General features: G+C 64.4%; 57 protein-coding genes, 1 tRNA gene and 1 riboswitch (2 of these 59 running past the window's edge). Of the genes, 23 read left to right on the plus strand and 35 right to left on the minus strand.

Annotated elements, in window-relative coordinates; all coding sequences use genetic code 11:
- Nucleotides 1-105, minus strand: partial view of an ABC-F family ATP-binding cassette domain-containing protein gene (locus ACSR1C_RS04315; protein ID WP_460258109.1) — the 5' portion only. 1,743 nt of this gene lie to the left of the window's left edge; the window shows 105 of its 1,848 coding nt (coding positions 1-105); it begins with the start codon at nt 103-105; its stop codon lies off the left edge, out of view.
- Between the two features lie 119 nt (nt 106-224).
- On the opposite strand from ACSR1C_RS04315, the gene ndk reads away from it, so the two are divergent.
- Nucleotides 225-647 (plus strand): nucleoside-diphosphate kinase, encoded by a 423-nt coding sequence (ndk, locus tag ACSR1C_RS04320; protein WP_460258110.1) that lies wholly within the window; start codon nt 225-227, stop codon nt 645-647.
- Between the two features lie 188 nt (nt 648-835).
- On the opposite strand, the gene ACSR1C_RS04325 is transcribed toward ndk, so the two are convergent.
- Complete coding sequence (locus ACSR1C_RS04325) at nt 836-973, minus strand: hypothetical protein (RefSeq protein WP_460258111.1); 138 nt, start codon at nt 971-973, stop codon at nt 836-838.
- Nucleotides 974-1,163: 190 nt separating this feature from the next.
- Between ACSR1C_RS04325 and ACSR1C_RS04330 the strand changes: the two genes are divergently transcribed.
- Genes ACSR1C_RS04330 through arsJ form a run of 3 tightly spaced genes read left to right on the plus strand, consistent with a single transcriptional unit; the run spans nt 1,164 to nt 4,301 of the window.
- Nucleotides 1,164-2,012 carry an arsenate reductase/protein-tyrosine-phosphatase family protein gene (locus ACSR1C_RS04330; protein ID WP_460258112.1) on the plus strand — a complete coding sequence of 283 codons (849 nt, stop codon included), beginning with the start codon at nt 1,164-1,166 and terminating at the stop codon, nt 2,010-2,012.
- A gap of 25 nt (nt 2,013-2,037) precedes the next feature.
- A complete protein-coding gene (locus ACSR1C_RS04335; protein WP_460258113.1) occupies nt 2,038-3,048 on the plus strand; it encodes an ArsJ-associated glyceraldehyde-3-phosphate dehydrogenase in 1,011 nt (336 codons plus the stop codon).
- Nucleotides 3,048-4,301: an organoarsenical effux MFS transporter ArsJ gene (gene arsJ, locus ACSR1C_RS04340; protein WP_460258114.1), complete on the plus strand. Its 1,254-nt coding sequence runs from the start codon at nt 3,048-3,050 to the stop codon at nt 4,299-4,301. The genes ACSR1C_RS04335 and arsJ overlap by 1 nt, the downstream gene beginning before the upstream one ends.
- Nucleotides 4,302-4,410: 109 nt before the next feature.
- Here arsJ and ACSR1C_RS04345 read toward each other — a convergent pair whose 3' ends face one another.
- The 13 genes from ACSR1C_RS04345 to ACSR1C_RS04405 form a co-directional block, all read right to left on the minus strand.
- Nucleotides 4,411-5,385, minus strand: coding sequence for an MBL fold metallo-hydrolase (locus tag ACSR1C_RS04345; RefSeq protein WP_460258115.1), 975 nt, complete (start codon nt 5,383-5,385; stop codon nt 4,411-4,413).
- A gap of 110 nt (nt 5,386-5,495) precedes the next feature.
- Nucleotides 5,496-6,563 (minus strand): DUF1513 domain-containing protein, encoded by a 1,068-nt coding sequence (locus ACSR1C_RS04350; RefSeq protein ID WP_460258116.1) that lies wholly within the window; start codon nt 6,561-6,563, stop codon nt 5,496-5,498.
- A 1-nt stretch (nt 6,564) separates the two neighbouring features.
- A complete protein-coding gene (locus tag ACSR1C_RS04355) occupies nt 6,565-7,554 on the minus strand; it encodes an imelysin family protein (protein WP_460258117.1) in 990 nt (329 codons plus the stop codon).
- Entirely contained in the window at nt 7,555-9,102 is a 1,548-nt protein-coding gene (locus ACSR1C_RS04360) for a di-heme oxidoreductase family protein (RefSeq protein WP_460258118.1), read from the minus strand.
- Nucleotides 9,103-9,213: 111 nt separating this feature from the next.
- The gene (gene bfr / locus ACSR1C_RS04365; RefSeq protein WP_460258119.1) at nt 9,214-9,702 is read right to left on the minus strand and encodes a bacterioferritin; all 489 of its coding nucleotides are present in this window, start codon (nt 9,700-9,702) and stop codon (nt 9,214-9,216) included.
- Nucleotides 9,650-9,943, minus strand: a complete 294-nt coding sequence (locus ACSR1C_RS04370) for a (2Fe-2S)-binding protein (protein WP_460258120.1) — start codon at nt 9,941-9,943, stop codon at nt 9,650-9,652. The genes bfr and ACSR1C_RS04370 overlap by 53 nt, the downstream gene beginning before the upstream one ends.
- Before the next feature lie 56 nt (nt 9,944-9,999).
- Nucleotides 10,000-11,265: an imelysin family protein gene (locus tag ACSR1C_RS04375; RefSeq protein ID WP_460258121.1), complete on the minus strand. Its 1,266-nt coding sequence runs from the start codon at nt 11,263-11,265 to the stop codon at nt 10,000-10,002.
- 55 nt (nt 11,266-11,320) lie between these two features.
- Entirely contained in the window at nt 11,321-11,485 is a 165-nt protein-coding gene (gene hemP / locus ACSR1C_RS04380; RefSeq protein ID WP_460258122.1) for a hemin uptake protein HemP, read from the minus strand.
- Nucleotides 11,482-11,607, minus strand: coding sequence for a hypothetical protein (locus ACSR1C_RS04385; RefSeq protein WP_460258123.1), 126 nt, complete (start codon nt 11,605-11,607; stop codon nt 11,482-11,484). The genes hemP and ACSR1C_RS04385 overlap by 4 nt, the downstream gene beginning before the upstream one ends.
- Nucleotides 11,608-11,883: 276 nt before the next feature.
- On the minus strand, nt 11,884-12,249 hold the full coding sequence (locus ACSR1C_RS04390; RefSeq protein WP_460258124.1) for a nuclear transport factor 2 family protein: 366 nt from the start codon (nt 12,247-12,249) through the stop codon (nt 11,884-11,886).
- 13 nt (nt 12,250-12,262) lie between these two features.
- On the minus strand, nt 12,263-12,805 hold the full coding sequence (locus tag ACSR1C_RS04395; RefSeq protein ID WP_460258125.1) for a TetR/AcrR family transcriptional regulator: 543 nt from the start codon (nt 12,803-12,805) through the stop codon (nt 12,263-12,265).
- Between the two features lie 366 nt (nt 12,806-13,171).
- A tRNA-Thr gene (locus ACSR1C_RS04400) sits at nt 13,172-13,245 on the minus strand.
- Nucleotides 13,246-13,393: 148 nt separating this feature from the next.
- Nucleotides 13,394-14,344: an asparaginase gene (locus ACSR1C_RS04405; protein WP_460258126.1), complete on the minus strand. Its 951-nt coding sequence runs from the start codon at nt 14,342-14,344 to the stop codon at nt 13,394-13,396.
- A gap of 262 nt (nt 14,345-14,606) precedes the next feature.
- Here ACSR1C_RS04405 and ACSR1C_RS04410 point away from each other — a divergent pair, with 262 nt between their 5' ends.
- From ACSR1C_RS04410 to ACSR1C_RS04445, 8 genes are all read left to right on the plus strand, one after another.
- A complete protein-coding gene (locus ACSR1C_RS04410) occupies nt 14,607-15,488 on the plus strand; it encodes a polysaccharide deacetylase family protein (RefSeq protein WP_460258127.1) in 882 nt (293 codons plus the stop codon).
- A gap of 4 nt (nt 15,489-15,492) precedes the next feature.
- The gene (locus ACSR1C_RS04415) at nt 15,493-15,837 is read left to right on the plus strand and encodes a hypothetical protein (RefSeq protein ID WP_460258128.1); all 345 of its coding nucleotides are present in this window, start codon (nt 15,493-15,495) and stop codon (nt 15,835-15,837) included.
- Complete coding sequence (locus ACSR1C_RS04420; RefSeq protein ID WP_460258129.1) at nt 15,834-16,817, plus strand: CobW family GTP-binding protein; 984 nt, start codon at nt 15,834-15,836, stop codon at nt 16,815-16,817. The genes ACSR1C_RS04415 and ACSR1C_RS04420 overlap by 4 nt, the downstream gene beginning before the upstream one ends.
- A gap of 259 nt (nt 16,818-17,076) precedes the next feature.
- A complete protein-coding gene (locus ACSR1C_RS04425) occupies nt 17,077-18,057 on the plus strand; it encodes an AraC-like ligand-binding domain-containing protein (protein ID WP_460258130.1) in 981 nt (326 codons plus the stop codon).
- Nucleotides 18,058-18,072: 15 nt separating this feature from the next.
- Nucleotides 18,073-19,413 (plus strand): 8-oxoguanine deaminase, encoded by a 1,341-nt coding sequence (locus tag ACSR1C_RS04430; RefSeq protein WP_460258131.1) that lies wholly within the window; start codon nt 18,073-18,075, stop codon nt 19,411-19,413.
- Nucleotides 19,414-19,587: 174 nt separating this feature from the next.
- Nucleotides 19,588-20,967 carry an aminotransferase gene (locus tag ACSR1C_RS04435; RefSeq protein WP_460258132.1) on the plus strand — a complete coding sequence of 460 codons (1,380 nt, stop codon included), beginning with the start codon at nt 19,588-19,590 and terminating at the stop codon, nt 20,965-20,967.
- A gap of 3 nt (nt 20,968-20,970) precedes the next feature.
- Entirely contained in the window at nt 20,971-22,398 is a 1,428-nt protein-coding gene (locus tag ACSR1C_RS04440; protein ID WP_460258133.1) for an aldehyde dehydrogenase family protein, read from the plus strand.
- Between the two features lie 23 nt (nt 22,399-22,421).
- The gene (locus tag ACSR1C_RS04445) at nt 22,422-23,255 is read left to right on the plus strand and encodes an ABC transporter ATP-binding protein (protein WP_460258134.1); all 834 of its coding nucleotides are present in this window, start codon (nt 22,422-22,424) and stop codon (nt 23,253-23,255) included.
- Nucleotides 23,256-23,280: 25 nt separating this feature from the next.
- Here the strand turns inward: ACSR1C_RS04445 and ACSR1C_RS04450 are convergent, their stop codons facing one another.
- Complete coding sequence (locus ACSR1C_RS04450; RefSeq protein WP_460258135.1) at nt 23,281-23,730, minus strand: VOC family protein; 450 nt, start codon at nt 23,728-23,730, stop codon at nt 23,281-23,283.
- Entirely contained in the window at nt 23,727-25,307 is a 1,581-nt protein-coding gene (locus ACSR1C_RS04455) for an ABC transporter permease (RefSeq protein WP_460258136.1), read from the minus strand. Before ACSR1C_RS04455 ends, ACSR1C_RS04450 begins: the two co-directional genes overlap by 4 nt.
- Nucleotides 25,308-25,771: 464 nt before the next feature.
- Between ACSR1C_RS04455 and ACSR1C_RS04460 the strand changes: the two genes are divergently transcribed.
- The 3 genes from ACSR1C_RS04460 to ACSR1C_RS04470 are packed head-to-tail and all read left to right on the plus strand — an operon-like array spanning nt 25,772 to nt 28,895.
- On the plus strand, nt 25,772-26,752 hold the full coding sequence (locus ACSR1C_RS04460; protein WP_460258137.1) for an ABC transporter substrate-binding protein: 981 nt from the start codon (nt 25,772-25,774) through the stop codon (nt 26,750-26,752).
- On the plus strand, nt 26,752-27,879 hold the full coding sequence (locus ACSR1C_RS04465; protein ID WP_460258138.1) for an NADH:flavin oxidoreductase/NADH oxidase: 1,128 nt from the start codon (nt 26,752-26,754) through the stop codon (nt 27,877-27,879). The genes ACSR1C_RS04460 and ACSR1C_RS04465 overlap by 1 nt, the downstream gene beginning before the upstream one ends.
- Nucleotides 27,876-28,895 (plus strand): aldo/keto reductase, encoded by a 1,020-nt coding sequence (locus ACSR1C_RS04470; RefSeq protein WP_460258139.1) that lies wholly within the window; start codon nt 27,876-27,878, stop codon nt 28,893-28,895. The genes ACSR1C_RS04465 and ACSR1C_RS04470 overlap by 4 nt, the downstream gene beginning before the upstream one ends.
- Before the next feature lie 64 nt (nt 28,896-28,959).
- Here ACSR1C_RS04470 and ACSR1C_RS04475 read toward each other — a convergent pair whose 3' ends face one another.
- From ACSR1C_RS04475 to ACSR1C_RS04525, 11 genes are all read right to left on the minus strand, one after another.
- On the minus strand, nt 28,960-29,709 hold the full coding sequence (locus tag ACSR1C_RS04475; protein ID WP_460258140.1) for a maleate cis-trans isomerase family protein: 750 nt from the start codon (nt 29,707-29,709) through the stop codon (nt 28,960-28,962).
- A 6-nt stretch (nt 29,710-29,715) separates the two neighbouring features.
- Nucleotides 29,716-31,176, minus strand: a complete 1,461-nt coding sequence (locus ACSR1C_RS04480) for an amidohydrolase family protein (RefSeq protein WP_460258141.1) — start codon at nt 31,174-31,176, stop codon at nt 29,716-29,718.
- Complete coding sequence (locus ACSR1C_RS04485; protein WP_460258142.1) at nt 31,173-32,069, minus strand: polysaccharide deacetylase family protein; 897 nt, start codon at nt 32,067-32,069, stop codon at nt 31,173-31,175. The genes ACSR1C_RS04480 and ACSR1C_RS04485 overlap by 4 nt, the downstream gene beginning before the upstream one ends.
- Nucleotides 32,066-33,256 (minus strand): amidase, encoded by a 1,191-nt coding sequence (locus tag ACSR1C_RS04490; protein WP_460258143.1) that lies wholly within the window; start codon nt 33,254-33,256, stop codon nt 32,066-32,068. Before ACSR1C_RS04490 ends, ACSR1C_RS04485 begins: the two co-directional genes overlap by 4 nt.
- A 2-nt stretch (nt 33,257-33,258) precedes the next feature.
- Nucleotides 33,259-34,740 (minus strand): 4-hydroxyphenylacetate 3-hydroxylase family protein, encoded by a 1,482-nt coding sequence (locus ACSR1C_RS04495; protein WP_460258144.1) that lies wholly within the window; start codon nt 34,738-34,740, stop codon nt 33,259-33,261.
- 235 nt (nt 34,741-34,975) lie between these two features.
- Nucleotides 34,976-35,959, minus strand: coding sequence for a substrate-binding domain-containing protein (locus ACSR1C_RS04500; protein WP_460258145.1), 984 nt, complete (start codon nt 35,957-35,959; stop codon nt 34,976-34,978).
- Nucleotides 35,960-35,962: 3 nt separating this feature from the next.
- Nucleotides 35,963-36,994, minus strand: coding sequence for a DUF5591 domain-containing protein (locus ACSR1C_RS04505; protein ID WP_460258146.1), 1,032 nt, complete (start codon nt 36,992-36,994; stop codon nt 35,963-35,965).
- Nucleotides 36,995-37,004: 10 nt separating this feature from the next.
- On the minus strand, nt 37,005-38,459 hold the full coding sequence (locus ACSR1C_RS04510) for an NAD(P)-binding domain-containing protein (RefSeq protein WP_460258147.1): 1,455 nt from the start codon (nt 38,457-38,459) through the stop codon (nt 37,005-37,007).
- A 549-nt stretch (nt 38,460-39,008) separates the two neighbouring features.
- Entirely contained in the window at nt 39,009-40,733 is a 1,725-nt protein-coding gene (locus ACSR1C_RS04515) for a sensor histidine kinase (protein WP_460258148.1), read from the minus strand.
- Entirely contained in the window at nt 40,730-41,296 is a 567-nt protein-coding gene (locus ACSR1C_RS04520; protein WP_460258149.1) for an RNA polymerase sigma factor, read from the minus strand. Before ACSR1C_RS04520 ends, ACSR1C_RS04515 begins: the two co-directional genes overlap by 4 nt.
- Nucleotides 41,293-41,451: a NepR family anti-sigma factor gene (locus tag ACSR1C_RS04525; protein ID WP_460258150.1), complete on the minus strand. Its 159-nt coding sequence runs from the start codon at nt 41,449-41,451 to the stop codon at nt 41,293-41,295. The genes ACSR1C_RS04520 and ACSR1C_RS04525 overlap by 4 nt, the downstream gene beginning before the upstream one ends.
- Before the next feature lie 105 nt (nt 41,452-41,556).
- Here ACSR1C_RS04525 and ACSR1C_RS04530 point away from each other — a divergent pair, with 105 nt between their 5' ends.
- Nucleotides 41,557-42,369: a response regulator gene (locus tag ACSR1C_RS04530; RefSeq protein ID WP_460258151.1), complete on the plus strand. Its 813-nt coding sequence runs from the start codon at nt 41,557-41,559 to the stop codon at nt 42,367-42,369.
- Between the two features lie 63 nt (nt 42,370-42,432).
- Here ACSR1C_RS04530 and ACSR1C_RS04535 read toward each other — a convergent pair whose 3' ends face one another.
- Nucleotides 42,433-42,927, minus strand: a complete 495-nt coding sequence (locus ACSR1C_RS04535; RefSeq protein ID WP_460258152.1) for a Dps family protein — start codon at nt 42,925-42,927, stop codon at nt 42,433-42,435.
- Nucleotides 42,928-43,042: 115 nt separating this feature from the next.
- Nucleotides 43,043-43,216: a DUF1328 domain-containing protein gene (locus ACSR1C_RS04540; RefSeq protein ID WP_460258153.1), complete on the minus strand. Its 174-nt coding sequence runs from the start codon at nt 43,214-43,216 to the stop codon at nt 43,043-43,045.
- 186 nt (nt 43,217-43,402) lie between these two features.
- Between ACSR1C_RS04540 and ACSR1C_RS04545 the strand changes: the two genes are divergently transcribed.
- Together ACSR1C_RS04545 and ACSR1C_RS04550 are read left to right on the plus strand one after the other, a co-directional pair.
- A complete protein-coding gene (locus ACSR1C_RS04545; protein ID WP_460258154.1) occupies nt 43,403-43,732 on the plus strand; it encodes an ElaB/YgaM/YqjD family protein in 330 nt (109 codons plus the stop codon).
- Between the two features lie 4 nt (nt 43,733-43,736).
- Complete coding sequence (locus ACSR1C_RS04550) at nt 43,737-44,087, plus strand: phage holin family protein (RefSeq protein ID WP_460258155.1); 351 nt, start codon at nt 43,737-43,739, stop codon at nt 44,085-44,087.
- A 241-nt stretch (nt 44,088-44,328) separates the two neighbouring features.
- Here the strand turns inward: ACSR1C_RS04550 and cobS are convergent, their stop codons facing one another.
- The 3 genes from cobS to cobU are packed head-to-tail and all read right to left on the minus strand — an operon-like array spanning nt 44,329 to nt 46,608.
- Nucleotides 44,329-45,078, minus strand: coding sequence for an adenosylcobinamide-GDP ribazoletransferase (gene cobS, locus ACSR1C_RS04555; protein WP_460258156.1), 750 nt, complete (start codon nt 45,076-45,078; stop codon nt 44,329-44,331).
- Nucleotides 45,075-46,100, minus strand: coding sequence for a nicotinate-nucleotide--dimethylbenzimidazole phosphoribosyltransferase (gene cobT, locus ACSR1C_RS04560; RefSeq protein ID WP_460258157.1), 1,026 nt, complete (start codon nt 46,098-46,100; stop codon nt 45,075-45,077). Before cobT ends, cobS begins: the two co-directional genes overlap by 4 nt.
- Nucleotides 46,081-46,608, minus strand: coding sequence for a bifunctional adenosylcobinamide kinase/adenosylcobinamide-phosphate guanylyltransferase (gene cobU / locus ACSR1C_RS04565; protein WP_460258158.1), 528 nt, complete (start codon nt 46,606-46,608; stop codon nt 46,081-46,083). The genes cobT and cobU overlap by 20 nt, the downstream gene beginning before the upstream one ends.
- Before the next feature lie 57 nt (nt 46,609-46,665).
- Between cobU and ACSR1C_RS04570 the strand changes: the two genes are divergently transcribed.
- Both ACSR1C_RS04570 and cbiB read left to right on the plus strand, forming a co-directional pair.
- Entirely contained in the window at nt 46,666-47,244 is a 579-nt protein-coding gene (locus ACSR1C_RS04570; protein WP_460258159.1) for a histidine phosphatase family protein, read from the plus strand.
- Nucleotides 47,245-47,329: 85 nt separating this feature from the next.
- A complete protein-coding gene (gene cbiB / locus ACSR1C_RS04575) occupies nt 47,330-48,271 on the plus strand; it encodes an adenosylcobinamide-phosphate synthase CbiB (RefSeq protein ID WP_460258160.1) in 942 nt (313 codons plus the stop codon).
- Between the two features lie 88 nt (nt 48,272-48,359).
- On the opposite strand, the gene ACSR1C_RS04580 is transcribed toward cbiB, so the two are convergent.
- Together ACSR1C_RS04580 and cobO are read right to left on the minus strand one after the other, a co-directional pair.
- Entirely contained in the window at nt 48,360-49,805 is a 1,446-nt protein-coding gene (locus ACSR1C_RS04580) for a cobyric acid synthase (protein WP_460258161.1), read from the minus strand.
- Between the two features lie 279 nt (nt 49,806-50,084).
- The gene (gene cobO, locus ACSR1C_RS04585) at nt 50,085-50,705 is read right to left on the minus strand and encodes a cob(I)yrinic acid a,c-diamide adenosyltransferase (RefSeq protein ID WP_460258162.1); all 621 of its coding nucleotides are present in this window, start codon (nt 50,703-50,705) and stop codon (nt 50,085-50,087) included.
- 40 nt (nt 50,706-50,745) lie between these two features.
- A riboswitch (cobalamin riboswitch) is annotated at nt 50,746-50,970 on the plus strand.
- Between the two features lie 103 nt (nt 50,971-51,073).
- Between cobO and ACSR1C_RS04590 the strand changes: the two genes are divergently transcribed.
- The 3 genes in view from ACSR1C_RS04590 to cobN are tightly spaced (at most 6 nt apart) and all read left to right on the plus strand, a layout consistent with a single transcriptional unit that may run on beyond the window.
- Nucleotides 51,074-51,442: a DUF1636 family protein gene (locus ACSR1C_RS04590; protein WP_460258163.1), complete on the plus strand. Its 369-nt coding sequence runs from the start codon at nt 51,074-51,076 to the stop codon at nt 51,440-51,442.
- A 5-nt stretch (nt 51,443-51,447) separates the two neighbouring features.
- Nucleotides 51,448-52,482: a cobalamin biosynthesis protein CobW gene (gene cobW / locus ACSR1C_RS04595; RefSeq protein ID WP_460258164.1), complete on the plus strand. Its 1,035-nt coding sequence runs from the start codon at nt 51,448-51,450 to the stop codon at nt 52,480-52,482.
- Nucleotides 52,483-52,488: 6 nt separating this feature from the next.
- On the plus strand, nt 52,489-54,471 hold the 5' portion of the coding sequence (cobN, locus tag ACSR1C_RS04600; protein WP_460258165.1) for a cobaltochelatase subunit CobN. Its footprint extends 1,263 nt past the window's final position; only the first 1,983 of its 3,246 coding nucleotides appear in the window; its start codon is at nt 52,489-52,491; the stop codon falls past the right edge of the window.

A 54,471-nucleotide genomic window follows, 5' to 3' on the forward strand; every position in this document is an offset into this window, starting at 1 on the left:
GCGGCCGATCAGGCCGACCTTGTGGCCATTGGGAATGACGGCCGAGGCCCCCTGGAACAGGGGGCGGCCTTCGACGGAATAGGAGATGTCATTGATACGCAGCATGGGCGCCATGTGCCCGATGCCGGGGCGCGGGTCAATCGCCGCTTTTCAAAGGGCGGGACCCATGCTAGCAGAGCCGCGAAATCCGACGCCGCACCGGCAGCAGACAAAGAGAGACCGACATGGCCATTCAACGCACCTTCAGCATCCTCAAGCCCGACGCCACCAAGCGCAACCTGACCGGCGCCATCAACGCCAAGCTGGAAGCCGCGGGCCTGCGCATCATCGCGCAAAAGCGCATCCATCTGACCCCGGCCCAGGCGGGCGTCTTCTATGCCGTGCACAAGGAGCGCCCGTTCTATGGTGAACTGTGCGACTTCATGGCGTCCGAGCCGATCGTGGTGCAGGTGCTGGAAGGCGAAGATGCGATCACGAAGAACCGCGAAGTGATGGGCGCCACCAACCCCGCCGAAGCCGCCGATGGCACCATCCGCAAGGAATTCGCCCTGTCGATCGGTGAGAACTCGGTGCATGGCTCGGATGGGGAAGACACCGCCGCCGCCGAGATCGCCTATTTCTTCTCGGGGCTCGAACTGGTCGGCTGATCACGTTTCACGCTGGATTTTGAAAACCGCCTGTCCGCAAGGACGGGCGGTTTTTTTGTGCGCCATGAAAAAGGTGTGGGCTTTCGCGACGAACCGGGGTCTGAAAAATCTTCACGAAGATTTTTCCGCCGAAGAAAATTCGTGAATTTTCTTCCTGTTCCGTGTGGGTGCTGAAAGCGGGGCTGGTCTCAGATACTGGCGTAGTCGGTGATGACCACCGGCTTGGGCTTGGGGTCGGGCCGCGCATCCGGCACCTTGGCGCAGGGTTCGGGCCGGGCCTCGTGGTTTGGCGCGTCCTTGGACTGCGGGGGGTATTGCGATGCCATCTTACTGCTCCTGGTGCGGTCGTTGTGACCGTCCTGCCTCTACTGCGCGTGCATCTCGTTTGGCGGATGCCATAAGGCAAGAGCCAAGCACGATATCGTGACGTCGAAAGGGCGTAAATGTGTCCAAAATGTGACCCTGTGAGGGGTTAAAGGCGGTTGCGCCAGCATGCAATTCATGTATTCATGAATTATGGAAATAAATGATGCCACATCGATTCTCACCACGCTGGGCCATGCCGGTCGGCTGGCCGTGTTCCGCCTTCTGGCGCGGCGCGCGCCCGAAGGGGTGCGCCCGTCCGAAATCGCGCTGGCGCTGGGGCTGAAGCCGAACACGCTGTCGGTCTATCTGTCGGCGCTGGAACGCGGCGGGCTGGTCACGTCCGAGCGGCAGGGAAAATCGGTGTTCTATACGGTCCGCATGGCGCGGATGGGGGCGCTGGTGGATTTCCTGGTGGCCGATTGCTGCCGGGGGCGGCCCGATCTGTGCGCAACACAAACGGCGAAGGCAATGTCAGGAGTACATCCCATGTCGCAGAAAACCTATAACGTCCTTTTCATCTGCAGCGGCAATTCGGCCCGCTCGATCTTCGCCGAGGCATTGCTGGCCAGCGAGGGCGGCGCGCGCTTTCAGGCCTATTCGGCGGGCACCAAACCTTATTCCGAGCTCAACCCCTTCGCGGTCGATCTGTTGAAGCGCAACGGCCATGACGTGTCCGGCCTGCGGGCCAAGCATGTCTTGGAATTTCAGGCGGCGGATGCGCCGAAGATGGATTTCGTCTTTACCGTCTGTGATGCCGCCGCGAACGAGGAATGCCCGCCCTGGCCGGGGCAGCCGGCCACTGCCCATTGGGGCCTGCCCGATCCGGTCAAGGCCGAAGGGACGGATGCCGAAAAAGCGCTGGCCTTTGCCGAGGTCTATGCGCAGATGCGCCGCCGGATTCTGACTTTCGCGGCGCTGTCCTTCGATCAGCTCGATGCGCTGTCGCTGCAACGGCATCTGGATGAAATCGGTCGCATGGATGACACACGCGTCGGCTAATATGGCGGGAAAATCGGGGAACAGAATGGTCAATATCGCAATCAACGGCCTGGGCCGGATGGGCAAACTGGTGCTGCGCGCCTTTTTCGATCAGGGGCTGCCGGGCAATATCGTGCTGCTGAACGACACGGCAGGTACGCCGGAACAGCACGCGCTGCTGATGGAGTTCGACACGGTGCACGGCCGCTGGTCGGGCGAAATCAGCCATGACGCGGACAGCCTGACGGTGAACGGGCAGCGGATGCAGGTGACCTGCGCCAACCGGATCGAGGATCTGCCGCTGGCCGATCTGGGCATCGATCTGGTGGTGGATTGCACCGGCGTGTTCAAGACCGGCGCGAAACTGGCGCCTTACTATGAGGCCGGGGTGAAAAAGGTCGTCGTGGCCGCCCCGGTCAAGGATGGCGGCGCGCTGAACCTGGTCTACGGGGTGAATCACCACCTTTATGACGCGGGGGAACACCACCTTGTCACCGCCGCCAGCTGCACCACCAACTGCCTGGCGCCGGTGGTTAAGGTTGTGCACGAAGAAATCGGCATAAAACACGGATGTATCACGACAATCCACGATGTGACCAACACCCAGACCATTGTGGACAAGCCGGCTAAGGACATGCGGCGGGCGCGTTCGGCGTTGAATTCGCTGATCCCGACCACCACCGGCTCGGCCACCGCGATCACGCTGATCTATCCCGACCTCAAGGGTCGGCTGAACGGCCACGCGGTGCGGGTGCCGCTGCTGAACGCGTCCCTGACCGATTGCGTGTTCGAGCTGGAGCGCGCGGTGACCGCCGAAGAGGTGAACGCGCTGTTCAAATCCTATGCCGAAGGGCCGCTGAGCGGAATCCTGGGCTATGAGGAACGCCCGCTCGTGTCATGCGACTATCTCAACGATCCGCGCAGCTCGATCGTGGATGCGGGCTCGACCATGGTGATCAACGGCACCCAGCTGAAGGTCTATGCCTGGTACGATAATGAATGGGGCTATGTCTGCCGTCTGGCCGATGTGACCCGGCTGGTGGCAGGGCAGATGTGATGGACGCGACGGCAAAAAAAACCGACGGCATGGCCGCCTATGTCGCGGTCACTGCGGCTTATTGGGCCTTCATGCTGTCCGATGGCGCGCTGCGGATGCTGGTCTTGCTGCATTTCCACACGCTGGGCTTTTCCGCCATTCAACTGGCCTATCTGTTCCTGTTCTACGAATTCATGGGCATGGTTACCAACCTGTCGGCGGGCTGGCTGGCGGCGCGGTTCGGGTTGACCTCGACACTGTATGCGGGGCTGGTGCTGCAGATCGGGGCGCTGGTGGCACTGGCGCAGCTCGATCCGGGTTGGGCGGTGGTCACATCGGTGATCTATGTGATGGCGGTGCAAGGTGTGTCCGGCGCGGCCAAGGATCTGGCCAAGATGTCGTCGAAATCCGCGGTGAAGCTGCTGGCGCCTTCTGGCGACGGCGCGCTGTTTCGCTGGGTGGCGGTGCTGACCGGCTCGAAAAACGCGGTCAAGGGTATTGGTTTCCTGCTGGGCGCGGTGCTGCTGGGCGTGTTGGGCTTCACCCCGTCGGTGCTGGCGATGGCGGTCGTGCTTGCGGTGATCCTGATTGCGGTGGCGCTGTTCATGCCCGCGGGCCTGCCGCGCGGCAAGAAGGGCACTAGGTTTTCCGAGGTGTTTTCAAAGGACCCGAATATCAACCGGCTGTCGGCGGCGCGCATGTTCCTGTTCGGCGCGCGCGACGTGTGGTTCGTGGTCGGCATTCCGATCTATTTCTACGCAGTGCTGTCGGACGGGACCGAGGCCGGCAATCGCGCCGCTTTTTTCCAGATCGGCACCTTCATGGCGCTGTGGATCATCGCTTACGGCGCGGTCCAGGCCTGGGCGCCCAAGCTGCTGGGCGCGAAGGATAAATCGCTTCAGGCGATCACCGGTCTGGCGGCGCGCTGGGTCGGACTGCTGACGCTGATTCCCTTCGCGCTGGCGGCGGCCGCGCTGTGGGCGGATGGCCCGCAGATCTGGCTGACGGTGACGCTGGTGGTGGGGTTGCTGATCTTCGGCTTTGTCTTTGCCGTCAATTCCTCGCTGCATTCCTACCTGATCCTCGCCTTTACCAAGGCAGACCGGGTGACGATGGATGTGGGATTCTACTACATGTCCAACGCGGCGGGGCGGCTCCTCGGCACGCTGCTGTCGGGCGTCAGCTATCAGATCGGCGGGCTGCCGCTGTGCCTGGCCACCGCCGGGGCGATGGCGGGGGCCAGTTTCGTGATCGTGCGGCGGCTGGGGCCATAGCCCTCCTTCTTCTCGGTGCAAATACTCCCGCCGGAGGCGCTGAAAAATCTTCCCGAAGATTTTTCCATCCGAAGAAAATTCGGGAATTTTCTTCTGCTCTGTGCGCCGCTCAGCCCCAGTTCCAGATCGCGGGCACGAACCGATACCCGCCGCCGTCGCGCATGATGTGGCCCACGCCGGGAAAGGGGAAGTGATAGCCCAGCACCGCCATCCCGTCCGCCGCCGCCATGTCCAGAAGCCGCTTGCGGGTGTCTGTGGCCATCGGCCCGTCCTGATCGAACCCGCCGAACCAGTCGGGCCGCTCGACGCTGACATAGGCATGGGTCATCGCATCACCCAGCACGATCAACTGCTTGCCCTCGCTCTCGATCACCACGCTCATGTGGTTAAGGGTATGGCCCGGCGTTGCGATCAACCGCACGCCCGGCACCACCTCGTGCCCGTCCCGGGCCATGGTCCAGTTCAGCCCGTCGGTCGACAGCGAATTGACCGCGCCGACCACGAATTGCTGCATCTCGACCGGAACGGAGGTGGCCAAACCATCCTGCATCCACCAGTCATATTCGCCCGCGCCGATGGTGTATGCGGCATCGGGAAAAATCGGCTCGTCGAAATCGTCGCGAATGCCCCAGATGTGATCGGGATGAGCATGGGTGATCACCACATGGGTGATGGCGGCGGGGTCGATCCCGGCGGTTTGCAGGTTGGCCAGCAGGCGGCCCGCGGTGGGCAAAAAGCGGTTACCCGACCCCACATCGACCAGCACCACGGCGTCGCCCAGTTCCACCACCACATGGTTGGTGTGGGAATAATTCTGTTCGGTCGGCAGGTGATGCGCCGTCAGGAACGCCACGATTTCTTCGGGCGTCGCATTGGTGGCCAGCCCGTCGACCGGCAACCCCAGATGGCCGTCCGACACCACGGTGATTTTTGCGGCGCCGATATCGAAGCGAAAGAAGGGCGGATTGCCGCGCCCTGCGGGGGCCGACATCTGCGCGAAAAGCGGCGTGGCGGGCAGCGCAAGCGCGGGGGCCGCGGCGGCAATTTTCAGCAGCGCGCGGCGGCTGGGGGTAAAGCGGGGCATTCGGTTCCTCCCTATGCGAATATGTGCATTCTAGGGGCGGGCGCGCAAACTTCAATCGCTCACCGCGCCGATCCGGGGGTATCCCGCATCGGCGGAATTTGCGGGGCAGGTTATCCCAGCGCGATCGCGTGATTGTCCCAGGCGCGGGGCTGCACCGACAGCGGCGTCGCCCCCCCGGCGTCAAGAAGGTGCAGCCCGCCCTGCCCATCGCTGGCCAGAAAGCCGCCCGGCGCAGGCGCCAGCCCGCAGATATCGGCGCGCAGCCAGCGCCCGGCATAGTCGCCATCGGCGGTGAACCGATGCATCCGCCCGCCGCGCGGCGAGGTGATCGCCACCGCGTCGCCCGCGCCGGTGAAGGCGACGCTGCCGGCATAGCCCTTCATCTGCATCTGCTCGTCCAGCGGCGCGCTCAGCACTTGCGGCGCGGTGCCCCGGCGGTGCAGCCCCAGCAGCGGCACCGGATCATAGAGATCGCCATGCCACTGCATCGCGAACGCCACCAGCCCACCCGGCCCCAGCGCCAGATGGCGGATCGAGTTGTGGTGCAACTCGGGCGCCAATTCGACCGTTTCCAACACCCCGTCCTTGATGTCCACATAGGCCAGGCTGGGCTGCATCGTGTCGATGTTCAGCATTTCGCGGCCCTTGGTCAGGATACCGCCATTGGCGACGACCAGCTGATTGCCGCCCGGCAGGCGCTTCAGATCATGCGGCCCGAGCCCGCCGCTGGGGATCTCGCCGATCCGTTTGTAGCCGTCGCGCGCGGCCCACAAACCGATCCGGCCCTCGCCGATATCGAAAGCGTTCTCTGGCGTACACAGCAGATCGCCCTCGAACAGATATTCGCCATGTCCCATGAAATGACGCCCCTCGGGCGTTTCCAGCCGGGTGATCGGCTGGCCGGTTACACAGTCGATCACCACCGCATAGGTGCCGGGGCGGCGGGCAAAGCCCACGGCTTCGGGGCGGGTCGGATGGGCGGCGGCGGCATGGCCGCGACCGGGCAGGGGGATGCGGAACACATCCTGCCCCTGTGCCGTCAGACCGAACAGCGCATAGCTGCCGTCGGGTTCTTTCGCCGCGGCCAGATAGGCCGGGCTGCCCGCATCGGCCCAGCTGAGCGCCGGCAGGCTGCCCGCCGCCAGCAAAGAGGCCAGAAATCCGCGCCGTGTGGTCATGTCAGTCTCCGTCCGCCGAATTGAACCCGGCCGCCACGCCCAGTTGCGGGCCGATCTCGGCCTGCACGGCCTCGGATATGGCGGCGGCGCGCTGTTGCACGATTTCCAGTTTCAGCCGCGCCTGCGGATCGTCGATATCGGCGAAGGTCGGATCGCCCACCCGTGCGGCGGCCGCCAGCGCGGCGTCGAAGGCGGCATCGGTCTGCGGCGCCTGACCCTCCGCCAGCGCATCGGCCAGATCGCGCAATGCAGTCAGCGACAGTTCCACATTGCGCAGGCTGCGGCCCGCGCGGCGCGCTTCGGCCCGGGTCGGGCGGGGCCGCTCGAACGTACCCAGCGGGCGGCCCAGGCGCTGATCCTTGGTGAATTCGAGCCCGCTCAGAAGGGCGGTGAACAGCGCCTGCGCGCTTTCATCCGTCGACAGGAAGACCGTATTGCCGGGCTGGCCCGCACTGCGCAGCTGATCGGCATAGTCGCCGGTCCAGCCATCCGACACCGCCTGTGCCATATCGGCCAGATCGGTGGTCAGCGCGCGGGTCAACGCACAAGGGTAACTGCCTGTTTCATAATTGAAAAACGCGGGGTCATACAGCATCATCTCCAGCGCGAACAGCCCGCGCGCGGCGACCGAGACCTCGGCGAATTCCGCCGGATCGCCGGCCGCCGGATCGGCATCCGCGATCAGCCGGTTCAGCGTGGCGGGGGTGGCGCCGCGGGTGTCGGGCCAAAAGGCGATCGCCTGCGCGCGGCCCTTTTCCAGCACGGGGCCAAGCTGCAGATGGCTGATCCCCAGCCAGGCATCGAAGGCGGCGTTGAAACCGGGTTTCAGCGCGGGGGGCGTGCAATCGGCCTGCGCCGCATCGGCCAGCGCGTCGGTCGCATCGGCGAAGGCGGCAACGCCGGGCAGGATATGGCTGTCGATCACCGCATCCACATCGGCCAGCGCCGCCGGGGCGGCCAAGGCAAGGACGGCGGCCAGTACAAGTTTCATTCACAGGCTCCCAAGAAATTTCAAAAGCGCGTCGCGATCGGGTTTCGGCATGGCGACGACCTGATCGCGGGCCGGTGCAGCCTCGCCCCCATGCCACAGGATCGCCTCCAGCAGGGACCGCGCGCGCCCGTCATGCAGGAAATAGCTGTGGCCGCTGACGGTTTCGGTCATCCCGATGCCCCACAGCGGCGGGGTGCGCCATTCGGTGCCGGTGGCGCGGGCCTCGGGGCGGTTGTCGGCCAGTCCCGGCCCCATGTCATGCAGCAGCATGTCGGTATAGGGCCAGATCAGCTGAAAGCTTTGCTCGGGGCGGTCGTCCAGCCGGGCGGTGACGAATTTCGGGTTGTGGCAGGCGATACAGCCGGTGTCATAGAAGACCTGCTTGCCGCGCAGCACCTGCGGATCGTTCAGATCGCGCCGCGCGGGCACCGCTAGATTGCGCGAATAGAAGGTGACCAGATCCAGCCCTTCGGCCGAGATTTCCAGCCCGTCCTGATCGGCGCTGTTGCCGTCGGGTGCGGTCATGCAATCCACCTGCGACGGGGTGCAGTCCCCCCAGGCGCGCGCGGCCAGCGGGTTGGAAATGCCGATATCGCCGGCAAAGGCCCCGGCCGATTGCGCCTTGATCGTGGCCTCGCCCGCCTTCAGCCCAAACCGGCCCAGCATCGGCTGGCCGTATTCGGCGGACCAGACGATGTTCGGGCGGCCCGAGATGCCGTCGCCATCGGCATCGTCGGGGTCGGCCAGCGCCAGGATGTCGTCGGCGGGCACCGCTTCGAGCAGGCCGAGGCCGATCATCTGCGGCGCGATCCGCGGCGACAGCATCACATCATCGGCCATCGGGCCATAGCCCGGGTCGGTCACCGCGTATGCGGGCATGCGCAGGCGGGCGGTGTCGCCGTCCGACAATTCCACCGGGATTTCGGTATAGGTGATCTGCATCCGGCCTTCGGCGGCATGGCCGGGCAGGGCCAGATCCTGCAACTGGCCACCATAATGCGGGTCGGGGGCGGTGGCGATATAACCCTCGATCCGGGCCATCTCGGCGGTTGGATCGGCGGGAACAGAGAGGCGCAGGAACATCGACACGGCGCTGTCTTCGGGGCCTTCGGGCGGGTGGCCGCGCCCGTCTTTCAGATGACAGCGCTGGCAGGAGCGCGCGTTGTACAGCGGCCCCAGCCCGTCCGACGCCAGGGTCGAGGACGGCGCCGAGACCCAGAGCTTCTTGAACAGCCCGTTGCCAAGCTTGAAATCCATCTCGCGCTCGAAGCTGATATTGCCCGAGGGCTGGGAAAACGCATCGGCATTGGCGCGGGCGCGCACCGTGGCGGACCCGGCCGGGTGGCTTTCGAACCGTTCGGGCGCGGTGAAATCGTCGGTGGGCGCGGTGACGGCGCGGATGCGCGCAGCCTCGTCCCCGCTGCGAGGGATCATCGACAGATGCGGATTGTCGCGTTCGGGCGCGGGGGTCGCGGCGGCGCAAAGCGGGGGTGTCAGCAGCAGCGCGGCGGCAGCCAGGACAGCGTTCAGAGGGTGACTCGGGTTCATGCGGACCTCCAGTATGGAGCGGTCATGACGCGGCTTTCCGACAGTTTCAATAAGGAATATTGCCGCAGCCGGAAAAACCCGGCCGGCTGCGGCGCGTGCGCGCGGTGCGGATCAGTCTTCGGCCTCGTCGGCGGGCCGGGCGTTCAGCTGGCCGAAATTCTCGGCCCCGATCGCGCTGTGCAGCGCCAGTTGGGTTTCGAGGAAGTCGATATGGCCTTCCTCATCCTCGATCAGTTCTTCGAACAGGTTCTTGGTCACCGCATCGCCCACCTCGTTGCAATAGGTGCGGGCCTCCAGATACAGGGTGCGGGCCTCATGCTCGGCGGCCAGGTCGGCCTCCATGGTTTCCTTCAGGGTCTGGCCGATGCGCAGCGGGTCCAGTTTTTGCAGGTTCGGGTGACCTTCCAGAAAGATGATCCGCTGGATCAGCTTGTCGGCGTGGTTCATTTCCTCGATGCTTTCGACGCGGGATTTGGCGGCAATCCGGCCATAACCCCAGTCTTCCTGCAGGCGGTAATGCAGCCAGTACTGGCTGACGGCGGTCAGTTCACTGCGGAGCGCCTTGTTGAGATAGTCGATGACCTTGGGGTCGCCCTTCATTTTCGTTTTCCTGTGTTGGTGCGCGGCGCAGGCCACGCAGGTTCATGGGGACTTCGAAACTGTCGCACGCGCGCATTGTTTGCAAGAACAGCGGCAGGCAGCCGCCGCAGTCGGCGCGTTTGCCGAGGGCGTGATAGATCTTGCCCGGCGTGATGATGGTATCGGGATCGGCGGCGCGCATCCAGTCGACCGCGGCGCGGATATCGCTGTCGGCGATGGTGTTGCAATGGCAGACGATCATCCGGGCGCTCCCGCAGGGGGCCGGGGCCGCGTGGGGCCGCCCCGGCCGGTTGACGATTACTGGAACACCGCGTCGGGGTTATCCAGGCTGTCGGAGCCTTCGATCGCGACCTCGCCCAGGCCCAGTGCGGCCACCGCGCGTTCGATCGCGCGGGTCTGGGTCACCAGCGCATCGACTGCGCCCATGATCAGCTCTTCGCCCGCCGTATTGCCGCGCGCCAGCATCTGGTCATAGGACGTGCCCGCCTCGGCCACGAACTTGACCTGACCCAGCGACAGCACGGCGGCGTCCAGCCCGGCGCGCAGGGCGGCATCGACCTCGGGCGCGGTTTCGGCCACCAGATCCGAAACCGACGGCCCCGACACCACCGCGCCATCGACCCGCACATAATGCCCGGTATAGACGTTGCGGATGCCCAGACCGTCATAGAAATGGCTGTTATGGGTGTTGTCCGAGAAGCAGTCATGCTCTTCCTCGGGGTCGTTCAGCAGCACGCCCAGCTTCATCCGCTCGCCCGCCAGTTCGCCGTAAGACAGCGACCCCATACCGGTCAGGATGGCCGAGATTCCGGCATCTTCGTCGGCCATCAGGGCGGTGCGCGCGTCGCCGCCGTCGCGCCATTGCGCGGCCATCCATTCCAGATCGCTGACCAGCAGGTCGGTTGCGGCCTTCAGATAGGCCGCGCGCCGGTCGCAATTGCCGTTGGTGCAGGCATCGCCCGCGGCGAAATCGGTCCAGGGCCGGTCGCCGGCGCCGTGATCGGTACCGTTCAGATCCTGGCCCCACAGCATGAACTCGATCGCGTGATAGCCGGTGGCCACGTTGGCCTCGATCTCGTCTGCTTCGTGCAGGGTGCCCGACAGCAGTTCGGGGGTGATGTCGGTCGCGTCCACCTCGGTGCCCGACAGGGTGAATTTCGGCGTCGCGATCACGTTCAGCACCGCATATTCGTTTTCGTCGGACGGGCCGCCATAGCTGCTGTCCACATAGTCGATCAGGCCTTCGTCCAGCGGCCAGGCATTCACCTTGCCTTCCCAGTCATCCACGATCGGGTTGCCGAAGCGGAACGCCTCGCTTTGCTGGTAGGGCACCCGGGCCTGCAGCCAGGCGGTGCGCGCCGCAGTCAGCGCCTTGGCGGACGGGTCCGCGATCAGCGCGTCGACAGCCGCCTGCAGCGCCTTGCCGGTCGCCGCGCTGTCGCCATAGGTGGCGGCGGCGATGTCGGCATAGGTCGCCAGCACGTCGCCCTTTTCCGAGGCGAGGACGGGGGCGGCCGCCAGAAATGTCGTCGCGGCGAGCGTTGCGGTCAGGGTGGTTTTCATGGGTGCGTTTCCTTCGTGGTCTCGTTTGCGTGGGTCTGGCGGGGCTGGCCGGGGCCTATTTGGTCAGGATCAGTTTGCCGGCACGGGTGATCCGCAGCGTATAGATCTGGCCGTCCAGCGTGATATGGGCCTGGCCGCTGCCGCCGGTCAGGGCGCGGGCGTCATGTACCGGTGCGCCGTGCGGGGCGGTGTCGTCTGGCAGTGCGGGGGCCGGGGTCATGTCCGCCCCTCGATCCGGTCGATCAGCCGGTCGAAGCCCCGGCGCGGGGCACGGCATTCACCGTTTACGAATATACGTATGTCGCGCCACCAGCCGGTGGCGGCTCGGGTCAGGTCGTTCATCGCTATCTCCCTTTCGAACGACTCCTGGCTGGCCCGGCAGGGTGGCTGGGAATCTCTGATATAAAAACTGACTGTTATGGTCGGATTTGTCAATTCCGATAAAATTGATCGGTTACTTGACGCCGCGGCGGGCACGATGCGGCGCCCCGATCGGGATCTGGTGACGATGAGCGATGTGAAACTGACCCGCTATCGGCGCGATCATATTATGATCGCCATACTCCGAAACCAGATGACGGTTTCGACAGCGGAGCACGGCCAGGCTGAAATGCGCAATCAGGCCGAAGGACTGTGGGTCGCGTATGGAAAGAAGCCGTTGATGTTTTGCAGCCGGCCTTCCTCGTCATGCGTGGCGAAGCTCATGCCATAGTGAAGCGTTGATCCGCCCGCGTCGTGCTGCGCCCATCGCGCGAGCGATCCGCCATCGTGCGAAATCACGTCTATGATCCGGAAACCGTTACCGGCAAAATTTTCCTGAAAGCCACCCATATAGTCTGAAAGAGCCTCTCGGCCGGTCAAGAGGCCGTTCGGATCGCAATATGTCGCGTCATCGGCAAGACAGGCCAGCAACTCTCGTTGACGTGTTTTTGCATCGGATGACCAGATTTTGGCGTAACGGGGCCAAAGTTGGCTGACGTCCATGGCGTTGTTCCTTTCATGCGGTCTGAGCCAGAGATTCGAAGAATCTTAAAATCATCCGTTCGAGCATGCGTTTGTCGTATCCGGCGCGCACAAGGACGAGGACGCCTTGATAAAAGGCCAACAGCGCGTCGGCGTCCGCCGCGTCGCCGCCAAGACGGTCATCAAACGCGGCCTTCAGCACCTCAAGGCCTTCTGCGACGACGTCTGGCGCCCCCGCATCGCCAAACTCGACGGCGCTGTTGGTTATAAGACACCCATACGATTCTGCGTCGGGCTCGTTCAGGGTGGACAAGAAGAGCGCTTGAAGCCCTGCAATGCCTGATCCTTTCGGGGCGTGTTTGCGAATGCGCTGATCGACCACCGTGCGGAGATAATGGGCGCATGCGGCCTGAAAGAGACCCTGCTTGTCGCCATAGGTATTGTAGAGACTGCCCGAGGTAACGCCGCTCGACGCTTCCAGGTCGCGCACGGAACACCTTGCAAATCCCTGGCGGCGGAATGCGTGCATAGCTCCCGTCAGAACGGTGTCCGGATCGAATGCGCGCGGGCGGGCCATGTGCTGATCTCCATTATGGAATGATTATTATATAATTAACATTCCAGAATTGTGTCAAGCCATCTGTCGAAGGACAAGGTCAACCTCTTGTTCATGTTTCAGGGGAGCCGCCGGTCGGCTGGTCTATCTTTTTGCGACCACCGTCATGCCTGTCAGCGCCAGGCGTTCTGGCGACCTTCTGGGTCATCAACGGGCGCTGCGTGCAGGGGGGACCATTTCAGCGCTGCCCAGTCAACGAACCATGCTTTTCCATAGGCTCCATCCTCGATTGACTTGGAGCGCCTGGGGCAGTTCACTTTCGGATTGATCAGGTCGCCTGCAAACACCAAAGGCCGGTCCCGTCGCCGGGATGAGGGTAAGCGCGCGTGCCCCCGCACGGATTCGAACCGCGGACCTTCGCTTTACAAGAGCGCTGCTCTGGCCAACTGAGCTACGAGGGCTACGCCACGGCGATTTAGCAGTCATTGCCCTGATGGACAAGTACCGCCGATGTCCAAAACCGACTGCAAGGCAGTCAATCGCGAGATTGAACCGGGCGGAAAACCCGCATCAGTTCACTAGGTCCGAGCCCCGTTAAAAACGGGAGGATTACCCGGCGGCCATCTGGCACATCAGCAGCAGTCGTGCCTTGCGGGCCGAAAGCTCGTCACAGGGCTGAACGCCGAGGGCGGTCAGTTCGGCCAGGCAGCCGGAATAATCATAATCGGCGCCCAACCGGCCCGAGAAGGTTGAACTCGTGACCGCGATGGGCACGCCCGCCCGCCGGAGTGTTGCAATCTCGGGCATCCAATCGGGGGGCACCTGACCCCGGCCCAGTGCGTCAAGAACAAGGCCCCGCGCGCCGCTTTCGACCGCGGCGCGCAGCAGCAGCGGCGAGGCCTCCATCGCGGCGGGCAGGATATCGACACGGGGCAGGGGCGGTTGCAGCCCGGCAAAGCACGACACGGGCGCGGCGGCGGCGCGCAGATCCACATGGGCCCCGTCCACATGACCGAGTGGCCCATGGCCCGGCGAGCCGAAGCCGCGCAGCCGGTGCGACGACACCTTGCGCACGTGGCGGGCTTCGTGGATCTCCTGATCAAAAACAACCAGCGCGCCGGCCCCGCGCGCGGCGGGGGCTGCGGCGGTGGTGATCGCATCGCGGATATTGGGGCCGGCATCGCTGCCGGGGGCATAGGGCACGCGCTGCGCCCCGGTCAGCACGAGCCCGGCATCCGGCAGATCCGTGATCAGGTCGAGAAGAAAGGCGCTGTCCTCAAGCGTGTCGGTCCCTTGTGCGACGACGACACCGGCGGCGCCGTCTGCCACGGCCCTTGCGCAACGGTCGCGCACCGCGAAAATATCTTTCAGTTGCAGGGCATTGCTGGGTTTCTGCGCGAGGGTGATTACCGTCAGCTCCACCTGGGTGTCCAGCGCGAGGCTGGTCACAAGCTCTGCCCCCGTCATGGCGCCGGCCACCGCGCGGCCGCTTTCGCCGCGCAGGCTGGCGATGGTGCCGCCAAGCGCGAACAGGGTGATCTTGGGGCGGTCCGTGGTCATGTCATCTCGTTTTGCAAAAAGGGGCCGGGGTGCCGCTTAGCGTTATCCCGGTTCTGCGTCTATGCCCAGACGGGGGCTGTGTCAGGCTTGGGAAAAAGAGGGACGGACCCCGGTATGCTGCCTGCAAAAGCGGCAGGCGATGTTGGGAAATTGATCAGGGCTGCGGAAAGACTTGTGCCTTCCTGTCGTCCGCTCGACAGGACCGGTCCCCGCGCGCTTTCACGGTTGTCACCAGTTCACGCACAGCAAAAGGCGACCTCAGATGGCTCAGAAAGAAATCCTTGTCGGGTTCGGGGTGGATGTGGATGCCGTTGCCGGGTGGCTCGGCTCTTACGGCGGCGAGGACAGCCCGGACGACATCTCCAGGGGGATGTTCGCGGGCGAGGTCGGGTCCATGCGGCTGCTGCGGCTTTTCAAGAAATACGACATGACGACGACGTGGTTCATTCCGGGCCATTCGGTCGAGACCTTCCCGGCGCAGATGCGGGCCGTGGCCGAGGCCGGGCATGAGGTGGGCGTGCATGGCTACAGCCATGAGAACCCCATCGCCATGACGCGCGAACAGGAGGCGGCGGTGCTGGACCACAGCATTGATCTGATCACCGCGCTGACCGGCAAGAGACCCAGGGGATATGTGGCGCCGTGGTGGGAATTTTCGCCCGTGACCAACGAGTTGCTGCTGGAACGTGGCATCCTTTATGACCATTCTCTGATGCATGACGATCACACGCCCTACCGGGTGCGCGTGGGCGACCGCTGGACCAAGATCGACTATACGGCCAAGGCGCAGGACTGGATGAAACCGCTGGAACGCGGCGCGGAAACCGATCTGATCGAGATCCCGGCGAACTGGTATCTGGATGATCTGCCGCCGATGATGTTCATCAAGAGTTCGCCGAATTCACACGGTTTCGTCAATCCGCGCGATATCGAGCAGCTTTGGCGCGACCAGTTCGACTGGGTCTACCGCGAGATGGATTACGCGGTCTTTCCGATCACCATCCATCCCGATGTTTCGGGGCGCCCGCAGGTTCTGCTGATGCTGGAGCGGCTGATCGACTACATCAAGGGACATGACGGCGTGCGCTTTGTCACGATGACCGAGATGGCCGAGGATTTCGACCGTCGCTTCCCGCGCGGCTGAGCCCATGTGCGCCCTTTGCGGTATTCTGGGCTGCGACGACCACTGGAGCCATGCGGTGGCGCGCGACGGGGTTTATACCCGCAACACCGACCGGCTGGCGCGCCGGGCAGAGGCCGCGCGGCGGGCGAAGGTGGCCAATGCCGCCCTGGCCCATCTGCGGTTGCGCTTCGGCGACTGGCAGGGGCGCAGCTATGTGCTGCGCAGCGCCACCGGCAAGACGGTGCTGTTTGACGCGCTCGGCCATCTGTGGCCCGAGGCCGAGGCGCTGAGCGGCAGGGCGCTGGACCCGCTTGATCCCGACTGGCTGGACCGGATCGAGGCGGCGCTGGATGCGGAGCAGGGCGGATGATCCCCGTCATCGTGCTGACGGGCGGGCTTGGCGCCGGCAAGACGACGCTGCTGCAGCGCCTGCTGCGCGATCCGCGCATGGCCGGCACCGCGGTGCTTGTGAACGAGTTCGGCGAGATCGGGCTGGACCACGAGCTGATCGCCCCGGTGGATGGCCCGGTGATGCTGATGCGCTCGGGCTGCGTGTGCTGCACGATCCGGGGCGACATCGCGCAATCCCTGCGTGATCTGCTGGATCGCCAGGGGGCCGGAGAGATCGCGCCGATCACCCGTGTGGTGATCGAAACGACGGGGCTCGCCGATCCGTTTCCGGTGCTTTCCACCCTTCAGGCGGACCCGGTGATGCGCTCGCAGGTGAAAGCCGGGGGGGTGATCACGGTGGTCGACGCCTTCAACGGCCCGGCCGCGCTGACACGCGGGGGCGTTGCGCTGCGCCAGATCGCCGCCGCCGATACGCTGGTTCTGGCAAAGACCGATCTGGTCGGGGCGGCGGATGCGCGCGCGCTGGAAAAACGCCTGCGCGCGCTCAACCCGGTGGCGCGGCTGGTGCGCGCGGATGCGCCATTGGACGAGATCGTGCCAGAGCGACCGATGGACAAGGAGATCGCCCTGCCTGCCGCGGCGCAGGGGCACAACCACGATCACAGCGGCATTCAGACCCTGTCGATCACCCGCGCCGGGCCGGTCAACTGGACCGCATTCGGCCTTTGGCTGACGGCGCTTTTGCACACGCATGGCGAGCGGATTCACCGCGTGAAGGGAATTCTTGCCGTCGAGCAGGGCGGGCCGCCCGTGGCGGTGCATGGGGTGGGGCCGCTGGTGCATCCGCCCGGCCATCTGGAACATCTGGGCGGCGGGGCGATGGAATCGCGGCTGGTGTTCATCTTCGAGGATCTCTCGCCCGACGCGCTTCGCCGTTCTTTCGATCTGTTCGACCGGCTCGGCCATGCCCGCGCGCCGCTGCCGGAGACTGTTTGCTGATGCGCCTGTCCGCGATGAAAGGCTTGACTGTCGCTGCGGCGCCCGCCGCCGGTTTTCGCGCTGCCGCATGAAATGTCGCAGGGAACTGCCTGTATTCTGGGTGGAAATCGGCGAACCTGATCATTCGCAGGACAGTTCCGAAGATCACGCATCATTTCGTTGCGCCGGATCTTGCACAGACAGACAACCTGCGCGCTTCGTGAGGCTGCACCACCCGTTTGGGGCGGTGCCGGGATCCACGCCTTGCGAAGGAGCCACTATGCAACAGGAAACCACGCACCAGGAAACAACCGGTTGGCAGAAGCTATCGACCGCCAATGTCGACAAGACGGAGCGCCTGAGCTTCTGGCAGGACTCGGCGAACACGCTCTTCCCCTCTACGGTGGTTACGGGCCGTGCGGATGACGACTTCTTCGGCTCCGTCACCTGGATGGAATTCGGACAGGTGATGCTGGCGGACTTCATCTCTACCGCGACCGAAGTTCAGCGCGGCGAGGAACATATTTGCCGCAATGACATGTGGTACGAGGTGTGCCTGCAGGTCGAGGGCGATTGCCGGCTGACGCAGGGCGGGCGCAGCGTGCGCGTGCGCCCGCGCGAAATGGTGCTTTACGACAGCCAGCAGCCCTATCGCATGACCTTCGCCGGCCCATATCGGCAGATCGCGCTGAAACTGCCGCGGCGGTTGCTGCAGGACCGGGTGCCATGCCTTGACACGCTGATCGCAAGGCAGATGTCGGGGCAGTCGCTGCCGGGGCGGTTCCTGTTCGATTTCATCATCACCATGTGCGACGTGAAGCGCGAGAGCGCCCGCGAAAGCCTGATCAACCGGCTGGAGGCGCATGTGATCGACCTGTTGGCCACCGCGCTCAGCGAAATCGCCTCGGAACAGCCGCTGTCGGCCAACCGGCAGGCACAGTTGGCGCGGGTGAAGGCGCATATCCTGGCGCATCTGGATGACCCCGGCCTTTGCCCGGCCGAGATCGCGCGCCAACAATCCATCTCGCACCGGTCGCTCTACGAGCTGTTCGCGGGCGAGGATCTGCAGGTTTCGAAATGGATCAAGGCGCAGCGGCTGGAGCGGATCCGGCGCGATCTGGGCGACAGCCTGCTCAGTTCCTGGCCGATCACCACGATCGCCCTGCGCCGGGGGTTCAAGGATTTCTCGCATTTCTCGCGGGCGTTTCGCGCCCAATACGGAATTTCGCCGCGCGCCTATCGCAAGGCGCGGCTCAGTTGACCTGAAGGACCAAGAATGCGTCTGTGGATCAGAACCCCCCTGGCCGTCATGGCCGAAAACGCCGCTGGCGGCCTTGTGGTCGAAGACGGGCGGATCGTGGAGCTTGTGGCGGGCACGCGGCCCACGGGCCCGGTCGATGAGGTTTTCGATGGATCGCGCCACGTTGTCATTCCGGGCCTTGTGAACGCGCATCACCATTTCTATCAAACCCTGACGCGCGCGCATCCGCAGGCGATCAACAAGGAGCTGTTCCCGTGGCTTCAGGCGCTCTATCCGCTGTGGGGCAGCCATCTGAACCGCGACACGTTTCGCATCGGCGTGCGCCTCGCGCTGGTGGAATTGCTGATGTCGGGCTGCACGACCGCTTCGGATCACCTGTTCGTCTTTGGCAGGGACATGGCGGATGCGGTGGATATCGAAGCGGAGGAGGCCAAGGCGTTGGGCATGCGCGTGGCGCTGACGCGCGGCGCGATCAATATGGGCACCAGTTCCGGCGGGATCGCGGATGAGCGGCTCATTCAGGATTACGACGCGGTGCTGAGCGATTGCGAACGGGTGCTGGGCGCCTATCACGACCGTTCAGACGGGGCGATGACCACTGTGGCGCTGGCGCCTTGCGCGCCGTTCAACGTGACCCGCCAGCTGATGATTGACACGGCGGAGATGGCCGACAAGCATGATTGCCGCCTGCACACCCATCTGGGCGAAACCCATGACGAGGATGAATTCTGTCTGTCGAAATACGGCATGCGCCCGCTTGATTATCTGGAGGATGTCGGCTGGATGACCGACCGCGTCTGGATGGCGCATGGCATCCATTTCAACGACGATGAAATCGCGCGGATCGGCAAATGCGGCATGGGTGTCTGCCATTGCCCGACGTCGAACATGGTGCTTGCGTCGGGTCAGTGCCGGACCAAAGAGCTTGAAGCCGCGGGCGCGGTGGTCGGGCTGGGCGTCGATGGTTCGGCGTCGAACGACAATTCCAACCTGATGGAATCCGTGCGCCACGCGCTGATGCTGGGCCGTCTGACCTATGGCGCGGCGGCGGTGACCCATCTGGATGCGCTGGGCTGGGCGACGGAGGGGTCCGCCAGGCTTCTGGGGCGCACGGATATTGGCGCGATCGCCCCGGGGAAACAGGCGGATCTGGCCATGTTCACGCTTGATGAGCTGCGCTTTTCGGGGGCCGGCGATCCGCTGGCGGCGCTTGTTCTGTGCGGGGCGCATCGGGCCGACCGGGTGATGGTCGGCGGCGAATGGCGCGTGCTCGACGGTGTGCCCCTCGGTGTCGATCTGGACGCCCTGCGCCGCGATCACGCCGCCGCTGCCGCGCGGTTCCTGCACGCCGCGTAGCCACGCCGGTCCCCCCCGAAGCGCCGCCGGCCTGGCGGCCGGGTGCCGCGCATGTCCCGACATGTTTTGTCGCCAGTCGGGGCCAGAGGGCCCGATGGCCCCGTCCGGCGCCGCGGTGTTTAGTGGGGGCAGGCGGCCCCGTTGGATGGCCGCGCCGGAACGGGAAGAAACACCATGTTCTATCGACAGATGGAAACGCGGAAATGGCAGGAACTGGATCAGGCGCATTACCTGCATCCTTTCACGGATCACAAGGCGCTGCGCCAGACCGGATCGCGCGTGGCGGTTCGCGGCGAGGGCGTCCATGTCTGGGATACCGAGGGCAGAAAGATCATCGACGGGCTTTCCGGCCTGGGCTGCGTGAACATCGGCTACGGGCGGCCCGAACTGGTGGCCGCCGCCAGCGCGCAGATGAGCGACCTTTCCTTTTGCCAGTCCTTCTTCAACACCACGCATCCCGCCGCCGTGCTGCTGGCCGAGAAGCTGGTGAAGCTGACGCCGGAGGGGCTGAACCACGTCTTCTTCCAATGCTCGGGCTCCGAGGCGAACGAGACCGCCGTGCGCGCGATCCGGCGCTATTGGGATCTGAAGGGCCAGCCCGGCAAAAAGCTGATCATCGCCCGGGAATATGCCTATCACGGCTCGACCCATCTGGCGGCGTCGCTTTCGGGGCTGGAACCGATGCACCACGCCGGCGGTGACGTGCCGATGCCGGTGGTTCACCGCATCAAGACCGCCTATCCCTATCGCGAGAAGCCCGCCGCGATGCCGGATGACGAGTTCGGGCGCCTTGCCGCATCCTGGCTGGAAGACAAGATACTGGAACTGGGCCCCGAGAATGTGGCGGCGTTCTTCGCCGAGCCGGCGCAATCGGCCGGCGGCTCGATCGTGCCACCGATGAGCTATTGGCCCGCGATTCAGGATATCTGCAGGAAATATGACGTGCTGCTGGCGCTGGACGAGGTGGTGATGGGCTTTGGCCGCACCGGCAAATGGTTCGGCTCTTTCCACTATGGGATCACGCCGGATCTGATGCAGATCGGCAAGGGGCTGACCTCTGGCTATCTGCCCTTGTCGGCTTGCCTCATGTCCGACCGTGTCGCCGATGTGCTGATCGACAAGGGCGGCGAATGGGCCCATGGCTATACCTATTCCGGGCACCCCTCGTGCTGCGCCGTGGCGCTCGCCAATATCGAGGTGATCGAGAGCGAGGGGCTGATCGAGAATGCCGCCCAGACGCTGATCCCGCATTTCGAGGCGGGGCTGGCCGAATTCACCGATCACCCGCTGGTGGGGGATGTGCGCTCTGTCGGGCTGATGGCCGGGCTGGAGCTGGTGGCCGACCGCGCGACCGGCGAGGCGTTTGACGGCGCGTTGCAGGTTGGTCAGCATTGCTCGGCCGAGGGGCTGTCGCGCGGTTTGGCCTTCCGCGCCAATGGTGACAGCATGGCGCTGATGCCGCCGCTGGTGATGACCGTCGGGCAGATGGACGAGATGTTCGCCATCGTGCGCGCGGCGCTTGATGCCACCGCCCGGCATCTGGGGATGGCGTAGCGCATGGTGCGGACCGACAAGTTCTATATCGACGGGGGCTGGGTGGCGCCTGCGGGGGAGGCGACAGGCCCGGTGATCAACCCCGCCACGGGCGAACCGATCGCCGAAGTGGCCTGGGGCGGGCCAGAGGATGTAGAGCGTGCCGTGCGCGCGGCGCGGGCCGCCTTTCCCGCCTTTTCGGCGGCACCGGTGGCCGAGCGCGTGGCGCTGCTGCGCCGCATCGCGCAGGTTTTCACGGCGCGCAAGAAGGAACTGGAAGCGGCGGTGACCGCCGAAATGGGCAGCCCCGCCGATCTGTCCGACTGGATGCAGACCGGTTCCGCGATCCTCTATTTCAACGAGGCCGCCGACACGGCCGAGGCCTTCGGCTTTGAACAGCCGCATGGCACGACGCGGCTGCGCTATGAGGCGATTGGCGTGGCCGGGCTGATCACGCCGTGGAACTGGCCGCTGAACCAGATCGTCACCAAGCTGGCCCCGGCGCTGGCGGCGGGCTGTACGGTGGTTCTGAAACCTTCGGAAATCTCGCCGCTGTCGGCGCTGCTTCTGGCCGAGGTGCTGGACGAGGCCGGGGTGCCGGCGGGGGTGTTCAACCTGATCAACGGGTCGGGGCAGGATGTGGGCGCGGCGATCTGCCGTCATCCAGGGATCGACATGGTGTCGTTCACCGGCTCCACCCGAACCGGAATCGCGGTGGCGCAGGCCGCCGCCCCCACGGTAAAGCGCGTTCATCAGGAGTTGGGCGGGAAATCCGCCAACATCATACTGCCCGATGCGGATCTGGGGCGGGCGCTGGCCGACGGGGTGGGGCGGTGTTTCATCAACTCGGGCCAAAGTTGCATCGCGCCCAGCCGGATGCTGATCCCCCGCGCGCGGCAGGCGGAGATTCACGCGGGCCTTCTGGCCGAGGCGGCAAAGGTGCGTATCGGCGATCCCGCCCGCGCGGAAACGACGATGGGGCCTGTCGCGTGCCGGGCGCAGTGGGACCGGGTGCAGGCGATGATCGCGCGCGGCATCGCGCAGGGTGCGCGGCTTTTGTGCGGCGGCACCGGCCTGCCCGAGGGGATGAACCGGGGGTTCTATGTGCGCCCGACGATCTTCGTGGATGTGACCAACGACATGGATATCGCCCGGCAGGAAATCTTCGGCCCGGTTCTGAGCGTGATCGCCTATGATACGGTCGATGAGGCCATCGAGATCGCGAATGACAGCGAATACGGGCTGGCGGGCTATGTCTATGGGCGAAACCCGGATGAGGCCGAAGTGGTGGCACGGCGCCTGCGCGCGGGGCGCATTTTCATCAACAACCCGCCCTTCGATTTCTCGGCGCCTTTCGGCGGGTACAGGAAATCGGGGAACGGACGAGAGCTTGGCCTGTTCGGCCTGACCGAGTACCTGGAGGTCAAGGCCATGCTTGGGTATCGCAACTGAACGGCGCCGGGAAAGGACGACAGATGAACATGGGTCCGAGTGCCGAGGCCACCCCGCCTGCCGGGGGCGATGCGGGGAACAATCCCGTCGATATCTTGGTCGATCATGTCGAAAAAAGCTTTCACACGAAGCACGACGTGATCAAGGCGCTGGAGGATGTCACGCTGAAGATTCACCGGGGTGCATTCGTGGCGCTGATCGGCCCTTCGGGCTGCGGCAAGTCCACCCTGCTGCGCCTGGTGGCGGGGCTGGATGCACCGGATGACGGATCGGTCCGGATCAGGGGGCATCAGCCGCTGGAGTTTCGCAACCAGGGCCGCCTTGGCATCGCCTTTCAGGACGCGGCCCTGCTGCCCTGGCGCTCGGTTCATCAGAATATCGCGCTGCCGCTTCAGATCCTCAAGCGCCCGGTCAAAGCGCATGACGAAAAGATCCGCGAATTGATCGAGTTGGTCGGCCTGAAGGGCTGCGAGGATCACCTGCCCGCGCAGCTTTCGGGGGGCATGCGCCAACGGGTGGCCATCGCCCGTTCGCTGGTCAGCGCGCCGGAGGTGCTGTTGATGGATGAACCTTTCGGCGCGCTTGATCAGATCCTGCGGCGCACGATGAATATCGAGCTGCAACGGATCTGGAGCCAGCAGAAGACGACGACCCTACTGGTCACGCATGGGATCGACGAGGCGCTGTTTCTTGCCGATCAGATCGTCGTCATGCATGCGCGCCCGGGCCGCGTGGCCGAGGTGGTCGATGTGCCCTTCGCGCGCCCGCGTACCAAGGCGCTGTTTTCGGACCCGCAGTTCCACGCGATGTGCGAAGAGCTGATGGAAAAGCTGCATCCGGGCCACAAGGACGACTGACAGGCTTCACGCGCCGAATGTCGTCTCAGGGCGTCGGTTCGGCGGGGCCGATCCATTCCAGCTCGACAAAGGCGCCGCCGGGGCTGCGCAGATAGCAGCAGCGCCCGCCGGGAAAGTCGATGACCTCGCCCAGCAGTTCGGCCCCGGCGGCGCGGCAGGTGTCCACGGTCGTTGCCAGATCGTCGACGTGAAAACAGATGTGGCCCGCCCCCGGCCGCCACGGCAGCGCATCCCCCTGCGGCGCGGGGCCGGCGGCATCGTGAAAGCAGATCAGCTCCAGCACCATATCCAGGCCCGGCGCGCGCATCTGGGTAAAGGCGCAAAGCAGCCCCGCGTGCCCTGCCATGCGGGCGATGTCGGGGCCGATGTTTTCCTCCACGAAATCGGCGTGAAAGCCGAACACCTTCGTGAAAAACGCCATGGCCGCGGGCAGATCGCCGACCGTGAGAGAGACGTGGTGAAGATGAACGCTCATCGCCGGGTCCTGCGTTCGAGCATGCCGACCAGTTCGTAAGTGCCGGCCGAGATCAGGATGGAGATCAGCGCGCCGGCCCAGATGGTTTCGTAATCCAGCGCCGGGCGGGAAATGTTCAGCAGATTGCCCAGACCGACCCCGCTGACCAGCCATTCCGCCACCATGACGCCCAGCAGCGCCATGGGCGCGACCATCTTGGCCGCCGCGAAGAAATAGCTGATCGAATAGGGAACCGCGATGCGCCACAAAAGCTGCCAGCGCGACCCGCCGTAGACCGACACCAGATCCCGCGCCGCCGCTGGGATGGCGGTAAAGCCCTGGTTCAGCAGCACATAGGCCGGGAAAAAGACCACCAGCATCGCCAGAAAGACCGAGGCCGTGATCCCGCGCCCGAAGGCCAGCACGACAAAGGGCACCAACGCCACCAGCGGCGTGTTCTGAACGAGCATCGCCACCGGCACCAGCGCCCGCGCCACTGCCGGGGCGAGGATCGACAGCGCCGCCAGCACGAAGGAAAAGGCCAGCCCGGCGATCAGCCCCAGCGCCGCCATCGGCAGGGTAACGCCTAGCGCCGTCCAGATCGGATCGGCGTTTTCGGTAAAGATGAACCGGATCGTCTCGGTCGGGGTGGGCGCGATGATCGACGGCAGGTCGGCACCCTTGATCAGAAGCGCCCACAGCACGAAGGGCAGCAGCAGCGCGATCAGGCCAAAGCCGGCCCGCCCCAGCCGCCGGCCGTCGCTGTATGGAGCGGTGCCCAACGAAGGGGCCAGCGTCACGCTTTGCGTCGTGCGTTGCAGCCAGACGGCGGGCAGGAGAAAGACGAGATAGCCGCAAAGCGCGATGGCCGAGGTCGAGATCGCGATGCCCCAGAGTCGCGCCGGATTGGCCTGCGGCAGGGTCGAGAGCAGGAAAGAGCCAAAGCCGAAGCGGGTGCCGGAGCCGAACTCGCCCAGCACCGCGCCCAGCACTGCGATCGGTGCGGCCACGCGCAGCCCGGCGAAGATTTGCGGCAGGCTGCCGCGCAAGCGCACATGGCGCATCAGTTCTGCCTCGCCGCCGCCATAGACCTCGATCAGGTCCGACAGGCGGCGGTCCACGTCCTTCAGGCCCAGCAACATCGTTGACATGGCGGGGAAATAGACCATCAACGCCGCCAGGATGGTCTGTGGCCAGTCGCCTTTGAAGAACAGCACCAGAAGCGGTCCGACAACGATCGCCGGCATGGTGTAGATCGCGATATTCACCCCGCGAAAGGCGGTATCGAGCCACGGCAGGCGGCAAAAAAGCAGCGCGCCGATGAAGGCCGCGCCGCCGCCTATGGCGAAGCCGGTCAGCGCGACCTTGATCGTGGCGGCCCCGTGCATCACGAAAAGATCCGCGCCGATCCACAGATCCCGAAGGATGTAGACCGGGCTGGACAGGATCAGCCGGCCTGTCCGCGTGCCCGAGCCGAGCAAGTGCCAGGTCAGCAGCACCAGAGCCACCACAAGGATCCGGCCCAAGGCCTGCACGGCACGGATACGGCGCGGCGAAAGGGCGAAACGGGGAGAAGAGGAAAGTACCTTGGCGGGCATGTGATCTGATCTCGGCCTGGAAGGACGCGCGGCAATCTGGACGGCCATGCCGGGATGCCCGCCCTGTCTGACAGACTGCCCTGTTGGCGCCGGGGCGGCCAGAATCATGGCTGGGCCCATGACGCGGTAAAACTTGGCCGCAGATGCGGGCCCCTCGCGGGCCTGTCACGAAATTGTATAAAAGCTGTGCGGCGGGCCGTGACACCCGGAAAACGCGCACGGCCCGGCGGTCTCGGAAAAATGCGAAACCGTCTTGTATTTCAGCGTTTTGCGCCGTTTCGCCTGGTATTTTACCGCTTTTCGGCCATCGGCGCGGTTTCGCGAAATTAAGCAAGTCAGCGCGCAACGGCAGGCAAGACAGCAAAATTGACCATGCCCCACCGGGCTTTCTAAGCTTTCGGGACGGGAACCGGAAAAACGGACCGCGCCAAAGCTTTCAACAATCCCAACATCAGGATATTGCCATGACCAAGCTTTCCCGCCGCGCTTTCACCGCTTCCGCCCTGGGTGGCCTTGCCGCCGCCGCCGTGCTTCCGGGCCGGGCCGCGCTGGCATCCACCAGTAAACTGACCCTGCAGGCCATCTGGATCAACGATCCCGAATTCAACGGATATTACATCGCCATGGAGAAGGGGTTCTATGCCGAGGAGGGGTTGGAGATCGACTATATCCCCGGCGGCCCCGATGTGATCCCGCAGGCCTCGCTTCTGACCGGCAAGGCCGACGTCGCGCTGACCTCGCCGCTGGAAACCGCCGAGGCGATCTTTGAAAAAGGCGCCAGGTTCAAGGTGATCGGCGCGCAGTTTCAGAAAAGCCCCGACAGCGTGATCTTTCTGAAGGAAAGCGGCATCACCACGCTGAAGGATCTGGAAGGCAAGACCATCGCCTGTCCGCCGCTGAACATCGGCCCGTTCAAGATCGTGCTGAACCTGAACAAGGTGGACGCCGATACAATCACCTTCGTTCCCTACACCTTCGACCCGACCCCGCTGGCGCTGGGGCAGGTGGATGCGGTTGTCGATTTCATGACCTCGATGCCCTACGTCGTGGCCCAGGCGGCGCAAAAGGAAACGGGCTTCATCCTCTTTTCCGACGTGGGCATGGTTTATGGTCAGGATCTCGTGTGCGTGACCGAGGACACGCTGGCCGCGCGGCGCGACGATCTGGTCGGGTTTCTGCGCGCCTCGCGCAAGGGATGGGTCGAAGAGTTCAAGGCCCCCGGCAAGGCCGCCCTCGAATGGGAGGACACCTGGTTCAAGGGCAACGGCTATAGCCCGGACATGACCCAGTTCCACTCGAACATTCAGGTGGATCTGATCGACCATCCCCACGGGGTCTATTCGATGGATGACGTCTGGATCGAGCAGACGCTTGCCTCGCTCAACAACGTCGGCATCCCGGCCACCAAGGATATGTTCGACACGTCGCTGCTTGCCGAAATCTGATGAAGGACATCAAGGTCGGGCAAGGGATTGCCCTGTTCACGCCCCTGAAAATCAGGGGGGTGACCTTTCGCAACCGCATGGTTCTGTCGCCCATGAGCCAATATGCGGCCAAGGACGGTCAGGCGACGGGATGGCATTTCGACCATTACGCGCATATGGCCCTGTCCGGCCTTGGCGGCGCGCTGGTCGAGGCCACCGCGATCAGCCCCGAAGGGCGGATCACGCCCGACTGCCTTGGCCTTTGGGACGATGACCAGATCGAGGGCCTGTCCCGTATCGCGGCGATCTTTCACCGCCATGGTATCCCCGCCGGTATCCAGATCGGCCATGCCGGGCGCAAGGGGTCTACCGACGCGCCCTGGAACGGTGGACAGTTCCTGCCGGAGAGCGATCCGCGATATTGGCAAACGCTGGCCCCCTCGGCGCTGAAATATCACGATGACTGGCCCATGCCCCGCGCGCTGACGCTGGACGGGATCGCACAGGTGCGCGCCGATTTCGTGTCCGCCGCCCGGCGCGCCGTGGCCGCGGGGTTCGATTTCATCGAAATCCACGGCGCGCATGGCTATCTGCTGCACAGCTTCGTCTCGCCGCTGTGCAACGCGCGCGAAGATGGCTATGGCGGCACGGCCGGCAACCGTATGCGCCTGCCGCTGGAGATCACCGCCGATCTGCGCGGCGTGATCCCCGCCGATATGCCGCTGTTCTACCGCGCCTCCTGTATCGACCGCGTCGAGGGCGGGTTGGTGATCGAAGATACCGTGGCCCTTGCGAAGGGGCTGAAAGACGCCGGGGCCGATCTGGTCGATTGCTCTGCCGGCGGCGCGGCGATGAGCACGAATGGCGCCTATATCAAGGGCGACATCACCGAACAGCACGATATGGCGGCAACGATCCGCGCAGAAAGCGGCCTGGCGACGATGGCAGTGGGGGGAATCCACACCCCCGCGATGGCCGCCGGTATCCTGGATGCGGGCAAGGCCGATCTTGTGGCGATCGCCAGCGAGATGCTGAACAATTTCGATTTTCCCCGCCAATGCGCCGAAGCGCTGGGGGTTGAACAGCCGGATTTCGTGCAGCCGCTGCGCTATGCCTTCTACAACCAGTTCAGCCGGGCAAAGCCATGAGACCAGAGCGGGCGGAGCTTGGCGAAACGGGTCTGCGCGTCAGCCGGATCGGTTTCGGCACCGCCCCCTTGGGGGATTTCTACGATTACCTGCAGGAACATGAGGCAATCGCCACGGTCGAGGCCGCGTTGCGCGCCGGGATCAATCTGGTCGATACCGCCCCCCATTATGGCAACGGGCTGGCCGAGCATCGCACCGGCACAGCGCTGCGCGGCGTCGTGCGGGACGAGGTGGTGATCTGCACCAAGGTCGGCCGGGTCATGCAGCCGCAGCGACAGGGAAAACCGGCCGCCCCCGCGCGCGGCTTCGTTGGATCGCTGCCGCATCGGCCGTGTTTTGATTACAGCTATGGCGGCACGATGCGGTCGGTCGAACAATCGCTGCTGCGCCTTGGGACCGATCGGATCGACCTGTTGCTGATCCATGACATAGACCCCTGGACCCATGGCGCGGACCGGATCGAAACCCGCTACCGCGAAGCGGTGGAGGGCGCCACACGCGCGCTTTCGGATCTGAAATCGCAAGGGGTCATCGCGGGATACGGCCTTGGCCTCGACGATCATGAGATGGCCGAGCGGTTTTTGGGCGATGCGGATTATGACGTGATCCTGCTTGCGGGCCGCTATTCGCTGCTGGAGCAGCCCGCGCTTGCCACGCTGATGCCCAAGGCCAAGGCCGCCGGTACGGCGCTGATCCTGGGCGGGGTTTTCAACTCGGGCATTCTTGCCACGGGCGCGGTGGACGGGGCCAGGTATAACTATGAAACCGCGCCCCCAGACATCCTGGCCCGCGTCGCGCGGATAGCGGCGGTCTGTGCCGCCCATGCCGTGCCGCTGCCCGATGCCGCGGTGCAATTCGCGCTGGCCCACCCTTGCGTCGCCTCGGTGGTGCTTGGCGGGGTCAAACCGGCCGAGGTTATCCGCAACCTGACCACGCTTGAGACTGTCATTCCCCCGGCATTCTGGTCCGACCTGAAATCCGAGGGGCTGCTGGCGCAAGACGCGCCGACGCCCTGAGCATTGTTCATGGGGCATGAAAGGGCCCGCTCATACACGCGCTTTCATGTTTTCCAATGGAATATCAGATGTCGAACATCTTGCCCCATCCGGTGATCTTCGGCGTTACCCCGGCTTTCAGGCAGGCGTCCAGATAGGTGACCGAAATCGAGTCGGCCAGGGGGATGCCTGTCTCTGCCTCGAACTCTGCCGCCAGGGCGGTGGCCGGGAAATTCGTGCAGACCACGGCGATGCAATCGGCGGCATCATGGACGGCGGCGCGCAGCAGCGCGCGCATCTTTTCTGGCGGGGTCGCGCCGATATCGACATTCGCCACGCAGCCGAGCGAGACCGCCTGCACCACCTCGAAACCGGAACGTGTGTAATTCGCGATGATCGCGGCGGTCACGTCCTCGGTATAGGGCACGGCCAGGGAAATCTGCTTCCAGTTCCTTTGCTCGAAGAGGTCATAATAGCCGATGGTGGCGGAGGTCGCTTTGATCCCCGTCTCGGCCGTGATCGCTTCGCACAACTTGTGATCGTGCTCGATCCCGCGCCAACTGGCGGCGGTGCCGTTCCAGGTGATCACATCAAGCGGCGCATCGGCCAGCAGACGCGCGGCGGCAAGCATCGGTTCGAACTGGAAATGCGCCTCGGACGCGGCGTTCAGCGCCAGTTTCTGCACCGTGATGCGCGAGAAGTGGTGGGATATCCGCCCGGCCTCTTGCATGTTTATCGCATAGGTCAGCGGTTCCGCCCAGGTGTTGGACGAGGGCATGATATGGCCGATGCGCGTGTAACTCTCGGGCGGGTTATAGGGATAGGGCAGGGACATGGGACCTCATTCGCAGGGCAGGTTTCGGGTAAAGCCCAGATCGGGCCGGGGGCGGTCGTCCAGGAAATGCTGGACATGCGGCACGGTGTTTTCGGCCAGGGCGCGGATCTCGGCGCGGTTCGCTTCAAGCCGGGGCATGAAGCCTGCGATCCGGGCGCGCAGGGCGTCGGGGTCAAAGCCGGTGGGGCGGCCCGCATGCAGCACCTCTCGCCCGGCGACGAAGACATGGGCGACAGAGGCGCCGTTTTCGGCTGTGACCATTTGGGTGATCGGCGCGTTGAGCGGGCAGAAGGCCGGGCTTTCCAGCGACAGGCAGGTCAGGTCGGCCGGCGCACCGGGGGCGAGCGTCGCGGGCGCCAGCCCCATGGCCGCGGCCCCGCCCAGCGTCGCCATCCCATAGGCCTGCGCGGCGCCGACCCAGCGGCGGGCCGGCGTCTCCCACAGCCGCGACAGGTTGGTGGCGTGGCGCATCGCCTCGAACATGTTCATCCCGTCCGAGGAATTGGCGCCGTCGGTGGCAAGGGCCACGGTCACCCCTTCTTCCAGCATCATCCGCAGGGGTGCGACTCCGGCGCCAAGCCTTTGATTGGACGCGGGGATATGGGCGACCGTCGCGCCATGGCGGGCCAGGGTGGCAAAATCGCGCCGCTCCAGCCAGACGGCGTGGCCGGCGGTGAAGTCGGGGCCCAGAATTCCCAGCTCTTCCAGCCGCTCGACCGGGGAAGCGTTCCAAAGCGCGCGCGCCACCTCGGCCTGAAGGCGGCTTTCCGCGACATGCATATGCAGGCGCCAGCCCCGCGCGCGGGCCAGGGCGGCGGCGCCTTGCAGGAATTCGGGGGTGCATTGGTGCGGAATTGTCGGGGCAAGGCCCCAGGCGATCCGCTCGGGCAGATCAAAGCCCATGGCCTCGTCGATCCTGCGCAGCAGGGTCTGGGGATCCTGCGGCGTGCCGGTCAGCGCTTTGGCCCTGCCGGCGGGCAGCGCGTCGGCCAGGCCGGAGATCGAGTCGGCGAATCCGATATCGGCGACCATGGGGGCGATGACGGCACGCAGCCCGGCGTCGTGATAGGCTTGGGCCACGGCGTGCAGATGCTCGGGCTCCGGCGTGGGCATTCCGACGACCAGATCATAAACCGCTGTGACGCCGCTCGACAGCATGTCCCACGCGCCCAGCAGTGTGGAATCGTAAACCATCTGCGCGTCGCGCCCGGCGGCCATCCAGCCGCCATGCGTCAGCGAAAGTTCCAGCGGCCAGAGGTCTGCCACCCCCTTGTTCAGGTTCGCGTGGCCGTGGGTATGGGCATTGATCAGCCCCGCGATGACCATATGGCCCGAAATGTCGCGCTGCGGCAGATCGGTGCCGTGATCCCCGGCGATCCGCCCGTCACGGATCACCAGATCACGCGGCACGACCTTTGCGGTCAGCGGGCAGGCGACGAGCCCGCCCTTGAGCACCAGCCCGCTCATGCCGCCGGGGGCGGCGGGCAGACGCCTGTGAAATGGCGCGCCACATCGGCGCGCCCGGCGAACCACACGCCCTCGGTTGCGCGGATGCTGGCCAGGAAACCGCGCAGCGCGTCGAACCGCGCGGGCTGACCCGAGACGCGGTTGTGCAGGCTGATCGTCATCATCCGGGGCGAGGTCTGGCTTTCCCTCAGCAGCGTGGTGAACGCAGAGGCCAGATAGGCGCGGAAATCCTCTCCGGTGGGCAGCTTGGCGGTGGCAAGGCGGTTGTCGTTCAGCGTGAAGCTGTGCGGTACGATCAGCCGCCCGGCATGCCAGAAAGGCAGATCGTCGGCATAGCTGTCGGCGTCGTAGATCAGGCATTCATGCTCAGCGATCAGCGCGCGGGTGCGGACCGATGGCGCATAGCGGCTCTGCCAGCCGGTCGGCGGCCGCCCGATGGCGCGGGTGATGCCCGACACGGCATTGGCGATGGCGGCGCGTTCCTGCGCGTCGTCCATCAGGAAATGACGCATGAACCGGTCGCCATGGGCGCAGACATCCCAGCCCGCCTCGGCGATCAGCGCGGCGGCGTCGGGGTTGCGCGCCAGCGCCTGTGCGCAGGCCGAAACCGTCGGTGGCAGGTCCAGCTCGGCAAAGAGATCGGCCAGCCGCCAGAACCCGGCACGGCTGCCATATTCGAAAAGGCTTTCGGCCACCAGATCGCGCGTGCCGGACGGCACCTCGCCCATGATCGCATCGGTGAGCGCAAGTTCGGTTGCCGGATCACCGTCGGGGATCGAGGGCTCGGCGCCTTCCTCGAAGTTCAGCACCACGACGATGGCCAGACCCGCCCCGCCGGGCCAGCGGAAATCGGGCTTGTGCCGCCCGTAGCCGATGAAATCGCGCTGGCTCATGCGGCCCGCCCTGCCGGGAGTTGCGCGTGGAGCGTGGCGGCCATGGCCAGCAGGCGCTCCTCTCCGCGCGGGCCGGCGATGAACGACAGGCCGACCGGCACGCCCTCGACCATCGTCGCGGGGATGTTGAGCTGGGGCAGGCGGGCAAGCGAGGCCACGCAGGTCAGCGCAAGGGTTTTCTCGCGAAACTCGATCAATTGCTCCAGACCGCCGCCCACGAAGGGGGGCAGATCGTGGGCCGTGGGGATGCAGATCACCCCGTCCGCGCCCAGCAGGTCTATCATGTGCTCCGTCAGCCCTTCGCGCCAGCGCGCGGCGGGGGCGATATCGGCGGCGGTCACCGTCGCGGCCAGCGCCATGCGTTGCGCGATCGAGGCCGAGACCTGCCGCCCCTCCGCCGCCGCCCAGGTGCCGAGCGTGGCGTGAAGATCGCCCAGTTGCAGCGGGCGGAACGTATCGAGCCAATGCGCCACGCCGCCGCGATACAGATCGACCTCGGCCACGGGGCCAAGCGCCCTGGCCAGCGGCAAGAGCGCCTGCGCCACGCGGGGGTTGAGGATCGCGAAAGCATCGCGCGCCAGCAGCAGGCGGGTGGCGGACAGATCGCCCGTGGGGCCGAAGTAAACCTCGCCCACACGGGACATCACGGCCGGAGAGCGCGCCATCCAGCCCACGGTATCGAAGCTGGGCGCCATCGCCATGACACCGGCCACGGAGATCCGCCCGAAGGTGGTGCGCAGCCCGAAGATGCCGCAAAAGCTGCCCGGCACCCGGACCGAACCGCCGGTATCGGTGCCAAGCGCGAAATCGACCAGCCCGCCCGCCACCGCCGAGGCCGAGCCGGCGGAAGAGCCGCCCGGCACCCTGTCGGGGGCGGCGGGGTTGATCGGCGTGCCGAAGAACTCGTTGTCACCGAACATGCCGCAGGCGACCTCGTCGGTATGGGTCTTGCCGGCGCATTGCGCCCCGGCGGCCAGCGGAATCTGCACTGCGGGCGCCGTGGCGCGGGCGATCACCCCGGCCGCCAGCCGGTCGGGGTTGCCGCAGGCTGTCACCGCGCCTTCGATATCGAACAGATCCTTCACCGCGAAGGAGAGATCGGCCAACGGCCCTTCCCATGTGGCGCGAAAAGGCGCGGGGCTATGCCCGACGAAGGCGGCCCGGCGGATCGTTTCAATCTGCGTCATGATCACTCCGCCGCGACATTCAGCTTGTTCTCGACATCAAGGTTGTAGCTGGCCATGAAATCCTCCACCCGGGTCTTGGCGTTGTCCCAATCGAAGAAGCGGAAGCTGTTGCCGCGGGTCACGAATTGCGCGCCGGAATAGAACATCTCGTATTGCAGGTGCCGCGAGCCGAACTCTGACCCGACCGCATCCCACGCCAGTTTCATCAGCTTCACCCGGTCGTGCGAACCGGCAACGGGCGAACGCTGGGTGCGGGCGATGATGTCGGCGGTTTCGTCCGCCGCGAAATCCAGATGCGATGACGGCACCATGATCATGCCACCCCCCGACAACAGGCGGATCGCCTCGATAATCTCGGGGTAAGTCGTCTGCGCCACCACCTGCGCGGTACACAACAGGCTGCGGTCGGGGACGAAATATTGCCCGAACTGCTCGCCTTTCGCTTCCATCGCGATGACAAGCGCATCCATGTTGGCGACCTTGGCGGCGATCAGGCCAAGCTGTTCGCGCACCTGCGGATAGGTGATGACGTTGTTCAGATCGGCGATCTTGCGCGCCAGACCCAGCAGGAAATGCAGCTTCTGGGTCAGCCGGATCATGCATTGATAGTTTTGCATCACATGGGCGCGGGTCTGGTGCCATTGCGCCTGCGCCATCTTCAGATCCTTGTAGACGAAGACCCGCTCCCACGGCACTTTGACATCGTCAAAGACCACCACGGCATCATTCTCGTCAAAGCGCGCGGAGAGCGGGTAATCGAAGACCGAACTCGCCGCGCCCTCGTAAGAGCGGCGGGACAAGAGTTTCAGTCCCTTGGTCCCCAGCGGCATGGCGACGGTAAAGGCGTAATCCTCATCGCCCGCCTGCAGCGCCTGAAAGCCCGAAACCATGATCTCGTTCGCCAGGATGCCGGAGGTGGCCAGCATCTTGGCCCCCCGGATCGTCACGCCCTCGGCGTCTTCATCGACGATCGCGGCAACAAGGTTCTTGCCGGGCTGGCCAGAGGCCGATTTCGCCTTGTCCGCCTGCGGGTTGATGATCACGTAGGACAGGAACATGTCATTGTCGCGGATGTAGTCGAAGTAATCGGCCATCGCGGCGGCGCGTTTGGGATCATTCGCGCCGAAGACATCCAGCCCCATGCGAAAACCCACGAAGGTCGAGGCAACGTGATCCGGCGACCGACCCAGCATGCCGCAGGTCTGAGTGGCCCAGCGTTCGATCGACACGCGACGCTCGACAAGCTCGGCATAGCTGGTGGGCATCATCCAGGATTTGTTCACCCGCGCGCCGGTCTTTGGCGAGGCGAAGGTCATCGCCTCGATATTCTCGGGGGCCGCTTGATAATCGTAAAGGGCGCAGGCCGAGGCCACGGCGCCCCTGAAGGCGGGATCGGTGGTGACATTCTCGACCCGCTTGCCATCGATAAAGACGCAGCGGTCGTCCTGAAGGCTTTTAAGGTGGGCAGCGCCGTTCTTGGGCATGGGATAACTCCGGTCTCGGCGGCGCAGGGGAATCTTATCCTGCGATGCACCGCGGGCATGTGGTTTGGAAACGGCCCCCGTCTCCACTCGCCCTTTTTCGGGTCCGGCGGCGGGGTGTCGCGACAAGTCTGGAAAGACAGCACAAGCGGGTCAATCCTGCGGAAAGCGCCCCGCAGGGACAGACATTTCAGGGCGCAGGGGCGGCCATATCTTGACTGCCCCTGCGCAAGCTTTGTCAGGTGGTGCGCATATCGGCGTCGAACATGTCTTCGGCCGTAATATCCGTCGTCAGCAGACCTTCGTTCTTCATGTAGCCGATCACGGTCTTCAGGGTTTTGCGGTTGGCCGCAAACCCGGCGGCCCAGTAATCCTTGCCGAGCCGGCGTTCGCTTTCCAGCAGGTGGTCGAACAGCCAAGGCAGCATGACGTTCAGCGCAGCGCTGTTGAAAAGCCGTGCGCGGGCCTCGTCCTGCGCGCCGCACAGGGCGGCGTAAAGGCGTCTTGTCAGGCCCGGATTGGCTGCGGCGATCTCGCGTTTCAGGGCGAAAATATGCATCGGCGGGAAGATCCCGGTCTTTTGGTAATAGGCCGTCTCTGCCGCCACCGGATCATCGAAAAGGCGTGTGACGGGGCAATCGGGATCATGGGGGTCATAGGTTGACGGGGCCCCGGCGGTATAGAGCGCATCGATCTTGCCGTCCGCCAGCATCTTCGCCAGCCCGCCGTCATCGCTGGCGTGGACGATCTCGAACCCGCCGGGATAGGTCTGCGGGTGCTCGTCGGCGGTGCGGCCGAACTCCAGCCCGTTGGTCACATAGACCGGCGCCCGCATGTCGAGGCCATGGTGTTCGTCGAAAATTCCGCGCAGCCAGACGGCGGCGGCCATGTCCCAGATCGGCACGCCGACGCGTTTGCCGGCCAGATCGGCGGGGCTTTTCAGCCCGGCGGCCTTGTTCACGAAGACGCAGGAAAAGCGGAAATGGCGCGAGGGAAAGACCGGCAGCGCCAGATAGCGCCGCGCGCCTTCGAGATCGCGCAGATAGGTTGCCAGCGGAAATTCGGCTGCGTCATAGGTATGGTGGGTGCATTGTTCGTTGAAAAGCTGCTGCACGCCGTGGACATGCCAATCGGCCTCGACCCCGTCGATCGTGACCGCCCCGTCGATCAGCGGCCGGATACGGTCGCAGTCAGAGGCCCCTATACTCAGTTTCAGCGTCATGGCTCAGCTTTCCAGTTGGTGAATACGGGTGATCAGCACGTCGAGAAGCTCGGGCAGGGCGAGCGGTGTGGCATTGGCGCCGCCCCGCGACCAGGCTCCGCCGACACGATCGGGCGTGGTGCCGAGGCGCCGCGCCAGCCGCTCTATCGCATCGGTGCAATCGGCGGTCTCGGGCAGACAGGTGATGCGAAGCTCGGGCGGTAAAAGGTCATTGGCGCCGACGAAGGCCAGGCGCTCGGTGCCGCAAAGCTTGGAGGCGGTGACGCCGTGTTCCTTGCGCGCCGCCTTTTCCAGCACGAAGCTGCGGTGCGTCAGGCCGGGCGCCACCCATGAAATCCGCGCATCGTAAAGCCCGCCGATCCGTTCCATTACCTTGGCCAGCAAGGTGGCCATGATATTGTGCATCTCGACATAGGCGCGTTTCTCGTTCGCGCCCCAGATCCACTTGCCGGGCCCGACCTGTTGCGCCGTGCTGTCCGCCCGCCAGGGAGAGACCGCATTGCCGCGCTTTTCGAAAAGCCCCGGATCGTCGTAGGCATGGGAGGGCGAGGGCTTGCCCTCGTACCCGGTAACCGTTTCGTAGGGGACCAGCGCCATGGGCTCGGAAATCACCGCGCGGTGGATATACGTCCCCTTGCCGTCGCTCAGGATCGAGACGTCCATCAGCTCTTGCGGATCGTCCGGCCCGAGGCGCGCGCAAAGCTCCTGCGCCAGCGGCTGGCGGGCGATGGGGCGGAAGCCTTCGTCGTAGAGCCGCCGGTTGATCGCCCGATGTTCCGAGGAAAAGGGATAGGGCTTTGTCGCCGTGCAGGGCAGCATCAGCAGCACCTTGCGCCCCTCTTGCGGCAGCTCCGGCATGTAGCGCTCGGTGATGAAGGCGATCCAGTCGGCGATCCGCGGATGGGTGAGGGATTCGAGGTTGTCCTGCGGGCTGTAGAGGCACAGCTCCGGGTCCAGCGCATAGGGGGGCTGGATCTTTTCCTGCGACTGGTGGAACCGGTCCGCCCTGTCTTCGACGATCACTTTGTTCGACATCTGAAACCTTTCACACAGGTGTTTCGCTGGAATCGGCAAGGGCGGGATCAGGCATGGGCGCGGCCTCGGGGCGCAGTTCGGGTTCGTCATAGGCCATCAGTGCGGCCAGATGGGCGTCGGCATCTTCGGTGAAAAGCTGCCGCGTGATGCCGCGCACCACCCGCTCGGCCCCGAATTTCAGGGCCGAGATGCCGGCGGAGCAGCCCTGTGACACCATCGACGCGAAGGTGTAGCAGTAATGCCGGGCGAGCATGGCGTCGCTTTCTTCGGTCTTGCCCCGGAACTGGAAGGCATCGCCCAGATAGGGATAGCTGCCCAGCCCGTAATCCCCGGGGCCACGCGCGGGCCCGTGCCTGTCGGCCCAGGTGGCGATGTCGGCGGCCATCCGGCGCAGCTCTGGCCGGGCGGTGAAATCCACCACCATGCCGGTGCCGACGATCAGGTAATCTGCATCAAAACGGCCTTGCGGCGTGGTGATTTGTACCTTGCCATCAGCCTCGCGCAGATCGCTGAAGGGGCTTTCATAATGGATATGGAAGCTCTTCCAGATCGCGCAACGATTAAAGGTTTCCTGCGGGGGCGGCTGGTTCATGCGGAAGATTTGCTGCATGAACGCCCATTTTCTCGCATCATCCAGATCCGGGAAATTGCGCAGAAAGCCGGTGAACTCCATCCAGCGATAGGGGTTCACCGGCGGCAGTTTCGGCCTGCGCACAAACAGATCCACATGCGCGCCCGCCTCCAGCGCCCGGGCGGCGTTGTCGAAGGCCGAGGCCCCGCCGCCCAGCACGGCAACGCGCTTGCCCTTCAACGCGGCAAAGTCGATCGCATCGGCGGTATGCGCAAACAGCGCCTCGGGCAGGGCGGCGCGCACGAAATCGGGCACCGCCCAGGCGCCGGTGGCCTCGATCCCCGGGGTCAGCACCACGGCGCGGGCGTAATCCACCGTCTCGCGCCCTGCGGTATCGCGCTGATGGATGGCTGTGATGCCGCCGGGCAGGGGCTCCAGATCCACCACTTCGACGCCGTGCCGGATCGGCGGGTTCACCGTGCCGCGCAGCCAGTCCAGATAGTCCTGCCAGTCTTCGCGCGGGATCTTGCCAAGCTGCGCCCAGGCCAGATCCCCGAAACGGGCGCGGTACCACGCCTCGGGTGTCAGCGCCGGTATCCCCATCTCGGGGCCGGAGACGTGTTTCGGCGTCCGCAACGTCTTCATCCGCGCGAAGCTGCGCCAGGGCCCGGCCTTGCCCGGCAGGGCCCGTTCATAAAGGCGAATTTTCGTCACACTCTCGCGCATCAAACCGAGCGCGACGGTCATCCCGGATTGCCCGGCGCCCACGATCGCGACGTCCAGCACCTTGGTGCCATTATGGTAATGCGGAACGACCCAGGACCGTTTGGGATAGGACAGCATATCAAGCTGCGCTTGCGCCTGCGCGGCCAGCGCGTCGAGCGGATCGGTCATGAAAACTCCTGATCAGGGCAGATGGACGCCCCCGTTCAAAGGGCTGGCTTTGGGCGTGCCCGTTTTTCCGGTTGCGACGACCTGTCTCGCATTCATTTTAAGGATTTTTCCAAGTGGGGTTTAGGAGAGCTGAAGCTTCCCCCGCTCCCCTGCCAAGCGAGCAAAGAAAACACGCGCGCTCGTCCACGCTTGCGCCTAAATCTTGTTCAGCATTGCAAGGTGCAGCGGGGCGTGGAAGCGGTTCGGGAATTGGCGGGCGAAGTTTTGCCACCGTGGTCTGCGACTGACAGACAAGCTATAATATCGGCGTGGCGGCGGTGGTGTCAGACCAATACGGACTCGTCTCCGGTTTCCGGCGGCGCAACCAGCCCGCCATCGTGATCAGACCGGAAAATGCCAACTTCCGCCGATCCTGGGCTGGACCGCTGTGCAAAGTCGGCCGGGCCCCGGGCGCGGCTGGATGAAAGTTTGGTGGCGGGTCATGGGGAGCACCGGTAAATATAACGCTCGACATGGCTGCTCGGGCAGTCAGCAACCCGACAATCGGCGTCAATCTGTATCTTCCTGAAAATCATGGATGCTGAACTGGATACGGGCGACGTATTCGCTTTCGGAGATGTCGAATTCGATACGCCCCTGCAGCTGATTGACAAAAGCCGCAATCAGCTTGTCGCCGAGCCCCCAGCTTTTATCCGTTTTCTGCTGTTCCGAGGAGGGATGGTAGGAATTGCGCGTTTCGAATAATACCTCTCCGTGGGCCGTCCGGCCAAGCCGGATATGCAGCCACGTCCGCCCTGACGGATCGGGACCCAGGTATTTGAAGGCATTGGTCAGCAACTCTGACACGGCGAGGCAAAGCGGTACGGCCTGGTCTGGGACAAGAGTTGTTTCTTCAAAGGACTGGCGCACTTCGACATTCAACTCGCTCGGCAGCATGCTGGAGACCATGCGCTCTGAAATGCTGCCGATAAGTTCATCCAGCCGTATATGTCCATGGGTCGAGGTTTCATAAAGATGCTGATGTACGGTAGCGATGCTCATGACGCGGCGCCGGATATCGCTCAGCACGTTGCGCGCCTCGTCCGAGGTTGCCTTGCGCAACTTCATATTCAGAATAGAGACGATCAGTTGCAGGTTGTTCTTGACCCGATGGTGCACTTCTTTCAGCAGGATTGTCTTCTCGTGAACCGCATCTTCCAGCAATGCCTCGTCATGCAACACGCTTTCGGCAAGCAGTGACCATGTCTGACTCATTTCGCGGATTTCCTGGGCCAGCGTCTCTTCGTTTTCCATCGGCACGTTGCGGCGTGACCGTTTGAAAGACAGCATACGCGCTCTGAGGTTGCGGGTGGGCCGAATAACCATGCGTTCCAACGCGAAAAAGGCAACGAACAGACAAGCAAGCCACATCATCACGGGAAACAGCATCGGTGTCAGAAAGTTCAAGACGTTCATCCCGAAAACCTGACTTTGATACTCCCAACTGCCGAGCGCATAAACCGCATCGGGAACGATGGGCACCACGGCAAAAACCCGCTTCTGGCCGTCGTTTGTCACCCCTGTAAAGGATAATTCGCGGTTGCGTGAAAAACCCTTGAGGTAAACCGTGCGGGGAAGCCGGTTCGAAATGTCTTCCAGCCCGGAATCGGCGCTTATAACCTGCCCGTCGGCGTTAAAGGTAATCAGTTCCAGTGGCCGCTGCTCGTCGGCATGGACATGCGTATTTTTAAGCTCCCTGTGTGGCAAAGAGATTGCGACATAACCGTCAAAGGCGCCGTCTTTGAAAACCGGTGCCGAAATCACAATGACTGATGTATTGCTGACCGGCGCATCCATGTTGACGCTGACCCGTTGTCGCGGGTTTTTGCGCATGTCCCGAAAACCGTCGGTTTCGGATATATCAACCGGTTTGGGGCTGGACGAACATGAGATCAGGCCGTCGGCCGGGATGTAACCCGCAAAAGAAAACACTTCGGTGGTTTCAAGAAAGGCCTGAAACCTCTGGCTGCATTGCGTTGGGTCCTTTCCCAGAACGGAAATCACCGAGGCGATCGCGTTGGCGGCCCCGATCGCCGTTTGCACATAGCCAGCCTGGGTGCTGGCGGCATTATAGGTTAGCGCCAGAAGGTTCGCTTCGGCCTTCCTGTCGGCCTCTCTTGCAAGGGCAAAGGTTTGCAAGACAGATACCAACCCGATCGGCAACAGCGCCACCGCCAGAAGCACCACCATGCGAAAGGCCAGCCCACCCCGCATTCGCTTCAGACGCGCGATCACCCACCGACCCTTTTGCCGACGATGCCGGACGACACGACCGTCTGGGTCGCGGCGTCGGTCAGTTCCAGTGCGTCGTCTTCCTTCAGACCCAGCAAAGCAACCAGTTGCGCCCGGGCGCGATTGACGCGGCTTTTGATGGTTCCGATCCTGACCCCGCACATATCAGCGGCTTCCTCATAAGAGAACCCCGATGCGCCGACCAGAACCAGGGCTTCGCGCTGTTCGTCGCTAAGCTTGGCGAAGGCCTGCATAAAGTCGCGTAAGGCCAAGCGGCCATCGTGGTCGGGCTTGCTGACCAGCATTGCGGCGAGCGCACCGTCAGTATCCTGGACTTCGCGGCGTACCTTGCGGCGGTCTGAATAATAGGTATTGCGCAGGATCGTGAACAGCCATGCCCGCATGTTCGTGCCGGCCGTGAATTTATCAATATTTTTCCATGCTTTGATGATCGTGTCCTGCACAAGATCGTCTGCCGCCGAAGGGTTGCGCGACAGGTTCATCGCGAAGGCGCGAAGTGCGGGCAGGTGTTCTACTATTTCATCGCGGGGATCGGTGCCGGTCAATTTCCGTCACCTTTTTTCTGGTCCTGCTCGCGCAATGCACGCAGGAGTTCATGAAATTTGTCTGGTACCCCGTCGTCAGCCAAGGATTGATATACCTTGCGCAGGTTGTCATCTATCATCTGTTCTGCCGAAGTCTTTGCCGCTTTTTTGCTCATCCCGAATTTCTCATATTTTGGCGCCCGCACATTTCTTCTGGAACCAAACGCATTGATCGGCGTTTGGTTCCATAGAATACAGAATATTATACAAGGACAGTTGGGATGACCGAAAAAACTCAGGGCGAATACTTGTCTGTGACAGTGGCAGGGCTTTTGCCTTTTCTGCGGCGATACGCGCGCGCGCTTACCGGCAACCAGCGCACGGGCGATATGTATGCCGCTGCGACGCTTGAGGCGTTGTTAAGCGATCGATCCGTCTTTGACATGCAGCTTGACCCGAAAGCAGCCTTGTTTCGGGCCTTTCATGCGATCTGGTCCAGCGCCGGGGCACCTGTCGCGGAAGCGGATTCAGAGATTTTCAAACGCGCGCAAAAACATCTTGCCCGCCTGACCGCCAATTCACGCGAAGCGCTTTTGCTGCACAGCGTTGAGGAATTCAGCATCGACGACATCGCTGCGATCATGGATCTGGACAGGTCAGAGGTCGAACACCTGATCGGCGCGGCCCGCCGCGAGATGGAAGACAGCATCATCGGCCGCATCATGATTGTCGAGGACGAGGCGATCATCGCCATGGATCTGCAGGACATTGTCAGCGATATGGGGCATGCGATCACCGGGGTCGCCCGCACCCATGACGCCGCTGTAAGGCTTGCAGCGAAGGAACGCCCCGATCTGATCCTCTCTGACATTCAACTGGCGGATGGGTCTTCTGGGATCGACGCGGTCAACGATATTCTGTCCGCGGCCAAAGATATTCCGGTGATCTTCATCACCGCTTTCCCTGAACGCCTGTTGACGGGCGAACGCCCGGAACCCGCGTTTGTTATCACCAAACCCTATTCCGAAGATCAGGTGCGTTCGGCGGTCAGCCAGGCAATGTTCTTCTCCAGCACCGAAACACTGAACGCCTGAATGGAAATCAGCCCCCGGTCAGATGCTGACCGGGGGCTGATTTGACGGCTGTTTCGCTTGGTATCAGGCTGCGGTGGCCCGCAGCATCCATGCCGCTTTTTCATGAAAGGCCGATCGCGCCGTCGCCATGTCCGCCGTGACAGGATCATCGTGATCTTCTGCCATCTTGATAAGGCTGTGCAGGGATTTCGCCAGATTTTCGTGATCCGAAGCCAGATCCTTGACCATCTCCTGGGCGGATAGCTTGTCTACGGTCTTGCCGATCTCGGAGCCGGCTGTCAGCGCAGCGACAGAGGTCGGGGCCAGCGCGCCGAGGGCGCGAATGCGTTCGGCCAGTTCATCGGTCGCGGTAAACAGGTTTTGATACTGTTCCTCGGTCAGATGATGGATCGAATAGAAATGCGGACCTTCCACGTTCCAGTGGTAAACGTGGGTTTTGATCATCAGGCGATATGTGTCAGACAGAGCGTCCGCTAGGGCTTTCGCAACTGCGTCAGCCTGTTTCACGCCAGTCTCGATCACATCCGTTTTCGCGCGTGTTTTGGTGCTGGTTGCCATGAAATCATCCTTTTGTTGAGCCGGATCATACCGGGGTCGGTGATGTTTGGTTGTGGGGTGATTATCGTGAATATTGCATCTCCGGCGCGGGGCCGCGCCGGAGATAAATCGCCGGTTATACCGGCGGTTTGCCCTGAAGGGCGCGCGCAATCATGGCGACTGCGAACAGGATCAGGAAAATCACAAAGATAATCTGCGCGATCCCGGCGGATGCGGAAGCGATCCCGCCAAAACCGAAAACCCCAGCGATCAGTGCGATGACAAAAAAAGTGAGGGCCCAACCTAGCATGGTCTGTCTCCTTTGCTGATAAGTTTGGCTGCCTTAGATGCAGTATGATTTTACAACGTTGGCGGAACGGGTTCGGTTCCGCACTGTGGCCACAGATGCGGGAAAAGGCGGCGGTGGAACCGGACAGCGCCGGCGGCGTTGATAGGGGCGACTCAACAGAAACGTCCAAGAAAAGGATCAAGCAACATGTCACAGTCCGCCTCTACGGCCAAACCGGCCGCACCATCCATCACCGATCTGAAAGCCGAACTGGAAACCTTGCGCGGGGATATGAAATCGCTGGGTGCAATCATGTCCGACATGGCCAGCTATCAAAAACAGTCGCTCGCGGATGCAACGAAAGAAAAAATCGGCGAGCTGCGCAGCAAAGGCGAAGAGGGCGTGGCCGAAGCTCAGAAAATAGCGGGGGGTGCGTTCCGGGCCGCAGAAACTTCGGTGCGGGAAAACCCAGCCGCTGCGCTGGGAATAGCGTCGGGTCTTGGGTTTCTGATCGGGCTACTTGTGGCGCGGCGGTGATGCAATGACAGTGTTGCATGGGGCCGCCCGTCAGGCCGAACGCGGATTGAAAACTGCCGCCCTGTTTGCGCTGGGCGGTATACTGACCCTGATCGGTATGGGTTTTCTGACAGTTGCGGGATGGATCAGTCTGGCAACTGCCTATGATCGGACCACAGCCGCACTCGTTCTGGGGTTTGTTTATTTCGGCCCCGGTATTTTGGTGATTGCAGCGACACGTCAGCGTACCAATCCGGTGCGCAACGACCCGCCATACCCCGACCCCGGAAACACATCTGAAATCGCGTCATTGTTGCAAGCCTTTATCGGCGGAGTGGATCAAGGCATTCGGACCCGTAAATCCGAACGAAAATGATCGCTGTCGAGCAGCATTTTCGACAGTGCCAAAGGAAACCGGCTTGGGGCGTGCAGGCCGGTTTCCCAGCGTTGGAGCATGACAAAAGGCAGCCCTGTTCGCCATTTCAAAACGAGCCCAGAAATTATCCGGTTGCAGGCGGCCTGTCGCCCGCGGTTCCAAAGTGACGTTCGCCCCCCTTATTGCAGTAAATGCTATCAAAGCAGCAGCATCAAACCGCGACAGGTCCAGCCTGGCTGACTTAAAGAAGGCTCAGGACGAGCCATCCGCTTAGCTCCGCGATCTGCTGCGCCGCCCCCAGAACATCGCCTGTCTGTCCGCCCAGGTGTCGCCAGGCGATCAGCGCGATCCCGGCACTGCCGATCAGCACCGCGGCGAGGGTGGGAAGCCAAGCCCCGGCGGGAAGCAATGTCACCGCCGCCAGCCCGAGCAAGGCGGCCACAACGACCCGGGGCAGGTCCAGTTCGCTGACCCGCTGCCCGAGCCCCTCCGGGCGCGCCGATGGCAACACCATTGACCAGAGCGGCAGAATTGCTCGACTTGCCGTGGCCAGTGCAATCAGGGCAGGTACGACCAGCGCAGGTGTGGCCAATTCGGCCATCGCGGCGGTGCGCAGGCCAACGCAGATCAGCAGAGCCAGCACTCCATAGGTTCCGATCCGGCTGTCGCGCATGATTTCGAGTTTGTTTGCCCTGTCGCACCCGCCGCCGCAGCCATCGGCCAAGTCGGCCAAGCCGTCTTCGTGCATCCCGCCGGTGGCCAGCACGCCCGCCGCCAATGCCAGAAGGCTGGCAATCAGGGGCGAGAGACCCAATCCGGTCGCGCCGGCATAAACCACGGCGGCGATGCCACCCACCAGTATTCCCGCCAGGGGCCAGGCCCAGGCCGAGGCCGCCATGGTGGGGGCGCGCCCCCCGATCCGCCCGGCCGGCACCCGCGTCAGCAGCATGACTGCGATCTGGACCTCGGACAGGCGCATGCGCAGGTTCATGCCTCTGACACTCCGGCTTCGCCGAAGGTGGCCATGCCGTTGTGACAGTCCAACGCGGCGCGCAGGATGCCAAGCGCCAGCGCCGCGCCCGAGCCTTCGCCCAGACGCATGTCAAAGGACAGGACCGGTTCTTTCTTCATGGCTTCCAGTAGCAGGCGGTGGCCCGGTTCCGCGCTGACGTGACCGACCAGGCAATGATCCAGCAACGCGGGATCCGCGCCGTGCAGCGGCGCGACGGCGGCGGTGCAGATGAATCCATCCAGGATCACTGGAATTCGGGCCGCGCGGGCGGCCAGGACCGCCCCGCAAATCGCCGCCTGTTCACGCCCGCCAAGGGCCGCAAGCAGCGCTGGTGCATTCCCCTTAAGCCCCGCATGCAAGGCCAGCCCGCGTTCGATCGCGGTGATCTTGCGTGTCTGCCCTTCGGCGTCCGCGCCGGTGCCGGGCCCGACCCAACGCGCGGCCTCGCCCCCAAAGATCGCGGCGGCCAGTGCCGCGGCGATCGTGGAATTGCCGATCCCCATCTCGCCCAGGATTAGGACGTCGGCGTCCGGGTCCACCGCTTCGGCGCCGCGCTTCAGGGCGATCAGCGTCTCGGCCTCGGTCATTGCGGGGCCTTGGGTGAAGTCGGCGGTGGGCCGGTCAAGCTCCAGCGCCACCACCGACAGATCGGCGCCGTTCGCCCGGCAAAGCTGGTTGATCGCCGCGCCGCCGGCTTCGAAATTCGCCACCATCTGTGCGGTCACGTCCTGCGGATAAGGGTTCACCCCTTGGGCACAGATCCCGTGATTTCCCGCAAAGACCAGGGCTTGCGCCTTGCCGATCACCGGGCGGTCGGTGCTGTGCCATTCGGCCATGAATTCGGCCAGCGCCTCAAGCCGACCCAGCGAGCCGGGGGGTTTTGTCAGCGCATTCTGGCGCGCACGCGCGGCCGCGCCGGCCTGTGTGTCAGTTTGCGGCAGGCGGGCCGCAAGGGTGGCCAGATCGGCCAGCGCCGATAGTTCAAAAGGGGTGTTCGTCATTCGGTTTCACCTTCAGGGGCAGGCCGCAGACGGCCATATAAACCTCGTCCGCAGCCGCGGCGACAATCTGGTTCATCAGACCCGAGGCATCGCGATAGGCGCGCGCCAGGGCGGTTTCGGGCACGATCCCTGCACCCACTTCGTTGCTGACGATCACCACCGGATCGCGCTGTTGGGGCAGCGCGGCGGCCAGGGCTTTTGCGGCGACCTGCCAGTCGTGCCCGCCCAGCATCAGATTGCTGAGCCACAGCGTCAGACAATCCACCAGCCGCACCCCCTGACCGTCGGTTTCCTGAAGCGTTTTCAATACCTTGATTGGGGCGCAAACGGTTTGCCATTCCGCCCCGCGCCGGGCCTGATGCAGGGCCACGCGGTCGGCCATTTCGGTGTCGCCGACCTCGGCCGTTGCGATATAGGTGGCCTGCGTGCCAAGCGACAGGGCCAGCCGCTCGGCCAGGGCGCTCTTGCCCGAACGGGCGCCTCCGGTGATCAATATCGTCTTGCTCATGGAGCGCAGAGAAAGCAGATAAGGGCGGCCTGCGAAAGGGGCAATCGGGCGATGCAGATGGCGCAAGCGACAGAATTGACGATGATCCGGCATGCGCCGGTTGTGCCCGATGGCCGTGTCTACGGGCGCCGCGACCGGCCCGCCGATTGCAGTGACACGGCGGCCTTCGAAGCGCTTCGTCTGCGTCTTCCCGCGCCCGCCCGTATCGTTCACAGCCCGGCACTGCGTTGCGTGCAGACGGTTGCCACCCTTTGGCCCGGACAGGCCGCGAGTCCATGCCCGGCCTTGTGGGAGCAAGACCTTGGCGCGTGGGAGGGGATTGCCTATGCCGAGATGCCCGATCTTGGCCTGCTGTCGCGAGAGGAACTTGCCGTGCATTGCCCGCCGGATGGCGAGAGTTTTGCCGATCTTTGCGCCCGTGCCGGACACGCGCTAAGTGATCTGGCGCAGGGTGGCCCGACCACAATTGTCGCCCATGCCGGTACGATTCGCGCGGCGCTGTCGCTGGCGTTGGGGACGGTTCCCGGCGCCTTGGCCTTTGAGATCGCGCCGCTGTCGGTGACCCGTATCGCCTGTCTGCCCGGCGGCAATTTCGTTATTCGAGGAGTCAACGAATGCCACGCGCCGGCCCGCTGACAACCACGGTCTCTACCCATTTCGGTGCGGTGCTGCATACGGCAGGGCAGTGCCAGATTGTACGGCTCAGAACCGGGAACGCGGGATGAGCGGGCCCCTCGCGATGCTGATTGCACTGGGGCTGGATGCGCTGATCGGCTGGCCCGACGGGCTTTTCACGCGCATCGGCCATCCGGTGACATGGCTGGGCCGTTTGATCGCCGCGATGGACCGGCGGCTGAACCGGGGAACGGCCCCAGATTGGCAGCGATTGCTGGCGGGAGCCGGAACAACCGTTTTTGTGGTCGCCATGGCCTATGGCGCGGCACGGGGTCTGTGTGCCCTTTTGCCGGCTGGATGGGGTGGCGCCGTTCTGGTGGGGTTTCTGGCCTGGCCACTGGTGGCGGCGCGCGCGATGTATGCCCATGTCGCGGCGGTGGCACGCCCTTTGCAGGCCGGCGATCTGCCCGGCGCGCGGCGTGCCGTGTCGATGATCGTGGGCCGCGACCCGGAGCGTCTGGACCAGGCTGGGATCGCCCGCGCCGCTTTGGAAAGTCTGGCCGAGAACACCAGCGATGGCATCGTGGCGCCGCTCTTTTGGGGTGTGTTGCTGGGGCTGCCCGGAATCGCGGCCTATAAGGCGATCAACACGCTGGATTCCATGATCGGCCATCGCAATGCCCGCCATGAACATTTCGGAAAGACGGCCGCGCGCCTTGACGATTTGGTCAATCTGATTCCGGCGCGATTGACCGGGCTGCTGTTTGCGCTTGTCGCACGGCACCCATTTGCGGCGCTGGCCTGTATGATCCGCGACGCGCGCCATCATCGCTCGCCCAATGCCGGCTGGCCCGAGGCAGCCCTGGCCGGTGCGCTGAAGCTGCGCCTGTCGGGCCCGCGCACCTATGGCGATCAGGTTATGCAGGAACCCTGGGTCAATGGCACGGCGTCCGATCCCGCCCCGGATGACCTGCGTCGCGGGTTGTGGCTTTATCTGCGGGCAATGGTTGCGCTGGCCCTGTGCCTCGGGCTGTTGGCGCTTCTCTGACGGAAGCGGTTCATGCGCGAGCACGGTGGCAATATCGACGGCGCCACCGCCCGGCGCAACCTTTCGACCCGCGCGAACGGGTCCTGTCCTAGCGGGCCAGCGCCAGCAGCCCGGTCACATCCAGATGCCGTTCCATATGGTCGGCCAATGCGTCGAGTGTCTGCTCGATCACCGCACCGTAGCTTTGCCCGCTTGTGGTGACGCCAAAGCCAGCCAGAAAGGCGCGGCGGAATTCGTCCTCGGCAAACATGCCGTGCAGATAGCTGCCCATGATCCGCCCATCGGACGAGAGCGCCCCCTCGGGTACGCCATCGACATGGGCGAACGGTCGGGCGCGATCCGGACCCTCGCTGCGACCGATGTGGATCTCGTAACCCTGCAGTGACGCACCGGTGGCTGCATGGGTTGCGCGGACCCGGGTCAGCCGCTTGTCGGGGGTCATCTCGGTTGCGATCCTCAGCAGGCCCAAGCCGGCTGTCTCGCCCGCCGCGCCTTCGATCCCCGACGGATCGCGGATGATCTCTCCCAATATCTGATAGCCACCGCAGATGCCCAGAACATGGCCCCCCCGGCGGACGTGGGCGGCAAGATCCACATCCCAGCCCTGCGTCCGCAGAAAGGCCAGATCGCCGCGCGTGGACTTCGTGCCAGGCAGGATCACCAGATCGGCATCGCCCGGAATTGCCTCGCCCGGCCCGACCAGGGTCAGATCGACCTCGGGTTCCTGCGCCAGCGGATCGAGGTCATCGAAATTGGCGATCCGCGACAGTGCCAGACAGACCACGCGCAGACCCCGCCCGCGCGCCCGGCGCGGCAGGTCCAGCGCATCTTCGGCGGGCAGTTTGACCGCGTCGGGAAAGAATGGAAGCACCCCGAATCCGGGCCAGCCGGTGCGCGCCGCGATCAGCGCATAGCCATCGTCAAACAACGAGACATCGCCCCGGAACTTATTGATCAGAAATCCCGCGATCATGGCGTTGTCACCGGGGTCCAGAACCGCCTGGGTGCCGATGATCTGCGCGATCACCCCACCACGGTCGATATCTCCGGCCAGAACCACGGGCACATCCGCCGCACGGGCAAACCCCATATTGGCAATATCGCCCGCCCGCAGGTTAACCTCGGCCGGGCTGCCCGCACCTTCGACGATCATCAGATCGTTGTCCGCGCGCAGCCGCTGGAAACTCTCCAGAACCCGTGCCAGCAGTTGTGGCTTCAACGAGCAGTAATCACGCGCCCGCGTTGTGGTCAAAAGCCGTCCCTGCACGATCACCTGCGCGCCCACATCGGTTTCGGGCTTCAGTAGAACAGGGTTCATGTCGCTCACCGGCTCCAGCCCGCTGGCCCGCGCCTGCAAGGCCTGCGCCCGCCCGATCTCGCCGCCGTCGGCGGTCACGGCGGCATTGTTCGACATGTTCTGCGGCTTGAACGGCGCCACCCGCAGCCCGCGCCGCCGCGCCGCCCGGCACAACCCGGCCACCAGCAACGACTTGCCGACGTTCGATCCCGCCCCCTGGATCATCAACGCGGTCATTCCGCCCCCCCGCCTTGTTCCCGACGCAACCCGCAGGAGCCTCCGGCGGAGGTATTTTTCGCCAAGATGAAATGGGCAAGTGTGCCGCACCGCGTCCCGAGCCGCCTGAGCAGGCGGGACGCGGTGCTTCCTTCACCTTGGGCGGTCATCGGGACCTCTCCCTGTACCGCATGTCCAGTATGCAGACCCATCCTTAACAAAATCTTTCCCTCATCTTGGTCCAAATACCTCGGGGGGAGCGGCCATCGGCCGCGGGGGGCGGCGCCCCCTTGGCCCGGATCAGAACTCGACGCCCGGCTGCGCCTTGATCCCGGACCGGAACGGGTGCTTGACCAGGGTCATCTCGGTCACCAGATCGGCGATCCCGATCAGCTCTTCCTTGGCGTTGCGCCCGGTCAGAACCACATGGGTCATCGGCGGTTTTTCGGTTTCCAGAAACGCCACGACTTCGGCGATGTCCAGATAGTCATAGCGCAGGGCGATGTTGATCTCGTCCAGCAGGACCATCCTGATCCCGGGATCGCGGATCAGGTCCTTGGCCTTTTCCCACCCTTTGCGGGCCATCGCGATGTCACGCGCCTTGTCCTGGGTTTCCCAGGTGAACCCCTCGCCCATGGCGTGGAACTGACACAGATCGGAAAACCGGCCTTCGATCAACCGCCGCTCACCGGTATCCCAGGCGCCTTTGATGAACTGCACCACGGCGCAGGGCATCTCATGCGCGATACAGCGCAGAATCATCCCGAAGCCGGACGAAGATTTTCCCTTGCCGGGTCCGGTGTGGACGATGATCACCCCCTTTTCGCCGTCCTTCTTTTCCATCATCCGGTCGCGGGCGGCTTTTTTCTTAGCCATTTTAACCGCATGGCGGGCTTCGTCGCTGGGCGGGGTGTCGGTCATGGCACGTTTCCTTCGCTTGACAAGGCAAGTGGTTTTGCCGCAGAGGGGTCCTCGTTGGTTCCTGTCCCAGGACAGGCGAAGAGGGAATGCGATAAGCTCCGTGACCGTCCCCGGTCAAGGGCCGAAGCGCAGCCGCCCCCGCGACCGTGACCGGAGAGGTCGCCCGACCACTGGCCCTGCATGGGCCGGGAAGGTGGGCAGACCGCCGGGGCCCCAGGCCCCGACATCCGCAAGCCGGGAGACCTGCCAACACGACGTATTGCAACGGGCGAACGGGGTGTGTCGCGGCCGGCTTCGGAAGATGCCTGTGCTGTGGCGTTCTCTGTTGGCCCGATCCCCCCTGCAGCCGAACCACAGGGACGGGCTGCATGGCCGAAGTAGTACTTACCGTTTGCACCACATGCCGCCGGGTGGCCGGCGGGGACCCCGGCACCGAAGAGCCGCGCCCAGGCGCCCGGTTGCTCGATGCCCTCGCCACCCATGGCTTGCCCGAGGGGGTCTCCCTGCGCCCGGTCGAATGCCTGTCGGCCTGTTCGCGGGGCTGTGCGATCGTGCTCAGCGGCGGGGCGCGGCGCTGGAGCTATGTGTATGGCGATCTCGATCCCGAACAGCACCTCGGTGACATCCTGGCCGGCATCGCGGCCTATTCGGCGACCGATGACGGCCTCGTGCCCTGGCGCGCGCGCCCCGAGGTGTTTCGCAAGCAATCCATCGCCCGCATCCCCCCGCAGGAGTAAGCCTCATGTCCAATCTGTCGAAAATTCCCGTCACCGTGATTACCGGTTTTCTGGGGGCGGGCAAGACCACGCTTATCCGCCACCTGATGGCCAATCCGCAGGGCAAACGGCTGGCGGTTCTTGTCAACGAATTCGGCACTGCCGGGGTGGATGGCGATATCCTGAAATCCTGCGCGGACCAATCCTGCCCGGCCGAAAACATCGTCGAACTGGCCAATGGCTGTATCTGCTGCACCGTGGCCGATGATTTCATCCCGACCCTGGAGGCGCTGATGGCGCTGCCCGAGACGCCCGACCATATTTTGATCGAAACCTCGGGGCTGGCACTGCCGAAACCGCTGCTCAAGGCCTTCGACTGGCCGGCGATCCGTTCGCGCATCACCGTGGACGGGGTGATCGCCCTGGCCGATGCCGAGGCCGTGGCCAAGGGCCAGTTCGCCCCGGACCCGACCGCCGTTCAGGCCCAACGCGCGGCGGACGAGTCCCTCGATCACGACACCCCCCTGTCGGAGGTGTTCGAGGACCAGATCGCCTGCGCCGACATCGTGCTGTTGTCCAAGGCCGATCTGGCAGGGGAGGACGGCGTCGCCAGGGCCCGCGGCATGATCGCAGCCGAGGCGCATCGCCCGCGGCCGATCCTGCCGGTGATCGAAGGCGTGATCGACCCGCTTGTGCTGTTGGGGCTGAACGCGGCCGCCGAGGATGATCTGGCGGCCCGTCCCAGCCATCATGACGCTGATGACGATCACGAACACGATGATTTCGAAAGCCTGGTGATCACGCTGGCCGAGATTGCCGATCCGGCGGCGCTGATGGCGGCCATCGAACGGCTGGCGAATGAGCAGAATATCCTGCGTGTGAAGGGCTATGTCGCGGTGGCGGACAAACCGATGCGACTGTTGGTTCAAGCCGTGGGGGCGCGGGTGCGCGCGCAATATGATCGGCCCTGGGGCGAGGCGCCCCGCCTGTCGCAACTGGTGGTGATCGCCGAGCATGATCACATCGACGAGGCCGCCATCCGCTCCGTGCTTGGGGGCTGATCCGGCATGCATGTCGTCTTTCGCGAAAGTCATGGGCTAGGGGAAACCGATATCCCGCAGGATCTGGGGCAGGCGCCCTCTGATCTTGTGGTGTTGTCGTTTTCCGACAGCGACCTTGGCGCCTTCGCGGCAGGCTGGCACCGGGCAGGGGGCGTATTGCCGACCCTGCGGCTGGCCAATCTCGCGGCGTTGAAACACCCGCTGTCGGTCGATGTCTATGCCGAGCAGACCCTTGCGGGCGCCAAGGGCGTTCTGGTGCGGCTGATCGGCGGGGAAAGCTATTGGTCCTACGGGCTGGCCACGCTGCAGGATCTGGCCCGCAGGCGGGGCATTGCGCTGGCCGTCCTGCCCGCCGACGGGCATCCCGATGCGCGGCTGGCCGCGCTGTCGACCCTGCCGGTCAGCACGCTGCGCCGCTTGCAGGTGCTCTGCGATCAGGGGGGCGCCGTTGCGGCGCAGGCCGCACTGGCGCAGATGGCGCTGGCGGCGGGGCTTTACGCGGGGCCGGTGGCCGGGGCCAAGACAGTCCCCGAGGTCGGGTTCTATCGGCCCGGCATCGGCGTGGCCCCCGAGCCGGTTCCCGGTGCGCGACCAATCGCATTGATTACCTTCTATCGGTCGTACCTGACCTCTGCCGATACCGGCCCGGTCGATGCGTTGATCGACGCGCTTCAGACGCGCGGTTTCGATGCGGTTGGGGTCTTTGCCCCCAGCCTCAAACCCGCCGCCTTTGCCGATTGGCTGCGCCAGCGGATCGTCAGGCTGCGGCCCGCCACCATCGTCAATGCCACCGCGTTTTCCGCGCAGGGCGCAAACGGGGCACCGTCGCCGTTCGATGCGGCTGGCTGCCCGGTTTTTCAGGTCGCGCTTTCCACCGCGCAGCGCAAGGATTGGGCGCGGGCAGAGCGCGGGCTGTCGCCCGCCGATCTGGCGATGCATGTGGTCCTGCCTGAGGTGGACGGGCGCATTCTCGCCGGCGTCGCCAGTTTCAAATCCCCCGCGTGCCGTGACCCCGATCTGCAATATACCCGCGTCACGCATTGCGCCGATGCGGGGCGTGTGGCGGCCATCGCCGATCGGGTCGCCGCCTGGCATCGTTTGCAGGCCCTTGATCCGGCGGACAAGCGGCTCACACTGGTCCTGTCGACCTATCCCGGCAAAGGGCATCAACTGGCCCATGCGGTGGGGCTCGATGCTCTGGCCTCCTGCGAGACAATTCTGCAGAGCCTGGCGCGGAACGGCTATGATGTCGCGCCGCAAACCGGGCTTGGCACAGCGCTGAGCACACAGACGATAAGCTGGCCGGTGGCCGCCTATGAACGGGCCCTCGGCGCTCTTTCGCAAAAGCTGCGCGACGCGCTGCGGGACACCTGGGGGGCGCCCGGCGACGATCCTCTGGTGCAGGATGGGGCGCTGCGTTTCGCGGCCCTGCGCGCGGGCAAGGCGCTGATCGCCCTGCAACCCGAACGCGGCGATGTCACCGGCCGCCGCGACGACTATCACGACCTCAGCCGCACCCCGCGCCATTCCTATGTCGCCTTTTACCTCTGGCTGCGCGCACAGAGCGATGCGCTGATTCATATTGGCGCGCATGGCACGCTGGAATGGCTGCCGGGCAAGGCCGTGGCGCTGTCGGACGAGTGCTGGCCCGAGGCGTTGATCGGCCCTCTGCCGGTGATCTATCCTTTTATCGTCAATGACCCGGGCGAGGCGGCACAGGCCAAGCGCCGGATCGGCGCGGTGACCCTTGGCCATTTGCCACCGCCCCTGGCGCAGACCACGCTGCCCAAGGGGCTGACCCGGCTGGAACATCTGCTGGATGAATATGCCACCGCCGATGGCTTGGACCCCGCGCGCCGCGACCGGCTGATCGCCGATATTCGCGCCGAGGCGCAGGGTCGGGGCGTCGAGGCCGATCTGGGCATTCCGGTCGGGGCGTCGGCGGCCGAGGCAATCACCCGCATCGACCGTTTCGTCTGTGACATCAAG

The sequence above is a fragment of the Actibacterium sp. D185-2 genome, assembly GCF_054954595.1.

Excerpts from the sequence above, each read along its gene's own strand:
- ACSR1C_RS04525 (WP_460258150.1), bottom strand. The coding sequence starts at position 41,451 with ATGAGCAAAAAAGCGGCAAAGACTTCGGCAGAACAGATGATAGATGAC.
- ACSR1C_RS04425 (WP_460258130.1), top strand. The coding sequence starts at position 17,077 with ATGCAACAGGAAACCACGCACCAGGAAACAACCGGTTGGCAGAAGCTA.
- ACSR1C_RS04420 (WP_460258129.1), top strand. The coding sequence starts at position 15,834 with ATGATCCCCGTCATCGTGCTGACGGGCGGGCTTGGCGCCGGCAAGACG.
- ACSR1C_RS04460 (WP_460258137.1), top strand. The coding sequence starts at position 25,772 with ATGACCAAGCTTTCCCGCCGCGCTTTCACCGCTTCCGCCCTGGGTGGC.
- bfr (WP_460258119.1), bottom strand. The coding sequence starts at position 9,702 with ATGAAGGGCGACCCCAAGGTCATCGACTATCTCAACAAGGCGCTCCGC.
- ACSR1C_RS04385 (WP_460258123.1), bottom strand. The coding sequence starts at position 11,607 with ATGAACGACCTGACCCGAGCCGCCACCGGCTGGTGGCGCGACATACGT.
- ACSR1C_RS04505 (WP_460258146.1), bottom strand. The coding sequence starts at position 36,994 with ATGTCGAACAAAGTGATCGTCGAAGACAGGGCGGACCGGTTCCACCAG.
- ACSR1C_RS04475 (WP_460258140.1), bottom strand. The coding sequence starts at position 29,709 with ATGTCCCTGCCCTATCCCTATAACCCGCCCGAGAGTTACACGCGCATC.
- ACSR1C_RS04410 (WP_460258127.1), top strand. The coding sequence starts at position 14,607 with ATGGCTCAGAAAGAAATCCTTGTCGGGTTCGGGGTGGATGTGGATGCC.
- ACSR1C_RS04415 (WP_460258128.1), top strand. The coding sequence starts at position 15,493 with ATGTGCGCCCTTTGCGGTATTCTGGGCTGCGACGACCACTGGAGCCAT.
- ACSR1C_RS04435 (WP_460258132.1), top strand. The coding sequence starts at position 19,588 with ATGTTCTATCGACAGATGGAAACGCGGAAATGGCAGGAACTGGATCAG.
- ACSR1C_RS04345 (WP_460258115.1), bottom strand. The coding sequence starts at position 5,385 with ATGCCCCGCTTTACCCCCAGCCGCCGCGCGCTGCTGAAAATTGCCGCC.
- ACSR1C_RS04570 (WP_460258159.1), top strand. The coding sequence starts at position 46,666 with ATGGCGCAAGCGACAGAATTGACGATGATCCGGCATGCGCCGGTTGTG.
- ACSR1C_RS04395 (WP_460258125.1), bottom strand. The coding sequence starts at position 12,805 with ATGGCCCGCCCGCGCGCATTCGATCCGGACACCGTTCTGACGGGAGCT.
- ACSR1C_RS04495 (WP_460258144.1), bottom strand. The coding sequence starts at position 34,740 with ATGCCCAAGAACGGCGCTGCCCACCTTAAAAGCCTTCAGGACGACCGC.
- ACSR1C_RS04590 (WP_460258163.1), top strand. The coding sequence starts at position 51,074 with ATGGCCGAAGTAGTACTTACCGTTTGCACCACATGCCGCCGGGTGGCC.
- cobW (WP_460258164.1), top strand. The coding sequence starts at position 51,448 with ATGTCCAATCTGTCGAAAATTCCCGTCACCGTGATTACCGGTTTTCTG.
- ACSR1C_RS04530 (WP_460258151.1), top strand. The coding sequence starts at position 41,557 with ATGACCGAAAAAACTCAGGGCGAATACTTGTCTGTGACAGTGGCAGGG.
- ACSR1C_RS04375 (WP_460258121.1), bottom strand. The coding sequence starts at position 11,265 with ATGAAAACCACCCTGACCGCAACGCTCGCCGCGACGACATTTCTGGCG.
- hemP (WP_460258122.1), bottom strand. The coding sequence starts at position 11,485 with ATGACCCCGGCCCCCGCACTGCCAGACGACACCGCCCCGCACGGCGCA.
- cbiB (WP_460258160.1), top strand. The coding sequence starts at position 47,330 with ATGAGCGGGCCCCTCGCGATGCTGATTGCACTGGGGCTGGATGCGCTG.
- cobS (WP_460258156.1), bottom strand. The coding sequence starts at position 45,078 with ATGAACCTGCGCATGCGCCTGTCCGAGGTCCAGATCGCAGTCATGCTG.
- cobT (WP_460258157.1), bottom strand. The coding sequence starts at position 46,100 with ATGACGAACACCCCTTTTGAACTATCGGCGCTGGCCGATCTGGCCACC.
- cobO (WP_460258162.1), bottom strand. The coding sequence starts at position 50,705 with ATGACCGACACCCCGCCCAGCGACGAAGCCCGCCATGCGGTTAAAATG.
- ACSR1C_RS04480 (WP_460258141.1), bottom strand. The coding sequence starts at position 31,176 with ATGAGCGGGCTGGTGCTCAAGGGCGGGCTCGTCGCCTGCCCGCTGACC.
- ACSR1C_RS04455 (WP_460258136.1), bottom strand. The coding sequence starts at position 25,307 with ATGCCCGCCAAGGTACTTTCCTCTTCTCCCCGTTTCGCCCTTTCGCCG.
- ACSR1C_RS04330 (WP_460258112.1), top strand. The coding sequence starts at position 1,164 with ATGGAAATAAATGATGCCACATCGATTCTCACCACGCTGGGCCATGCC.
- arsJ (WP_460258114.1), top strand. The coding sequence starts at position 3,048 with ATGGACGCGACGGCAAAAAAAACCGACGGCATGGCCGCCTATGTCGCG.
- ACSR1C_RS04470 (WP_460258139.1), top strand. The coding sequence starts at position 27,876 with ATGAGACCAGAGCGGGCGGAGCTTGGCGAAACGGGTCTGCGCGTCAGC.
- ACSR1C_RS04545 (WP_460258154.1), top strand. The coding sequence starts at position 43,403 with ATGTCACAGTCCGCCTCTACGGCCAAACCGGCCGCACCATCCATCACC.
- ACSR1C_RS04445 (WP_460258134.1), top strand. The coding sequence starts at position 22,422 with ATGAACATGGGTCCGAGTGCCGAGGCCACCCCGCCTGCCGGGGGCGAT.
- ACSR1C_RS04350 (WP_460258116.1), bottom strand. The coding sequence starts at position 6,563 with ATGACCACACGGCGCGGATTTCTGGCCTCTTTGCTGGCGGCGGGCAGC.
- ACSR1C_RS04485 (WP_460258142.1), bottom strand. The coding sequence starts at position 32,069 with ATGAGCCAGCGCGATTTCATCGGCTACGGGCGGCACAAGCCCGATTTC.
- ACSR1C_RS04450 (WP_460258135.1), bottom strand. The coding sequence starts at position 23,730 with ATGAGCGTTCATCTTCACCACGTCTCTCTCACGGTCGGCGATCTGCCC.
- ACSR1C_RS04405 (WP_460258126.1), bottom strand. The coding sequence starts at position 14,344 with ATGACCACGGACCGCCCCAAGATCACCCTGTTCGCGCTTGGCGGCACC.
- ACSR1C_RS04500 (WP_460258145.1), bottom strand. The coding sequence starts at position 35,959 with ATGACGCTGAAACTGAGTATAGGGGCCTCTGACTGCGACCGTATCCGG.
- ACSR1C_RS04355 (WP_460258117.1), bottom strand. The coding sequence starts at position 7,554 with ATGAAACTTGTACTGGCCGCCGTCCTTGCCTTGGCCGCCCCGGCGGCG.
- ACSR1C_RS04580 (WP_460258161.1), bottom strand. The coding sequence starts at position 49,805 with ATGACCGCGTTGATGATCCAGGGGGCGGGATCGAACGTCGGCAAGTCG.
- ACSR1C_RS04540 (WP_460258153.1), bottom strand. The coding sequence starts at position 43,216 with ATGCTAGGTTGGGCCCTCACTTTTTTTGTCATCGCACTGATCGCTGGG.
- ACSR1C_RS04535 (WP_460258152.1), bottom strand. The coding sequence starts at position 42,927 with ATGGCAACCAGCACCAAAACACGCGCGAAAACGGATGTGATCGAGACT.
- ACSR1C_RS04465 (WP_460258138.1), top strand. The coding sequence starts at position 26,752 with ATGAAGGACATCAAGGTCGGGCAAGGGATTGCCCTGTTCACGCCCCTG.
- ACSR1C_RS04440 (WP_460258133.1), top strand. The coding sequence starts at position 20,971 with ATGGTGCGGACCGACAAGTTCTATATCGACGGGGGCTGGGTGGCGCCT.
- ACSR1C_RS04325 (WP_460258111.1), bottom strand. The coding sequence starts at position 973 with ATGGCATCGCAATACCCCCCGCAGTCCAAGGACGCGCCAAACCACGAG.
- ACSR1C_RS04510 (WP_460258147.1), bottom strand. The coding sequence starts at position 38,459 with ATGACCGATCCGCTCGACGCGCTGGCCGCGCAGGCGCAAGCGCAGCTT.
- ndk (WP_460258110.1), top strand. The coding sequence starts at position 225 with ATGGCCATTCAACGCACCTTCAGCATCCTCAAGCCCGACGCCACCAAG.
- ACSR1C_RS04370 (WP_460258120.1), bottom strand. The coding sequence starts at position 9,943 with ATGATCGTCTGCCATTGCAACACCATCGCCGACAGCGATATCCGCGCC.
- ACSR1C_RS04490 (WP_460258143.1), bottom strand. The coding sequence starts at position 33,256 with ATGACGCAGATTGAAACGATCCGCCGGGCCGCCTTCGTCGGGCATAGC.
- ACSR1C_RS04550 (WP_460258155.1), top strand. The coding sequence starts at position 43,737 with ATGACAGTGTTGCATGGGGCCGCCCGTCAGGCCGAACGCGGATTGAAA.
- ACSR1C_RS04335 (WP_460258113.1), top strand. The coding sequence starts at position 2,038 with ATGGTCAATATCGCAATCAACGGCCTGGGCCGGATGGGCAAACTGGTG.
- ACSR1C_RS04390 (WP_460258124.1), bottom strand. The coding sequence starts at position 12,249 with ATGGACGTCAGCCAACTTTGGCCCCGTTACGCCAAAATCTGGTCATCC.
- cobU (WP_460258158.1), bottom strand. The coding sequence starts at position 46,608 with ATGAGCAAGACGATATTGATCACCGGAGGCGCCCGTTCGGGCAAGAGC.
- ACSR1C_RS04360 (WP_460258118.1), bottom strand. The coding sequence starts at position 9,102 with ATGAACCCGAGTCACCCTCTGAACGCTGTCCTGGCTGCCGCCGCGCTG.
- ACSR1C_RS04430 (WP_460258131.1), top strand. The coding sequence starts at position 18,073 with ATGCGTCTGTGGATCAGAACCCCCCTGGCCGTCATGGCCGAAAACGCC.